This is a genomic window from Candidatus Phyllobacterium onerii (genome assembly GCF_028331445.1).
Lineage (GTDB): Bacteria > Pseudomonadota > Alphaproteobacteria > Rhizobiales > Rhizobiaceae > Phyllobacterium > Phyllobacterium onerii.
Window position 1 is genome coordinate 343,922 of sequence record NZ_JAQMHX010000003.1, and the last position, 57,671, is coordinate 401,592.

Annotated in this window: 54 protein-coding genes and 1 tRNA gene (2 of these 55 running past the window's edge); 23 read left to right on the forward strand and 32 right to left on the reverse strand. The window is 56.0% G+C overall.

The features are described from left to right. Nucleotides 1–492, reverse strand: the 5' portion of a protein-coding gene (locus tag PHA01_RS09680; protein ID WP_271894789.1) for an ABC transporter substrate-binding protein. The gene continues 768 nt to the left of window position 1, outside the view; the window shows 492 of its 1,260 coding nt (coding positions 1–492); its start codon is at nucleotides 490–492; the stop codon falls past the left edge of the window. 54 nt (nucleotides 493–546) lie between these two features. Next, nucleotides 547–1,458: an N-acetylmuramic acid 6-phosphate etherase gene (locus PHA01_RS09685; protein WP_271894790.1), complete on the reverse strand. Its 912-nt coding sequence runs from the start codon at nucleotides 1,456–1,458 to the stop codon at nucleotides 547–549. Nucleotides 1,459–1,658: 200 nt separating this feature from the next. On the opposite strand from PHA01_RS09685, the gene PHA01_RS09690 reads away from it, so the two are divergent. The 10 genes from PHA01_RS09690 to PHA01_RS09735 all read left to right on the forward strand — a co-directional run bounded on the left by PHA01_RS09690 (nucleotide 1,659) and on the right by PHA01_RS09735 (nucleotide 10,789). After that, nucleotides 1,659–2,567 (forward strand): glucosamine kinase nucleotide-binding domain-containing protein, encoded by a 909-nt coding sequence (locus PHA01_RS09690; RefSeq protein ID WP_271894791.1) that lies wholly within the window; start codon nucleotides 1,659–1,661, stop codon nucleotides 2,565–2,567. 12 nt (nucleotides 2,568–2,579) lie between these two features. Further along, nucleotides 2,580–2,807 (forward strand): hypothetical protein, encoded by a 228-nt coding sequence (locus PHA01_RS09695; protein ID WP_271894792.1) that lies wholly within the window; start codon nucleotides 2,580–2,582, stop codon nucleotides 2,805–2,807. Nucleotides 2,808–2,809: 2 nt separating this feature from the next. Further along, nucleotides 2,810–3,598: a GntR family transcriptional regulator gene (locus PHA01_RS09700; RefSeq protein WP_271894793.1), complete on the forward strand. Its 789-nt coding sequence runs from the start codon at nucleotides 2,810–2,812 to the stop codon at nucleotides 3,596–3,598. Between the two features lie 17 nt (nucleotides 3,599–3,615). After that, complete coding sequence (locus tag PHA01_RS09705; protein ID WP_271895076.1) at nucleotides 3,616–4,626, forward strand: SIS domain-containing protein; 1,011 nt, start codon at nucleotides 3,616–3,618, stop codon at nucleotides 4,624–4,626. Then, nucleotides 4,623–5,783: an N-acetylglucosamine-6-phosphate deacetylase gene (gene nagA / locus PHA01_RS09710; protein WP_271894795.1), complete on the forward strand. Its 1,161-nt coding sequence runs from the start codon at nucleotides 4,623–4,625 to the stop codon at nucleotides 5,781–5,783. The genes PHA01_RS09705 and nagA overlap by 4 nt, the downstream gene beginning before the upstream one ends. 52 nt (nucleotides 5,784–5,835) lie before the next feature. Next, on the forward strand, nucleotides 5,836–6,435 hold the full coding sequence (gene pncA / locus PHA01_RS09715; RefSeq protein ID WP_271894796.1) for a bifunctional nicotinamidase/pyrazinamidase: 600 nt from the start codon (nucleotides 5,836–5,838) through the stop codon (nucleotides 6,433–6,435). Nucleotides 6,436–6,589: 154 nt separating this feature from the next. Next, nucleotides 6,590–7,900, forward strand: a complete 1,311-nt coding sequence (gene ugpB, locus PHA01_RS09720; protein ID WP_271894798.1) for a sn-glycerol-3-phosphate ABC transporter substrate-binding protein UgpB — start codon at nucleotides 6,590–6,592, stop codon at nucleotides 7,898–7,900. Nucleotides 7,901–7,962: 62 nt separating this feature from the next. Beyond that, complete coding sequence (gene ugpA / locus PHA01_RS09725) at nucleotides 7,963–8,853, forward strand: sn-glycerol-3-phosphate ABC transporter permease UgpA (RefSeq protein WP_112531774.1); 891 nt, start codon at nucleotides 7,963–7,965, stop codon at nucleotides 8,851–8,853. Nucleotides 8,854–8,862: 9 nt separating this feature from the next. Beyond that, nucleotides 8,863–9,711 carry a sn-glycerol-3-phosphate ABC transporter permease UgpE gene (gene ugpE, locus PHA01_RS09730; protein WP_271894799.1) on the forward strand — a complete coding sequence of 283 codons (849 nt, stop codon included), beginning with the start codon at nucleotides 8,863–8,865 and terminating at the stop codon, nucleotides 9,709–9,711. Nucleotides 9,712–9,718: 7 nt separating this feature from the next. After that, nucleotides 9,719–10,789: a sn-glycerol-3-phosphate import ATP-binding protein UgpC gene (locus PHA01_RS09735; protein WP_271894800.1), complete on the forward strand. Its 1,071-nt coding sequence runs from the start codon at nucleotides 9,719–9,721 to the stop codon at nucleotides 10,787–10,789. 59 nt (nucleotides 10,790–10,848) lie between these two features. Here PHA01_RS09735 and PHA01_RS09740 read toward each other — a convergent pair whose 3' ends face one another. From PHA01_RS09740 to PHA01_RS09750, 3 genes are read right to left on the reverse strand one after another with little or no spacing between them, the layout of a single operon-like run. Beyond that, on the reverse strand, nucleotides 10,849–11,628 hold the full coding sequence (locus PHA01_RS09740) for a MetQ/NlpA family ABC transporter substrate-binding protein (RefSeq protein WP_271895078.1): 780 nt from the start codon (nucleotides 11,626–11,628) through the stop codon (nucleotides 10,849–10,851). 29 nt (nucleotides 11,629–11,657) lie between these two features. Further along, complete coding sequence (locus PHA01_RS09745; protein WP_271894801.1) at nucleotides 11,658–12,323, reverse strand: methionine ABC transporter permease; 666 nt, start codon at nucleotides 12,321–12,323, stop codon at nucleotides 11,658–11,660. Continuing rightward, nucleotides 12,313–13,353 carry a methionine ABC transporter ATP-binding protein gene (locus tag PHA01_RS09750; RefSeq protein ID WP_271895080.1) on the reverse strand — a complete coding sequence of 347 codons (1,041 nt, stop codon included), beginning with the start codon at nucleotides 13,351–13,353 and terminating at the stop codon, nucleotides 12,313–12,315. Before PHA01_RS09750 ends, PHA01_RS09745 begins: the two co-directional genes overlap by 11 nt. Nucleotides 13,354–14,069: 716 nt before the next feature. Here PHA01_RS09750 and PHA01_RS09755 point away from each other — a divergent pair. Beyond that, nucleotides 14,070–16,412, forward strand: coding sequence for a putative bifunctional diguanylate cyclase/phosphodiesterase (locus PHA01_RS09755; RefSeq protein ID WP_224511903.1), 2,343 nt, complete (start codon nucleotides 14,070–14,072; stop codon nucleotides 16,410–16,412). 68 nt (nucleotides 16,413–16,480) lie between these two features. Here the strand turns inward: PHA01_RS09755 and PHA01_RS09760 are convergent, their stop codons facing one another. The 9 genes from PHA01_RS09760 to PHA01_RS09800 form a co-directional block, all read right to left on the reverse strand. Continuing rightward, entirely contained in the window at nucleotides 16,481–18,319 is a 1,839-nt protein-coding gene (locus PHA01_RS09760) for an acyl-CoA thioesterase (protein WP_271894802.1), read from the reverse strand. Between the two features lie 253 nt (nucleotides 18,320–18,572). Further along, entirely contained in the window at nucleotides 18,573–20,042 is a 1,470-nt protein-coding gene (locus PHA01_RS09765) for an HAL/PAL/TAL family ammonia-lyase (protein WP_271894803.1), read from the reverse strand. Further along, nucleotides 20,039–21,040: an ornithine cyclodeaminase family protein gene (locus tag PHA01_RS09770; RefSeq protein WP_271894804.1), complete on the reverse strand. Its 1,002-nt coding sequence runs from the start codon at nucleotides 21,038–21,040 to the stop codon at nucleotides 20,039–20,041. Before PHA01_RS09770 ends, PHA01_RS09765 begins: the two co-directional genes overlap by 4 nt. A gap of 5 nt (nucleotides 21,041–21,045) precedes the next feature. Beyond that, the gene (locus PHA01_RS09775) at nucleotides 21,046–22,362 is read right to left on the reverse strand and encodes an LLM class flavin-dependent oxidoreductase (RefSeq protein WP_271894805.1); all 1,317 of its coding nucleotides are present in this window, start codon (nucleotides 22,360–22,362) and stop codon (nucleotides 21,046–21,048) included. Further along, on the reverse strand, nucleotides 22,359–23,432 hold the full coding sequence (locus PHA01_RS09780; protein WP_271894806.1) for an LLM class flavin-dependent oxidoreductase: 1,074 nt from the start codon (nucleotides 23,430–23,432) through the stop codon (nucleotides 22,359–22,361). Before PHA01_RS09780 ends, PHA01_RS09775 begins: the two co-directional genes overlap by 4 nt. Before the next feature lie 31 nt (nucleotides 23,433–23,463). Further along, nucleotides 23,464–24,396: an ABC transporter ATP-binding protein gene (locus PHA01_RS09785; protein WP_271894807.1), complete on the reverse strand. Its 933-nt coding sequence runs from the start codon at nucleotides 24,394–24,396 to the stop codon at nucleotides 23,464–23,466. Further along, a complete protein-coding gene (locus PHA01_RS09790) occupies nucleotides 24,393–25,034 on the reverse strand; it encodes an ABC transporter permease (protein ID WP_114432354.1) in 642 nt (213 codons plus the stop codon). Before PHA01_RS09790 ends, PHA01_RS09785 begins: the two co-directional genes overlap by 4 nt. A 1-nt stretch (nucleotide 25,035) precedes the next feature. After that, nucleotides 25,036–25,656: an ABC transporter permease gene (locus tag PHA01_RS09795; RefSeq protein ID WP_271894808.1), complete on the reverse strand. Its 621-nt coding sequence runs from the start codon at nucleotides 25,654–25,656 to the stop codon at nucleotides 25,036–25,038. Between the two features lie 112 nt (nucleotides 25,657–25,768). Then, nucleotides 25,769–26,650, reverse strand: coding sequence for a glycine betaine ABC transporter substrate-binding protein (locus tag PHA01_RS09800; protein WP_112531761.1), 882 nt, complete (start codon nucleotides 26,648–26,650; stop codon nucleotides 25,769–25,771). A gap of 247 nt (nucleotides 26,651–26,897) precedes the next feature. On the opposite strand from PHA01_RS09800, the gene PHA01_RS09805 reads away from it, so the two are divergent. Continuing rightward, nucleotides 26,898–27,392 carry a cupin domain-containing protein gene (locus PHA01_RS09805; protein ID WP_271894810.1) on the forward strand — a complete coding sequence of 165 codons (495 nt, stop codon included), beginning with the start codon at nucleotides 26,898–26,900 and terminating at the stop codon, nucleotides 27,390–27,392. Here PHA01_RS09805 and PHA01_RS09810 read toward each other — a convergent pair. Continuing rightward, nucleotides 27,383–27,886 carry a peptide deformylase gene (locus PHA01_RS09810; RefSeq protein WP_271894812.1) on the reverse strand — a complete coding sequence of 168 codons (504 nt, stop codon included), beginning with the start codon at nucleotides 27,884–27,886 and terminating at the stop codon, nucleotides 27,383–27,385. The genes PHA01_RS09805 and PHA01_RS09810 overlap by 10 nt on opposite strands. 123 nt (nucleotides 27,887–28,009) lie before the next feature. Here PHA01_RS09810 and PHA01_RS09815 point away from each other — a divergent pair, with 123 nt between their 5' ends. From PHA01_RS09815 to PHA01_RS09825, 3 genes are all read left to right on the forward strand, one after another. Further along, on the forward strand, nucleotides 28,010–30,193 hold the full coding sequence (locus PHA01_RS09815; RefSeq protein ID WP_271894814.1) for a sensor histidine kinase: 2,184 nt from the start codon (nucleotides 28,010–28,012) through the stop codon (nucleotides 30,191–30,193). Nucleotides 30,194–30,885: 692 nt separating this feature from the next. Beyond that, nucleotides 30,886–32,283 (forward strand): PAS domain S-box protein, encoded by a 1,398-nt coding sequence (locus tag PHA01_RS09820; RefSeq protein ID WP_271894815.1) that lies wholly within the window; start codon nucleotides 30,886–30,888, stop codon nucleotides 32,281–32,283. Nucleotides 32,284–32,391: 108 nt separating this feature from the next. Then, nucleotides 32,392–32,790 carry a hypothetical protein gene (locus tag PHA01_RS09825; RefSeq protein WP_271894816.1) on the forward strand — a complete coding sequence of 133 codons (399 nt, stop codon included), beginning with the start codon at nucleotides 32,392–32,394 and terminating at the stop codon, nucleotides 32,788–32,790. 74 nt (nucleotides 32,791–32,864) lie between these two features. Here PHA01_RS09825 and PHA01_RS09830 read toward each other — a convergent pair. Together PHA01_RS09830 and PHA01_RS09835 are read right to left on the reverse strand one after the other, a co-directional pair. After that, a tRNA-Ile gene (locus tag PHA01_RS09830) sits at nucleotides 32,865–32,941 on the reverse strand. 134 nt (nucleotides 32,942–33,075) lie between these two features. Continuing rightward, a complete protein-coding gene (locus PHA01_RS09835) occupies nucleotides 33,076–34,104 on the reverse strand; it encodes a sugar-binding transcriptional regulator (RefSeq protein WP_417020942.1) in 1,029 nt (342 codons plus the stop codon). Nucleotides 34,105–34,257: 153 nt separating this feature from the next. Here PHA01_RS09835 and PHA01_RS09840 point away from each other — a divergent pair, with 153 nt between their 5' ends. Beyond that, complete coding sequence (locus tag PHA01_RS09840; protein ID WP_271894817.1) at nucleotides 34,258–35,010, forward strand: hypothetical protein; 753 nt, start codon at nucleotides 34,258–34,260, stop codon at nucleotides 35,008–35,010. Here PHA01_RS09840 and ptsP read toward each other — a convergent pair. Genes ptsP through PHA01_RS09865 form a run of 5 tightly spaced genes read right to left on the reverse strand, consistent with a single transcriptional unit; the run spans nucleotide 34,978 to nucleotide 39,681 of the window. Further along, a complete protein-coding gene (ptsP, locus tag PHA01_RS09845; RefSeq protein WP_271894818.1) occupies nucleotides 34,978–36,969 on the reverse strand; it encodes a phosphoenolpyruvate--protein phosphotransferase in 1,992 nt (663 codons plus the stop codon). The genes PHA01_RS09840 and ptsP overlap by 33 nt on opposite strands. 23 nt (nucleotides 36,970–36,992) lie before the next feature. Next, complete coding sequence (locus PHA01_RS09850) at nucleotides 36,993–37,370, reverse strand: PTS glucitol/sorbitol transporter subunit IIA (protein ID WP_271894819.1); 378 nt, start codon at nucleotides 37,368–37,370, stop codon at nucleotides 36,993–36,995. A 30-nt stretch (nucleotides 37,371–37,400) separates the two neighbouring features. Next, nucleotides 37,401–38,426, reverse strand: coding sequence for a PTS glucitol/sorbitol transporter subunit IIB (gene srlE, locus PHA01_RS09855; RefSeq protein ID WP_271894820.1), 1,026 nt, complete (start codon nucleotides 38,424–38,426; stop codon nucleotides 37,401–37,403). 21 nt (nucleotides 38,427–38,447) lie between these two features. Then, nucleotides 38,448–39,206, reverse strand: a complete 759-nt coding sequence (srlA, locus tag PHA01_RS09860; RefSeq protein WP_271894821.1) for a PTS glucitol/sorbitol transporter subunit IIC — start codon at nucleotides 39,204–39,206, stop codon at nucleotides 38,448–38,450. A 40-nt stretch (nucleotides 39,207–39,246) separates the two neighbouring features. Continuing rightward, entirely contained in the window at nucleotides 39,247–39,681 is a 435-nt protein-coding gene (locus PHA01_RS09865; protein ID WP_271894822.1) for a transcriptional regulator GutM, read from the reverse strand. A gap of 170 nt (nucleotides 39,682–39,851) precedes the next feature. Between PHA01_RS09865 and PHA01_RS09870 the strand changes: the two genes are divergently transcribed. Continuing rightward, nucleotides 39,852–40,487 carry a hypothetical protein gene (locus PHA01_RS09870; protein ID WP_271894824.1) on the forward strand — a complete coding sequence of 212 codons (636 nt, stop codon included), beginning with the start codon at nucleotides 39,852–39,854 and terminating at the stop codon, nucleotides 40,485–40,487. On the opposite strand, the gene PHA01_RS09875 is transcribed toward PHA01_RS09870, so the two are convergent. The 5 genes from PHA01_RS09875 to PHA01_RS09895 all read right to left on the reverse strand — a co-directional run bounded on the left by PHA01_RS09875 (nucleotide 40,468) and on the right by PHA01_RS09895 (nucleotide 45,621). Further along, a complete protein-coding gene (locus tag PHA01_RS09875) occupies nucleotides 40,468–41,784 on the reverse strand; it encodes an acetoin dehydrogenase dihydrolipoyllysine-residue acetyltransferase subunit (protein ID WP_271894826.1) in 1,317 nt (438 codons plus the stop codon). The two genes, PHA01_RS09870 and PHA01_RS09875, sit on opposite strands and share 20 nt — an antisense overlap. A 3-nt stretch (nucleotides 41,785–41,787) precedes the next feature. Beyond that, nucleotides 41,788–42,786 (reverse strand): alpha-ketoacid dehydrogenase subunit beta, encoded by a 999-nt coding sequence (locus PHA01_RS09880; RefSeq protein WP_271894827.1) that lies wholly within the window; start codon nucleotides 42,784–42,786, stop codon nucleotides 41,788–41,790. Continuing rightward, nucleotides 42,786–43,823, reverse strand: coding sequence for a thiamine pyrophosphate-dependent dehydrogenase E1 component subunit alpha (locus PHA01_RS09885; RefSeq protein ID WP_112531719.1), 1,038 nt, complete (start codon nucleotides 43,821–43,823; stop codon nucleotides 42,786–42,788). Before PHA01_RS09885 ends, PHA01_RS09880 begins: the two co-directional genes overlap by 1 nt. Before the next feature lie 38 nt (nucleotides 43,824–43,861). Further along, nucleotides 43,862–45,181 (reverse strand): NAD(P)H-dependent oxidoreductase, encoded by a 1,320-nt coding sequence (locus tag PHA01_RS09890; RefSeq protein WP_271894830.1) that lies wholly within the window; start codon nucleotides 45,179–45,181, stop codon nucleotides 43,862–43,864. Nucleotides 45,182–45,327: 146 nt separating this feature from the next. Continuing rightward, on the reverse strand, nucleotides 45,328–45,621 hold the full coding sequence (locus tag PHA01_RS09895; protein WP_271894831.1) for a hypothetical protein: 294 nt from the start codon (nucleotides 45,619–45,621) through the stop codon (nucleotides 45,328–45,330). Nucleotides 45,622–45,767: 146 nt separating this feature from the next. Here PHA01_RS09895 and PHA01_RS09900 point away from each other — a divergent pair, with 146 nt between their 5' ends. Continuing rightward, nucleotides 45,768–46,499: an SIMPL domain-containing protein gene (locus PHA01_RS09900; protein ID WP_271894833.1), complete on the forward strand. Its 732-nt coding sequence runs from the start codon at nucleotides 45,768–45,770 to the stop codon at nucleotides 46,497–46,499. Between the two features lie 109 nt (nucleotides 46,500–46,608). Here the strand turns inward: PHA01_RS09900 and PHA01_RS09905 are convergent, their stop codons facing one another. After that, nucleotides 46,609–46,950, reverse strand: coding sequence for an antifreeze protein (locus tag PHA01_RS09905; RefSeq protein ID WP_271894835.1), 342 nt, complete (start codon nucleotides 46,948–46,950; stop codon nucleotides 46,609–46,611). Between the two features lie 143 nt (nucleotides 46,951–47,093). Further along, on the reverse strand, nucleotides 47,094–47,549 hold the full coding sequence (locus PHA01_RS09910) for a YcgN family cysteine cluster protein (protein WP_271894836.1): 456 nt from the start codon (nucleotides 47,547–47,549) through the stop codon (nucleotides 47,094–47,096). Between the two features lie 219 nt (nucleotides 47,550–47,768). On the opposite strand from PHA01_RS09910, the gene PHA01_RS09915 reads away from it, so the two are divergent. Beyond that, the gene (locus PHA01_RS09915; protein WP_271894838.1) at nucleotides 47,769–49,802 is read left to right on the forward strand and encodes an OmpA family protein; all 2,034 of its coding nucleotides are present in this window, start codon (nucleotides 47,769–47,771) and stop codon (nucleotides 49,800–49,802) included. Nucleotides 49,803–49,924: 122 nt separating this feature from the next. Then, nucleotides 49,925–50,449, forward strand: a complete 525-nt coding sequence (locus PHA01_RS09920; protein ID WP_112530730.1) for a TIGR00645 family protein — start codon at nucleotides 49,925–49,927, stop codon at nucleotides 50,447–50,449. Nucleotides 50,450–50,513: 64 nt separating this feature from the next. Here the strand turns inward: PHA01_RS09920 and rpoD are convergent, their stop codons facing one another. Beyond that, the gene (gene rpoD, locus PHA01_RS09925; RefSeq protein WP_210003050.1) at nucleotides 50,514–52,541 is read right to left on the reverse strand and encodes an RNA polymerase sigma factor RpoD; all 2,028 of its coding nucleotides are present in this window, start codon (nucleotides 52,539–52,541) and stop codon (nucleotides 50,514–50,516) included. Between the two features lie 315 nt (nucleotides 52,542–52,856). Next, complete coding sequence (gene dnaG, locus PHA01_RS09930) at nucleotides 52,857–54,812, reverse strand: DNA primase (RefSeq protein WP_271894843.1); 1,956 nt, start codon at nucleotides 54,810–54,812, stop codon at nucleotides 52,857–52,859. A gap of 362 nt (nucleotides 54,813–55,174) precedes the next feature. Here dnaG and PHA01_RS09935 point away from each other — a divergent pair, with 362 nt between their 5' ends. After that, complete coding sequence (locus PHA01_RS09935) at nucleotides 55,175–56,845, forward strand: Na/Pi cotransporter family protein (protein WP_271894845.1); 1,671 nt, start codon at nucleotides 55,175–55,177, stop codon at nucleotides 56,843–56,845. 72 nt (nucleotides 56,846–56,917) lie between these two features. Here PHA01_RS09935 and PHA01_RS09940 read toward each other — a convergent pair whose 3' ends face one another. Next, on the reverse strand, nucleotides 56,918–57,082 hold the full coding sequence (locus PHA01_RS09940) for a hypothetical protein (protein WP_183661544.1): 165 nt from the start codon (nucleotides 57,080–57,082) through the stop codon (nucleotides 56,918–56,920). An 87-nt stretch (nucleotides 57,083–57,169) separates the two neighbouring features. On the opposite strand from PHA01_RS09940, the gene PHA01_RS09945 reads away from it, so the two are divergent. Then, nucleotides 57,170–57,652, forward strand: a complete 483-nt coding sequence (locus PHA01_RS09945; RefSeq protein WP_271894849.1) for a GNAT family N-acetyltransferase — start codon at nucleotides 57,170–57,172, stop codon at nucleotides 57,650–57,652. Nucleotides 57,653–57,656: 4 nt separating this feature from the next. After that, nucleotides 57,657–57,671, forward strand: partial view of a DUF1003 domain-containing protein gene (locus PHA01_RS09950; protein ID WP_271894851.1) — the beginning only. The gene runs 534 nt beyond the window's last position; 15 of the gene's 549 nt are visible here — the first part of the coding sequence; it begins with the start codon at nucleotides 57,657–57,659; the stop codon falls past the right edge of the window.

Here is a 57,671-nt window from a genome sequence, read left to right on the forward strand (position 1 = left end):
AAACTCGGCTTCCGTGGTAGGAATAGCAATACCAAGCTTGTCGAATGCATCCTTGTTGTAGATGAAGCCGTGGATAACCGAAGCCATCGGTACGCAGAACGTGTCCTTGCCATCGTCGGTCGTCCAGGCAGACTTTGCTACGTCCGAGAAGTTCTTCATTCCCGGAAGATCGTTCAGGCTCGCCAGATTGCCGCGCTTGAACTGCTCCAGAGATTTGTCGAAAGGACGGCACGTAATGATGTCGCCAGCACTGCCCGCATCGAAGCGTGCACCAAGCGCAGCATCATATTCCGTCGGAGGCGTCGGAGCGAACTTAACCTTGATGCCGGGGTTTTTGGCCTCGAAAGCTGGAATGAGCTTTTCCTGCCACACGGCCAGATCGTCGGTACGCCAGCTTTCCAGCGTCAGCGTGGTATCGGCGGCATGGGCAAAACCGGCCGTAGCCAGAATGCTTGTCGCCATAAGCAATGTTTTTAAAGTCGTGCTTCCCATTTTAGTCTCCTGTTGCACCCTTTTGAGCAGTGCCGTTAATGAGAGCCCGGGTTCCTAGCGGGAACCATGACTCTCTTTGAGTTCCGAAAGCGCCGGGCGAAGCCTCTGTTGATTGCTTTCGAGAAGTTTTGATGCATTTTCAGCGCTCGTTGCTCCAGCAGCGAGCAGGATCGCCGACTTGACCGAGCCACCACTGGCTTCGAGCAACTTTGCTGCGTCGCTCATATCGCAAGCGCTGATCGCCGATACGATGCGCGCTGCTCGCTCGCGCAGTTTGATATTGTCCGCGACGAGATTGACCATGTAGCCGTCATGCACGTGTCCAAGCCGGATGGCCATCAAAGTGGACAAGAGATTGAGTGCGATTTTCTGCGCGGTGCCCGCCCCCATTCGCGTTGAACCCGCCACCATTTCCGCCGGTGTTTCCAGCGCAATCGCTACGTCCGCCTTTTCAAACATCGGAACGTCGGGATTGTTGGCAATCGAAATGATCCTGAGACCGCGCTCCTTCGCTTCGTCAATTGCGGCGAGCGCATAGGGGGTTGTGCCGCTGGCGGAAATTGCGATCAAGCAATCGCCAGCTATCAACCCTGCCGCCGTAATGTCGCTCGCGGCTTGGCTTACGTCATCTTCGTAAGTGCCAGCTAACCGGTTGAGACTTGCGACACCGCCAGCAAACAGGATGACGACCCGGTCGGGAGCAATGCCGTAAGTACCGGGCAGTTCCAGCGCATCCGCCATGGCCATCAGGCCTGAACTGCCCGCGGCGGCGTAAGCAAGACGCCCACCCGATGCGAGCGTGTCGGCAGCGAGCAGGGAGGCCTTTGCAATGGAATCCGTGGCGCGCGAAACCGAAGCGGCAGCCTCAAGCTGTGCTTCGTGCAGCAACCGCAAAACATCTTCTGGCGACTTCTCGTCCAGTCCCAATGCGTTCTCGTTGCGCTGCTCGGTGCGGGTTAGTGCCACTGCTCACTCCTCGTTCCGATAATTAATGCCAAAAAAATACCACTTGTCCAGCAATTCCTTAAAAAATTTACGCGATGATTTAGGACAATAGATTTTTGTTTAATGATTTCAATTAGATTGAGAAAAACCCGTCGAGGCACAAATTAACGCTTGGCTATTGGTATTTTATTGGTATTCTGAATGCTGGAGGACGATTGAACGTGACTTATCTCCTTGGAATTGATGGTGGCGGCACAGGTTGCAGGGCGGCATTGGCTGATCTGAGCGGCAATGTTCTCGGCACTGGCAAGAGTGGTTCGGCCAATATCATGACCGACATGAATACAGCACGTCTGAACATTCTCGATGCAACTGAAGCAGCATTCAAAATGGCTGGAAACGACGCTGGCCAGAGCAAAACGGTCTTCGCGGTCCTCGGCCTCGCCGGCGCCAATGTGGGCGGTAACGGTGCAAAGCTGGAAGCTATGCTGCCGTTTCAAAAATCGCTTGTTTATTCGGATGGCGTGATCGCGCTCCAGGGGGCACTTGGCGATCATGATGGCACTGTGGTGATCCTCGGCACCGGTTCCGCCTATGTTACCCGGCTCGGCAATGACATTCGATTTGCTGGCGGCTGGGGCTTCAAGGTTAGCGATCTCGGCGGGGGTGCAAGGCTTGGCCGGGACCTGCTCGAAGAAACATTGCTCGCCTATGACAAGTTTCATATGAGCTCGCCGATGACGGCGGCAGTTATGGAACGGTTCGGAGGCAACCCGCATCGGATCGTCCAATTCGCGCATTCCGCGACGCCGAGTGATTTCGGCACGTTTGCGCCAACTGTCTTCGAGTATGCTTCGAAAGATGACGCAGTCGCCGTTGCTCTTTTGGACAAGACCATTGGCCAAATCGAGGAAGGGCTCGACGCCATCATGTCTCCAGCCCCAATGCGTCTTTCTCTATTGGGTGGTCTTGGTGCTTTTTATGGTCCGCGCCTTTCACCTCGCTATCGGGCAATGCTGCAAGCACCCCTGAATGACGCTCTGACAGGCGCCGTCCAGCTGGCAGCACGCAATTTCGCTTCGTCATCGGCGGAGGCGAGAGCCCTTTCTGGCCATATTGACCTATTCTGACGGAGGCATGTTGTGACAAGATCAAGCAAAGACAGGAAGACCCGCACCCTTCGTGCGGGCGAGTGGCTTTGCGCAGGGATTGGTGCAACAGGGCCCGTCCCTTCGGGTTTCCAGCTGGCGGCCAACCACGTTGTCAGGCGGCTTCGTCCGATGAACCACATCGGCCTCGCCACCTTCCGCGTGGATTGTCTCGCCAGCCGCGAAACAGAATACGGCCAATATGGCCGGAAAGGGCTCTAGTCATGGGTGATGGTTTGATCGATATTCTGCCTTCGCTCAACGAAAGTTCAGCCATCGGTGGTCCGCTATACGTGAAATTGCAGCGGCTGATCGAAAACGCCGTTCGTGAAGGAAAACTTCTACCTGGAGACGCACTGCCTCCGGAGCGAGAGCTCGCTGCAATGGCGGAGATCTCGCGTGTGACTGTACGCAAAGCCGTCCAGGGTCTCGTCAATGATGGCCTGCTCGTCCAGCGGCATGGTTCGGGCACATTTGTTGCGCCGCGTTCCGCACGCGTCGAGCAATCCTTGTCGCACCTCACATCCTTTACTGAAGATATGGCGCGGCGCGGGATGATCGTCCGCTCGACATGGCTCGACCGCGGCGTCTATGCGCCCTCTCCCGAAGAAATGGTGACGCTCGGCCTGTCATCCGGCGAAAAGGTGGCGCGGATCAGCCGATTGCGCGTGGCCAACGACACGCCCATGGCGATCGAGCGTGCCGCCCTGTCCATTCATGTGCTGCCGAACCCGGAACTCGTCACTTTATCGCTTTATGCGGTACTGGCGGAGAGCGGCAATCGTCCGGTCAGGGCAATACAGCGCATTTCTGCGGCCATATTGAAAGAGAATGATGCTAAACTGCTCCAGGTTCCGGCGGGTTCCGCCAGCCTGAATATCGAGCGGATATCCTACCTCGAATCCGGGAAGGTGATCGAGTTTACCCGATCGATCTACCGTGCCGACGCCTATGAATTTGTCGCCGAACTGAAGCTCGGCGAGTCTTCGGAAATTTCAGGAGCAGTGCTGTGAATACGAAACCGACCCTCATGCGGGAAGAAATACTCTCAATTCCCGATGTGACAGCAAAGTTCCTTGACGCCTCCCGCGGAACGCTTGCTGCGGCTGGCGCGAAGTTGCGCGAAAAGAACCCGCCCTTCCTTGCGTCGATCGCTCGAGGATCATCGGATCATGTCAGTGCCTTCCTGAAATATTCGAGCGAACTCACCGCCGGTATTCCCGTTGCTTCGCTCGGGCCCTCTGTCGCCTCGATCTATGGCGTAAAGCTCAAACTTGGCTCTGCTGCGACGCTATCCATCTCACAGTCTGGCAAGAGCCCAGACATTGTCAGCATGACAAACGCAGCCCGTGAAAGCGGGGCATTGACCATCGCCATCACCAATGTCATCGAGTCTGACCTCGCGCATGCCAGCGATTTTGCTATCGATATCCTTGCAGGGCCGGAGCGCAGCGTCGCCGCCACAAAGTCGTTCATCAGCTCGGCGGTTGCCGGTCTCGCACTGATCGGCCATTGGACCGAAGACACCAAGTTGCTTGCTGCAATCGATGATCTTCCAGCCGCGCTCGCCAAGGCCGTCGCTTGTGACTGGTCAGCCTTCGCAGGCGCAGTGACCGACGAAAACTCGCTGTTCGTTCTTGGACGCGGACCATCTCTGGCAATCGCCAACGAAATGGCGCTGAAATTCAAGGAAACAAGTGCGGTTCATGCTGAAGCCTTCAGTGCTGCAGAGGTCATGCACGGACCAAAGGCCATTGTCGGCGAGGGCTTTCCGATTCTCGTGCTTGCGGCACGCGACGCAGCCGAAGATTCCCTTGTGGACGCCGCCAATCGTCTGGCCGACCAAGGCGCTGCGGTGTTCCTCACATCGTCCAAACCATCCCATGCTACAGCCCTGCCCTTCGTCGCGACATCGCACCCGCTGACTGATCCACTGGCCCTGCTCGTTTCGTTCTATGCTTTCGTGGAAAGCTTTGCCCGCAGCCGTGGGTTAAATCCGGATGAACCTCCGCACTTACGAAAAGTGACTGAAACCCTATGAGCACTATCTATGCCCTTACCGGCGCCGAGATATTCGACGGCGAAACCTGGCACACCGATTCAGGTCTGGTTGTCGATGGCGATGTGATCAAGAGTATCACGCCGTTGTCGAATTTGCCCGGTGACATTCGCCGGGTCGAATTGAAGGGCGGCAGGCTTGTACCGGGCTTCATCGATGTTCAGGTCAATGGGGGTGGTGGCGTACTCCTCAACGACGGTCCAAGCATCGAGGCAATCCGCACCATATGCGATGCGCATTTCGCCTTCGGCACGACTGCCTTGCTGCCAACGCTGATCACCGATACGCCGGAAATAACTGCGGCGGCTATCGCCGCAGGCAAGGCCGCGGCACAAGAGAAAGTGGCCGGATTTATCGGCTTGCATCTCGAGGGTCCGCATCTGTCTTTGACACACAAGGGCACGCACGACCCGAAGCTGATCCGGCCGATGGACGACGCTGATCTCCTTGCCATCATCGAAGCCGTGCAAGAATTGCCCGTTCTGCTGACGACAGTTGCACCGGAAACGGTATCGGCTGAAAAGATCCGGGCGATGGTCGATGCCGGGGTGATCGTCAGCCTCGGCCATAGCGGCGCATCCTACGAAGTGGCTTTGGCGGCCAAGGATGCGGGTGCAACCATGGTGACACACCTGTTCAATGCGATGAGCCAGCTCGGCCATCGCAGTCCCGGCGTGGTCGGCGCGGTGCTTGAATCAGGTGAACTGTCGGCGGGGCTGATCGCCGACGGCTTTCATGTCGACAAAGCCTCAATGGCGATCGCACTGCGTGCCAAGCAGGGTCCGGCGAAGATATTCCTCGTCACCGACGCAATGTCCACGATAGGCACCGATATTACATCGTTCACGCTGAACGGACGCAGGATCACACGTGCCGGCGGACGTTTGACACTGGACGACGGGACATTGGCGGGTGCTGATCTCGATATGATATCCGCAGTTCGTTTTGTGCATCGCGAACTCGGCTTGTCGCTCGATGAAGCCTTGCGCATGGCATCGCTCTACCCTGCCCAGAGTATTCGTATCGATCACCATTACGGGCGCCTTGCGCCGGGTTATATCGCCAATGTCGTGCATCTCGACGAGAAGCTCGATGTCAATCACGTCTGGATCGGTGGCGACTCGCACTACGCACGTTGACGGAACAGTTCGACTGGTCATACTAGAGCCTTCACCTTACTGGAGAATCGAGATGGCCAAGGACGCGCTGATCGTCGTCGATGTGCAGAATGACTTCTGTCCTGGCGGGGCGTTAGGAGTCGATGGGGGGCACGAGATTGTTCCGATCATCAACAAGCTCATGCAGCGTTTCGATCGCGTCGTCCTTACCCAGGACTGGCACACACCCGGGCACTCAAGTTTTGCATCGTCGCATCCCGGCAAGGCGCCGTTCGAAACAATCATGATGCCCTATGGAGAGCAGGTGCTCTGGCCCGATCATTGTATCCAGGGATCTTCAGGTGCGGACTTTCATCCGGATCTGGTTTGGACAAAAGCCGAGTTGGTGGTCCGCAAGGGTTTTCATCCGCATATCGACAGCTATTCGACTTTCTACGAAAACGACCGCAAGACCCCTACGGGACTTGCCGGCTATTTACACGAGCGCGGCATTACCAACGTGACCTTCGCAGGTCTCGCGACTGACTATTGCGTGGCATATTCGGCGTTGGACGCTATCGAGCACGGCTTTACTGCGGAGGTCCTGCTCGACGCATGTCGCGGGATCGATCTTGGCGGTTCGCTCGCTGCCATGACCGCAAAAATGCGCAAGGCCGGCGTTGTGCTTGTTTAACAGGGCCTCAAAGTGAACAGCTGAGCATTTTTCCACAGCCTTGAACCAAGGTATGAGCTTCCAGTCACAAAACTGTTGTTTCCCTGTCACATAATGGCGATACTGCCCTCAAGCGCGCACTTCAGACGACGCCTTATGTGTATGGGAGATTCACATGACTATTCGCGGCACTTCACTGAGCCTTGCTCTCGGCATTGTCCTCGCCTCATCCACCTCGTCTTTCGCCGTCACCGAGATCAGCTGGTGGCATGCGATGACTGGTGCCAACAACGAGGTCGTCAACACGCTTTCCAAGGAATTCAACGAAAGCCAAAGCGACTACAAAGTGGTTCCGGTGTTCAAGGGCACATATCCCGAAACGCTGAATGCCGGCATTGCCGCCTTCCGCGCCAAGCAGGCGCCAGACATCATTCAGGTGTTTGATGCGGGCACCGGCGTGATGATGGCCGCCGAGGGCGCGATCAAACCGGTCGCCGACATTCTTTCGATGGGCGGTGCCAAGTTCGACAAGAGCCTCTATTTGCCTGGAATTGTCGCCTATTATTCCAAGCCGGACGGCACGATGCTGTCTTTCCCGTATAACAGTTCCTCGCCGATCCTTTTCTATAACAAGGACATCTTCAAGAAGGCCGGGCTTGATGAAAACAAGCCGCCCAAGACATGGCCGGAAGTCTGGGACGCTGCGAAGAAGATCAAGACAAGCGGCGCAGCCAAATGCGGATATACCTCGGCCTGGCTGACCTGGATTCACACCGAAAACTTCGCCGCCTGGAACAACCTGCCTTGGGGTTCGAATGAAAACGGTATCGGCGGCGTCGATGTCGAGCTGAAGATCAATGCGCCAATCTATGTCAAGCATTTCCAGGAACTCGCCGATCTCGCAAAGGATGGTACTTTCCGTTACGGAGGTCGTACTTCCGAAGCCAAACCACTCTTCCTTTCCGGCGAATGCGGCATCTACAACGATTCATCGGGCGGTCTCGGCGACGTGATCAAATCGGGTATGAACTACGGAACAGGCCCGTTGCCCTATGACCCGGATGCCAAAGATGCGCCACAGAACACGATCCCCGGCGGCGCAAGCCTTTGGGTTTTTGCGGGCAAGAGCGACGAGCAGTACAAAGGTGTCGCAGCCTTCTTCAACTTCCTCTCCAAGACCGAGATTCAGGCACGCCTGCATCAGGTGTCGGGCTATTTGCCGGTAACGTTGGCCGCCTATGAGGAAACCAAGAAGTCCGGCTTCTACGATAAGAATCCCGGTCGCGAAACGCCGATCCAGCAGATGATGGGCAAGGCACCGACTGAGAATTCAAAGGGTGTTCGCCTCGTCAACCTGCCGCAGGTTCGCGACATCCAAAACGAAGAGTTCGAAAATATGCTTTCGGGCAAACAGACCGCCCAGCAGGCGCTGGATAACGCCGTCAAGCGTGGCAACGCTGCGATAAAGCAGGCAATCGGCCAGTAATCTTCATTTCATGACAGCCCGTCCGTAATTTTACGGACGGGCTATTTCAAAACGAGGCATTCATGGCATCGTCAACACGCGTCACTTTTCCGAACAAGTTTTTGCCCTATCTGCTGCTGGCACCGCAACTCGCCATCACCGCAATATTCTTCTATTGGCCCGCATCGCAGGCGATCTATCAGTCCGTCTTGCGCGAAGATCCGTTCGGGCTGTCTACACAATTTGTCGGTCTGGATAATTTCCGGCGCGTCCTCGGAGATCCGAACTATCTGAACTCGCTTCAAGTCACCGTTATATTCTCCGTAGCCACAGCGCTCATCGCGATGGCGCTTGCTCTTCTCTTAGCCGTCATGGCCGACAAGGTTATCCGCGGCAAAGGCATCTACAGAACGCTTTTGATCTGGCCCTATGCGGTCGCACCAGCCATCGCCGGCATGCTCTGGCTGTTCCTGTTCAATCCATCGATGGGAACGCTTGCGCATCTCGTCCGTTCGGCAGGCTATAATTGGGACCCGCTGCTCAATGGCGATCAAGCAATGGTGCTGATCGTCTCAGCCGCGGCGTGGAAGCAGATCAGCTACAATTTCCTGTTCTTCGTCGCTGGTCTGCAATCGATCCCCAAATCGCTGATCGAAGCGGCAGCGATTGATGGCGCGGGCGAAACCAAGCGCTTCTGGACCATCGTTTTTCCGCTACTGGCTCCAACGACCTTCTTTCTGCTGGTCGTCAACACGGTCTATGCCTTTTTCGACACGTTCGGCATCATCCACGCGGTCACGGGAGGCGGCCCCGGCAAAGCTACGGAGACGCTCGTCTACAAGGTCTACAATGACGGCTTCGTCAACCTCATCCTGGGTGACTCGGCCGCTCAGTCGGTGATCCTGATGATCATTGTTATCGGCTTGACGGCTATTCAGTTCCGCTATGTCGAGCGCAAAGTGCACTACGGCTGAGGAAAGCTCATGATCCAGAACAATCCTGTCGGCCGCCTGATCGCCCATGTGATATTGATCATCGGTATATTGATCGTGGCCTTCCCGATCTACTACACCTTCGTCGCCTCGACGCAAACGCTCCAGGAAATATTGCGCCCACCCCTATCATTGCTGCCAGGCGGACACTTCTGGGAGAACTATTCCGCAGCGCTCTTCGGCGGCGTAGGCCGTATCGGCGGTGTGGGCGTAGACCGACTCCTGTTCAACACGCTGGTCATGGCGCTGGGCATTGCCATCGGGAAGATCTGTATCTCGATCCTTTCTGCCTATGCGATCGTCTTCTTCCGTTTTCCCGGCCGCATGATCTTCTTTTGGCTCATTTTCATAACCCTGATGCTACCGGTCGAGGTTCGCATCCTGCCGACCTACAAGATCATGGTCGATCTCGGCCTCATCGACACCTATACGGGGTTGATCCTGCCGCTCATGGCGTCTGCAACGGCCACGCTACTATTCCGGCAGTTCTTCATGACCATCCCCGGCGAACTTGTCGAAGCTGCCCGCGTCGATGGCGCAGGACCATGGCGATTCTTCAAGGATATCCTGCTGCCGCTATCCAAGACCAACATCGCGGCCTTGTTCGTGATCCTCTTCATCTATGGCTGGACGCAGTATCTCTGGCCACTTCTGATGACGAACCGCAACGAGATGTCGACCATCGTCATTGGTCTACGCAAGATGATATCCTTCGCCGATGCCGATACCGAATGGCACTTGGTGATGGTGACCTGCATTCTCGCCATACTGCCCCCAATCCTCGTTGTTGTTCTCATGCAACGCTGGTTCGTGCGCGGTTTGGTCGAAACGGAGAAATGATACTGATATGGCAAATGTAGAATTGACCAATGTTCGCAAGGTCTATGGTAGCTCCGTCGAAGCGGTCAAAGGCATCAACATTGCCATCGAAGATGGCGCCCTGTGCGTGCTGGTCGGTCCATCCGGCTGCGGAAAGTCCACCTTGCTGCGTATGATCGCGGGTCTGGAGTCTATCACCGACGGCACAGTCAAAATCGACAACAAGGTGGTCAATGAACTCGGACCTGCCGAGCGGGACATCGCAATGGTATTCCAGAACTATGCGCTCTACCCGCATATGAAGGTCTACGACAACATGGCCTATGGCCTGCGCAATCGGGGTATGCCAAAGGATCAGATCGACAAACGTGTAAAAGACGCAGCTCAAATCCTTGAATTGACTCAGCTTTTGGAACGTCGTCCAAAAGAACTTTCAGGCGGTCAGCGTCAGCGCGTCGCTATGGGCCGTGCCATTGTCCGCAGCCCGAAAGTATTTCTTTTCGATGAGCCGCTTTCCAATCTCGATGCCAAGCTTCGCGGGCAAATGCGCGTCGAAATCAAGAACCTGCAGCGGCAGCTGGGCGTGACAAGCGTCTATGTTACCCATGACCAGCTTGAGGCTATGACGCTCGCGGATATCCTCGTCGTCATGAATGCCGGTTCGGTAGAACAGATCGGCGCACCGCTCGATATCTACGAGAAGCCAGCCAGCACCTTTGTCGCAAGCTTCATTGGCGCACCGCCCATGAACCTTGTGCCGGTCAAGGCCGACCATTCGGGACTGGTTCTGAAGGATGGCACACGCATCGGTGCAGAGGGGCTATCCATTCCATTGACGGGAGCCTTGATCGGCTTCCGTCCAGAAGATCTTGAGGTGTCCGCTGGCACCGATACGCATATCGGCGGACTGGCGCTTGATCTCAAGGTTCTGGGTGTAGAGCCGGTCGGCGCCGAAAGCTATGTGTATGGCATCATCGGCGGAGAAAGGGTTGTCGTGCGCGTTCCAGGGCGGTCAACATCGAACACCGATGATCAATTGCGCGTCATTATCCCGAAACAAAAACTGCATCTGTTCGGCGCGGACGGCAAGCGAATCTAGTCGATCGCCGCCCGCTGTTTCTTACACCTAGCATTGCGATGGCGTTCGCTTGCTGGCATTTACCAGCTTGGAACGGCTGCACCCTTGTACTTGTCGAGAATGAACTGCTTGACCGGATCCGAATGGTAAGACTCAATGAGTGTCTTCACCCAGGGCTTGTCCTTGTCAGCAGTACGGACAGCGATGAGATTGACGTACGGAGCTTTCTCGCCTTCTTTCAGAATCGTGCCGTTCATGGGGTCAAGTCCGGCCTCCAAAGCATAGTTTGTATTGATCGCCGCGGCATCGACGTCATCAATCGAACGCGGTAGCTGGGCGGCATCAAGTTCAACGAACTTGAAATTCTTCTTGTTCTCCGTGATGTCGGCGGGCGTGACCTTCAGGCCAGTACCGTCCTTCAGCTTGATCGCCCCCTTATCGGCGAGGATGAGCAGGGCACGGCCACCATTGGTCGGATCATTCGGAATCGCAATCGTAGCTCCGTCGGCTAACTCGTCGAAACTCTTCACTTTTTTAGAATAGACGCCCATCGGAAAATTCACGGTATAGGCGACATCGACGATGTCGAATTTACGATCGGTAATCTGATTGTCGAGGTAAGGCTTGTGCTGAAAGGAATTTGCATCGAGCTCGCCGTCGTTCAATGCCTGATTTGGAACAACGTAGTCCGAGAACTCGAGAATCTGGATATCGAGACCCTTGGGCTTGGCGACCTCCGCGACCTTTTCGAGAATTTGCGCATGCTCGCCCGGTGTAACCCCGATCTTGATCGTTTCAGCCAGCGCACTTGTCGCGCCGAAGATCGCCGCCAAGGCTGCTACACCCAGTATTTTCTTCAACATTTCATTCTCCTGCTTTTATAATAAATTCAACGGGGACGGCTGCGCTTGTCGAATTGCCGCGCCAATCGGTCACCGGCGCTCTGGACAAGTTGAACAAGTACGATCAACACCACAACGACGACGGCCATGACGTCAGGCATGAAGCGTTGATAGCCGTAGCGGATGCCAAGGTCGCCAAGGCCGCCGCCGCCAATCGCACCAACCATTGCCGCGTAACCGATCAAGCTGACGATCGTCAGGGTTAGTGCAGAGGTGATTCCGGGGCGCGCCTCTGCAAGCAGCACCTTGAAGACGATCTGCATCGGGCTTGCACCCATTGCGCGCGCTGCTTCCGTGAGACCAGGATCGACCTCACGAATTGCCGTTTCGACCAGACGAGCAACGAAGGGGATTGTCGCAATCGTCAACGGCACTATCGCAGCAGTGGTTCCTATGGATGTGCCGGCAACGAGCCGGGTGAACGGAATGATGGCAACGACCAGAATGATGAACGGCGTCGAACGTGTGGCATTGACGACGGCGCCAAGCACCTTGTTCACCCAAGGCGCCGCGAAAAGCTCGCCTCGCCCGCTCGTCGCCAGAAACACGCCGAGCGGAATGCCCAACAATGAACCAATTAGTCCGGCGACCGCGACCATATACAGCGTCTGGCCCGTGGCCTTGACGATGAGAGCGATGATATCAGCGGACATAGCCGACCACCTCCGATGATAGGCCGTGATTGGCAAGGAACTGCCGGGCCTCGGCAATTTTTGCTTCTTCGGAACGCAAGGAAACTACCAGCATGCCGAAAGGACGCCCCGCGATTTCATCGACTGCACCGGCCATGATATTGACCTCGATGCCAAGATCGCTTCCAAGCCGCGCCAACATCGGTTCCGTGGCATTTTCACCCTTGAATATGACACGAAGAATAGTCCGGGAGCCGGGCTCCGGTCGCTGCGACATCCGGCTAGTCAGGAACTCCGGCAAATGCATGCCTGCAAGACCACCGAGTAGGGCCTTGGTGGTTTCGTGCACATGCCCGGTAAACACATCGAATGTCGGGCCTTGTTCGACGATGCGGCCGCCATCGATCACGGCAATATGGTCGGCGATGGCCTTAACCACCTCCATCTCATGGGTGATCAGAAGCACGGTCAGTCCCAGTTCCTTGTTGATCTTCCGGAGCAGGGCAAGGATAGAGCGCGTGGTTTCTGGATCCAGCGCCGATGTCGCCTCATCGGACAGCAGCAGCTTTGGTTCGGTTGCCAAAGCGCGCGCGATGCCGATGCGCTGTTTTTGGCCGCCCGAAAGCTCGGAAGGATACCGGTCGCGCTTGTCGGAGAGGCCGACCAGATCAAGCAAGGGCGCCACGCGCTCTTCGATGTCTTGGCTGTCCATGCCGGCAATTTCCAGCGGCAGCGCAACATTCCCGAATGCAGTGCGCGAGGAAAGCAAATTGAAATGCTGGAAGATCATGCCGATCGAGCGGCGCACAGCGCGTAGATTTTTCTCGTCCAGTCCGGCGATATCCACGCCGTCAACGAGGATGCGGCCAGAACTCGGCTTTTCAAGCCCATTGACGAGCCGGATCAGCGTCGACTTGCCCGCTCCTGAACGGCCAATGATCCCGGTTACCGATCCACGGGGCACCACGAGGTCTATATCGTTCAGCGCTACCACTTCGGCGCCAGTTTTCCCCGCCGCAAAGCGTTTGGCAACGCCTTCGAAGACAACCATGGGATTGGCGGCCTCGGGCACAGCCGCTTCATTACCTGTTAGCACTTGCGGCGTAGTCGTTGCCGTATTTCTCAAAACTGCCATGTTCATTTGCGGAGCTCGCACGTCCGCCCTGTTACCTTTTTAGGGCGGTCTATACAGACCATCTTCGCGTTTCGATAGACCTTGACGACAGGCATCAACATTTTCAGCTCTGTTTGAGACATCTTGGGTGGCCGGAAGGCCTCGGCAGAGATGACGATACGCAATGTTGTCGCCCGACGACACGCAGCGGGTTTCATATTTGTATCAATTGCGGGAATGTCTTTCCAAAACGGCCGCATCGGTCAGCACATCGGCTCTGTACCGGGGAAAATTTCGACTCCGGGCGCTTGAAATTTGGCCGATAAGAGCTAATTCTAAAGAACTACTTACTTGACTGCGCAGCAAATCGAGTAGATTGAGCGACGGAATACATTTGAATAGAAAAAAGTTGTTTCAGAAATATTACTTTGAGATTTATCGTATAGATTGTTGATATACTCATATATGAAGAAAATTCACGTCTTTTCTCGCACTAATACCCTGTAGTCGCGAATTTTATCTTAACCAAAGCGCGACGCTAGGCCATAAAGACATTGGTAACTAATAGAAAAAATGCTAAGTATATTAACCAATGCCGAACGTAAAAAAACTAACATGGGTCAAAGATGAACTCACCTGCCTGAGGTCTGTGCGTGCAATTGTCCAATTTTCATACTTTTGACGCTATCCGATCGATGTTCGGTATGCGGGGTGCTATCAACCCGGCAGTGAAGCGTCGTGTCTATGCGGAGCAGATGGACGTTGCACTGAGGCTCGCGCCTTTTACGGTTCTGGTGGCAATGTGCGTTGTGTTTGTCGTCGCGTTCGTTTTCTGGGACCTCGGCCCCCGCCCCTATCTCGCCGGTGTGTCGATAATGGTCGCGCTCATGACTGCGGGCTCCCTTTTCGCCTGCTGGCAATGGTACACGGTGCCCAAGGTCAAGGAGCTTGGCTTTGATGCGATCAAATACCTGATCATCATATCCGCGCTTTACGGCATCTGCCTTGCCAGTATTCCCCTGATGCTGTTTCTCGACGCTGATCCCTACCATAGGCTCTTGATCGCATGCACAGCAGCAGGTCTCATGGCAACCGGCATCGGCGTGGCAGTGGTACCCCTGGCTGCGATCGCCTATTCGGGCACAATCATTACCGGTTCATTCTTCGCGCTTGCGTCGACCGGTGAAGATTTCTTTCTGTTCATCGCGATCCTGCTCGCCTTCTATGCGCTCTTCATTCTGTTCACCATCGTCCACATGAGCAATCTTATCGTTATGCGCACGCTGGACCAGATCAAGGTCGAGCAGCAGAAGGAGGTTATCAGCCTGTTGCTGTATGACTTCGAAGAAAACGCCAGCGACTGGATTTGGGAAACCGACGCCGACCTGAAGCTCCAGCATACATCGCCGCGTCTGGCGCAGATTGCCGCGAAAACGACCAAGGAGCTGCAAGGCATGCCTTTTGCGCAACTGTTCAAGATCGATCAGTCCCATGCTGAAGAGGCGGTCAAGGTTGGTTCGATCTGGCAGGCCATCGAGAACCGCACGACATTCCGCAACCATATCCTGCCCATCAACATCAAGGGGGAGACCCGTTGGTGGTCGCTCACCGGCAAGGCGATTTTCGACAACGCAGGCCAGTTTGTCGGCTACCGCGGCGTTGGCTCCGATGTGACCGCTGCAAAGCAGTCTGACGATCAACTGTCCTATCTTGCCCGCTACGATGTGCTGACCGATCTGCCAAACCGTACGCTGTTTACCGACCAGCTCTCGCAGGCCACCAAGGACCTCGAAAAAGGGCTGCGCAGTTTTGCTGTGTTCTGTATCGATCTTGATGAATTCAAGACGGTCAATGACAGTTTTGGTCACGGCATCGGCGACCAGTTGCTCAAACAGGTGGCCGACCGCCTGCGTGGCGCAGCACCCGCAACCTATGTCGTTGCCCGCCTTTCCGGCGATGAATTCGCCATCCTGGCGCGTGGCGCCGACCAGACTGCTGCCACCGAACTCGCCGAGCAGCTCGTTCAAAGCATTGCACAACCCTTCTGGATTGACGGTATCCAGATCAACATTCACATCAGCGTCGGCATAGCCATTGCGCCGACCGACAGTGTCAACGACATCATGCGCTGCGCCGATCTGGCGCTCTACCGGACCAAGAATGAGGGCCGCAACAGTTTCCGCTTCTACGAAGTGGAAATGGATGCGCGCATCGAAGCCAAACGTGCGCTCGCCATGGACCTGCGTGGCGCTCTGGCACGGGACGAGTTCATCCTTCATTTCCAGCCCATCATTTCGGCGCAGACACTCAAGACGGTCGGGTTCGAGACGCTGCTGCGCTGGAAGCATCCGGTGCATGGCTTCATCTCTCCGACTATCTTTATCCCGATCGCAGAAGAGACGGGCAATATCATTCCGCTCGGCGAATGGATCATCCAGGAAGCGTGCCGTATCGCCGTGTCGTGGCCGCAGGAAATCCACGTTGCAATCAATATCTCGGCGATCCAGTTCCGGCACTCCGACCTGGCGTCCATCGTCCGCGATGCCTTGACCAAGAACAAGCTCAAGCCCAATCGGCTGGAGCTGGAGATCACGGAATCCGTCTTCCTCGAGGCGAATGTCGCCGCGATTTCGTTGTTGCGCCAGTTTCGCGCCATGGGGGTGAGCATCGCGCTCGATGATTTTGGCACCGGCTATTCCAGCTTGAGTTACCTGCGCAAGATGCCGTTCGACAAAATCAAGATCGACCAGTCCTTCGTGCGCGACCTTCCGCACAACCGGGGCAGCCTTGCGATCATTCGTGCTGTGATGGGCCTTGGAGCCAGTATGGGCATGAAGATCACCGCCGAAGGCGTCGAGACCCGTGAGCAACTTGCCTGCCTGCAAAAGGAGGGCTGCGATCAGGTGCAGGGCTTCCTGTTCAGCCCGGCAGAACCCGTCGAGAAGACTTTCGAGCTGCTCGCCTTCGATCGTGACCGATACCAGGTTGCCAGCTAGAGCCTTTCATACTGAATAGAAGCGGTTCTCTCTCTTCAGGCACGTAAGGCTCGAACGGTTCGCTGAGATCACGCCTGCCGCTTGGCAGCATCCTGAATATTTACTGGCCGGTAGTTCGCGGACAAACGCGAATCCTTCGGCCAATATGGCAGGAACCCTTTGATCACTTCTCCCGGAATATCGAGCGGATTGTAGTGGTCGCGGTCGACGAACATCAATGACTGCTCGCCATGCCCGAGCAATCCTTGTGCGGCGCTGTGGATCTCATGCTGCAACGTCACGAATTTCCGATTGTGGCGCGCAATCTTGATGCGCACGGTGATCTGCTCGAATTCTTTCGACTCGCGACGGTAATCATGGGTGAATGACCGCGTGAGGATATAGAACCGCGTCGTTGCCAGGTCGAAATCGGGCATGCAGACGTTGAAGAACAATTCCCGTGCTTTGCCGACCCAGCGCACGTAGTTGGCGAAATAGACGTTTCCCACGGAATTCGTATCATCATATGTGGGGACGAGCTGCATGACGAACCACTCACCGTCGAATCCATGCGATGGCGAAACGTCGTCGCTTCCCGAGACGGTAGTAAGTGGTGTAGGCGACATCATCCGGATAGGTTGATCGACGATCTCAACGGGAATGGCTTTCGAGGCCGGTCCGAACAGTTCGATGAGAACTGGCAAAGCGCCTATCAGACCGATGAAAGGAGAGATGAACAGGAATCCTGGCACCGGCTGGATATAGCCGATGATGAATATCAGCGACGAGCCGCAACCGATCATAAAGCTGAGCACCGGATCGAACTTTGGCTTCGCGCCGAGCGCCTCGCATACCAAGTTCGCCGACGCACTGACGAACAGGGTTGCGAACGGCATCATGAAATACATCAGCGAAAAATTCGCGGGCACCGCCGTGAAGGCAATCCAGGCAGCGCCAAACAACAGCCAAAGCGGCGATGAAGCGACGCCGTCCGGGATGAGAGCAAGCAAGGGGCTGTTGCTGCGCAGATTTTTGCCCTTCAGGAACCAGGATGTTGCGCAATAAAAGCTGTCCACGGTTGAAGCCAGGGCAATGACAGTCCAGATGACAAAGGCAACCGCCAGATATGGCTGGCCATTTTCCGCAGCAAGAACCGTAGCTGCCGAGACGGATCCCTGGGCGCTTGGAAGGCCATCGATAGACAGAATGCTGCCGATCGGGCCGACTGCCGAAGCGGTAAGCGCATTAAGGAACAAAAAGCCAAAGAACATCAGCGCGCCGACACCATAGGCCATGCCAACATCGCCACCTTCGCGTTTGATGGTAACCGCCCGCTGCCAATGCTGAATATCGAGCCACGGTCCAAGCAGGAAACCGATCAGCGTTGGCATGATCAGACCGTAGAAACGGCTATCGAACTTTTCTAACGGCACACCCGGATAGTCTGATGTCTGCCGCAGTCCGATGAGCAGGACAATGCCTGCGGCCACACCGACGACCGTATAGACGATATGCAACAGCTTGAGTTGCTGTAACGACAGTGCATGACCGATGGCACACGCAAACAGCAACAACAGCGCAACGCCGAGCGCCGATCCCTCACCCACGATAGGCTGCCAGAGATAGGCGACAAACCCGAAGATCGTCACAACCAGCGCGGCCATCTGAAACAGCAGAAACACGCCGGCGTAGCGGCCTTCAATATCTTTGATGATCTGATCGGGCGGCCGCTTGGTCCGCCCGAGAATAAATCCAAACAGCCAGAGCCCGGCGACATTGGCTATGGCAAAACCAAAAAACCCCAGCCAACCATAGGTCAGAGTGACGTGGATGGAATAAAAGAAACCCAATCCCCACAGCCAGGATAAGCCTATTGTTGGCGCCCACAAAAGATTCCGCACGACCGTCATGACTATCCAGCTTTTCAAGAAACGCTGCTTTTACAGCACCCTACTTTAGTCGATGTTATTCGCGGAAATAAGTCAAATGTTCTGTTCTTAGACTGACGTCAAGAGTTTAGCGTTTCGATAGTGTTGCGGAAACTTGGCGGCAGATGGTGAGCAGATCATGAAACTTATCGGTGACGAATATACAACTCGTTCACCATTCTAGCGTGCAAAGGTGTCCAAACCGTTGCATATCCGGCGACACGGGGACCGATCGTTTAAGGCGACATCTCGATCATTGGCGCAAGCTGTCCACCAATGCCGAAACATCCGCTCCGAGCGCCCTGTCCGCTTCCAGCTTGGGCGAAACTGCCCGAACGAAATCATAAGTTTGTCTCGTCCCCCTGCCGCAGCGAAGTTCCGGCCTCAGATCTATGGCCTGCGCCGCGGCCAGCATCTCGCAGGCAACCAGCTGTCGCCACAAATCGACAATCTCCGCACATTTTGCTACCGCGAGCGGCGTCTGCGTCGCGTGGTCCTCGACTCCTTCGGAAACGGCAAGGAAATCGAGCAACACTGGATTGGCCTTGTGACGAATGGCACCAACGATTGCGGCTACTGTCTTCTGCAAAGGTACAAAACCGGCAGACGCCCCGCCGACTGGGCTCAGATACCGCGGCAGGCCATGACGCCCAGAGGCCGTGATTTGTATGAAGCGTGCAGCACTGCCGAGTGCCGCTTGTGCGATGGCGAGACCAAGTGTTTCGAAAGCCAGCGCCAGCGACGGCGTATGGAAATTTCCCGTCGACAGTACTCGCGCTTCATTAATGATCACCAGCGGATTATCCGCGGCCGAATTGAGCTCAAGTTCGATCGCGTCTGTCGCGGCCCTCAGGGCATCGGCAAGTGCCCCTTGAATGGGCGCCGCGCAACGCAGGCTAAGTGGATCCTGAATCGCTGTCCTTGCTTCCAGCAATGACGAGTCTTCAAGCAATGCCAAAAGCTTTTCCGCCTCTTCCACCTGACCCGCAGCGGGGCGCGCAATCTGGATCGCAGGTGTCAGAATGTGTGGATTGCCGCCCAAAGCTTCGAAGCTCAGGGCGACCGCTCCACGCTGAAAATCCAGAAGCACAGCAGCGTCTGTCGCAACGAGTGCACCCCGTCCGACCGAAACCGCTGAGGCGTTGAGCAGCGACAACCCGTCTTTCGGGCCAAGCGCCGATGGTTCAAGGCCTGCCTTTTTCAAAGCCTGAGCAGATGGGTAGACCTTACCTTGATATTCTGCAGAACCTTCGCCGATCAGCGTCGATGCCATAGCCGCCAGGAGGACGAGATCACCAGCTCCTATGGAGCCAATGGATGGAATAACAGGATGAATCTGTTTATTGAGCAACGCCAGCAAATCATTGAAAACTGACGGAGAAATTCCGGATCCCCCGACAGCCAGCATTGAAAGCCGCGTGGCCATGACCGCGCGGGTAACATCGCGCTCCAGGGACGGGCCAACACCCATGCCGCGCCCGCGCACCAATTGCTGTTGGAATGCGCTGATGTCCTCGGTCACCGATGTTTTCAAATTAGCGCCAAGCCCAGTATTCAGACCGTAGATTTGCTGTCCGGATGCTGCAGCTCTGTCGAGGATCGCCCGCGCCTTTTCCAGCCTGCCGTACACATGGGGCTCGACTTCGATCGCCGCATTCCCACGGGCGATCGCTGCGATATCAGCGATTGTGGTGGTCGCTCCACTGAAGACGACAGGGCTCATGCAAAGCGCAGCCGCTGGCCGATATTGGAGGCTTTGGCTTTCTCCAGCAGGGCGTAACCAAGCGCAATATCGCTTAACGACAAGCCCCGATGCCAGAACAGGATTGTCTCATCTTCATTCTCACGGCCGGACTTGTGTCCGGCGACGATCTGGCCGAGCTCAGCATGCAACGTCTGCTCTGACAGTTTTCCCGCCTCCACATGCGCGCGCAGGGACCCAAATTTCCCGCCCTTGCATTGGCCCCAGTCATCGACGACGAGCTTGTCCATGATGTCGGTCAACGACAGCTCCACCGCGCTCATTGTTCCGTAAGGCACGACGAACGCGCCGGGCTTGATCCATTCCGTTTTCAACATCGATTGCGGCTCCGGCAGGCGCGACGCTTCAACGACGATGTCGGCACCTTCGACACAGGAGCGCCAATCATCGGTGACGATGATCCGCTTGCCAAGATCATGGGAGAGTTTCTCGGCAAAGGCGTTGCGGCTCTCGGGACGACGCGAATGCACGCGGATCTCGTCGAAATTGTAGAGATGATCAAGGAGCCTTACATTCCAATAGGCCGTGCCGCGCGCTCCGATATGGCCAAGGATCTTCGAATTCTTGCGCGCGAGATATTTTGCGCCGAGTGCAGTCACCGCGCCCGTGCGCATATCGGTGATGACCGTTGCGTCAAGGATAGCGCGCGGTGAACCGGTACGTGGATCGAACAGATTGAGCACACCGAATTCTGACGGGTAGTTCAGCTTGTAATTGTCGACAAAGTCCCCGACGATCTTTACGCCAGCCAGATTCAAAGGCGCAACATATCCCCGCAACACGTTGAAATGGCCATTGAAAGTTGCATCCGGTTCAAGGTGCACTCGCGGCTCAATGACGGTATCGCCATTGCCTTGCGCGGCAAGCGAGGTTTCGATTGCACCGAGAATTTCGGCATCCGTCAGCGCCAGCGCATCGATGTCGAGCGCATTCAGATAGTCGATGTAAATGGGTTTCATGTTGCTCATGCTGCATGTGCCGGGATTGTGATTCCGAGATTTTCGCGCAATGTGCGCCCGTCATACTCATTGCGAAAGAGGCCGCGGCGACGCAACTCAGGAACAACCAGGTCGATGAAATCCTGAAGCGCCCCCGGGAAATAGGCACCCATCACGTTGAAGCCATCCGCCGCTTTGCCATGGAACCGCTCCTCCAGTTCATCGACGATCTGCGCCGGTGTGCCGATCAATTGCCAATGGCCGCGCGCTCCGGCGAAATTGCGAGCCACCTGCCGGATAGACAGATTCTCGCGTCGCGCAAGATCGATGATCAGCTGCTGCCGGCTTTGAATGCCATCGGTAGCTGGCATTTCAGGCAACGGTCCTTCCAGCGGGTACTGCGACAGGTCCTTGATGCTGAGATAGCTGGCGAGCAACGCCACACCGACCTCGTCGGGAATGAGTTCCTGCAAGGCATCATATTTCGCCCGCGCTTCGCTTTCGGTTCGGCCGACGATGGGCGACACACCGGGCAGGATCTTCAGATCGTCCGGATTTCGGCCGAAGGCCGGCATGCGCGATTTCAAGTCAGCATAGTAGTTTTGAGCTTCCTGCAAGGTCTGGGCCGCCACAAACACCACATCCGCTGTACGCGCTGCGAGGTTTTTGCCCGCGTCCGAAGCACCGGCCTGCACCATCAACGGACGACCCTGCGGCGAACGCGGGCTGTCGAGAAGTCCGCTGACAGCGAAATGTGTGCCGTGATGATCGACGGGATGTAGTTTGGATCGGTCAGCGTAGCTTTTTCCGTCGACGACATAAGCGCCGGTATCGACACTGTCCCAGACCGCCCTTGCGGCTTGTTCAAATTCCTCGGCACGCTCATAGCGCTGCGCATGGGGCCGCAAGCCGCTTGAAACAAAATTCTCCGCCTCGAGTTCGCTCGCAGACGTGACGAGGTTCCAACCAGCCCGACCACCGCTCAACTGATCGATGGAGGCCAGTGTGCGCGCAAGGCAATAGGGCTCGTTGTAGGTCGTGGAGGCCGTAGCGACCAAGCCGATATGGGACGTATTGACCGCCAGCGCCGCGAGCAGGCTCAACGGCTCGAACATGGTCGAACGCGCAGCCTGGCTCGCGGTGTTGATGTTGCGCTCGCGGATCGCGGCAGCATCTTCAAAGAAAACCATGTCGAATTTGGCAGATTCTGCGAGGCGCGTCAGGGCTATGAAGTGATCGACATCCACACCGGCTTCGGCAACCGCGTCCGGATGCCGCCATGCCGCGATATGATGGCCGCCTGCCATAAGAAAGGCGCCAAGCTTCATCTGTGCTTTGCTCATGATGTTTGCTCCGCTGCTTGGCTGGCCGGATGGCGCGGACGTTGCATTCCAAGATGCTCGCGCAGCGTGTTGCCCTCATAGGAGTTGCGGAACAGGCCGCGCTTTCGAAGTTCCGGTATGACGTGATCAACAAAGGCGTCGATACCTTCCGGCGCCACCGGAGGAAGGACGGTGAAACCATCGACAATGCCTGACCACGCTCGCAACGCATCCGCCACATCGAGGGGCGTGCCTATGACCTCAAACCCACAAAGCCTTTCTCCATCGGGCGACAACGTATCCAGTCTGTCATGGAGTTGCTGTGCGTCAGATTTGGTAGCGCCGATGAACGGAATGACATTTGCAAGGATCCTCACCTCGGACCGTTTACGGCCGTGACGTTCGAGCCGCTGCGTGAAATCGGAGACAAGCGTCCTCGCCTTGTCCATCGACGCCGGATCAATGAAAACAAGTTCAGCCGACCGCGCGGCAATCTCGGCGGTATCAGCCGTTAGCACGTGCGAAACAACTGGTTTGCCTTGCGGCGAACGATTGACGTTGAGCGGACCACGCACGGTGAAATACTCACCTTTGTGATCGAGAAGGTGCATTTTCTCCGGCAGGAAAAAACGGCCTGAGGCCTTGTCATAAACAAAGGCGTCATCCTCCCAGCTGTCCCAAAGTCCGTGGACCACATCGAGATATTCCTGATCGCGCGCGGTTACGCCCGACGGAACCACGACATTCCACCCAGCCCTGCCCTTGCTGATCGTATCGAGCGAGGCAAAGCGGCGCGTGAGGTTGTAAGGTTCGTGCTGGATGGTTGCAGCGGTTGCGATCAGCCCGATCCGGCGGACGACAGTGGCAAGCGCCGCAACCAGCGTCGTCGGCTCAAAAGGCACGGCCTGCGGCGACAGATCGTTCAGGGGCCGCTGACCAAGCCGATCGGCAAAGAATGCGAAGTCCAACCCGCCTTCTTCTGCTTTCTTCACCTGCGCCGCCAAAGCGTTGAAATGAATCGCATCTTCCGACTTCTCCCGCCAGGCGGCGGGATGATGGCCAAACGGCGTGATCGATATTCCGATGTGCATTGCTGGATTACCCTTGCTTTCGTACCGGCCGTCAGACCGCAAAAATAGCGTCCCGTGTCAATTGCCCCTTCACTGCGCCGCTCTCGTCAACAACGGCAAGAACGTCGCTATTGGCGGCAACCATCAACGCCAGTGCGTCGCGCAGACTGCTGGTCGGTGCAACCGTACTGGCACCCGTGCGCGGCGCGGCAGGGTTCATCGCATCGTTCACAGTGAACAGGCTGAGCCGTTTGATCGCGCGGTCTATCCCGACGAAATTTTCCACAAAAGCGTCGGCGGGGTGAGACAGCACTGCATCCGGCGTATCGTACTGGACGATCTTGCCGCTTTTCATGATGGCGATACGGTCGCCAAGCCGGATGGCTTCGTCGAGATCATGGGTGACGAGCACAACCGTCTTGCGCACGCGACGCAATATCTGGCGAAATTCGTCCTGAAGTCTCGTCCTGGCGATCGGATCGATCGCACCAAAGGGCTCATCCATCAACAGCACGGGTGGATCGGCTGCAAGCGCGCGGGCCACGCCGATACGCTGGCGCTGCCCGCCGGAGAGCTGGCGGGGATAGCGCTTCAGCATTTCGCTCGGGTCAAGCCCGACCAGATCCAGCAGTTCTTCCGTACGGCTGGTAATTTTCGCTTCAGTCCAGCCGAGCAATTTCGGCACCGCCGCAATGTTCTGAGCAATGGTCATATGCGGAAACAGACCGACCTGCTGGATCACGTAGCCAATGTGCCGGCGCAGTTCGACCGGGTCGACCTTCGTGACGTCCTCGCCATTGACGATGATCTTGCCTTCCGTCGGATCGATCAGGCGGTTGATCATCCGCATTGTCGTGGTCTTGCCGCAGCCCGATGGACCTATGAGCGCTGTTGTCGTCCCTTCTGGAACGACGAGCGAAAGATCGTCGACTGAAGCCGGTCCGTCCGCAGCAAAACGTTTGGTCACATGTTCCATGGTGATCATGCGGTAGATCTCTCTGCAAAAAAGACTTTTTCGGCGATGCCGAGAGTAAACTCGGTCGTCAGGGCGAGCAGCGCAATGGGAATGGCGCCAACCAGCAGCCTCGACATATCCATCATGCTGATGCCGACGGCGATGAAATCTCCGAGGCCGCCGCCACCTATGAAAGGAGCAAGCGTAGCACCGGCCAGCACCTGAACGGCGGCGGTGCGAGCGCCCGCAAACATGGCCGGGGCTGCAAGGGGAATGCGTATCTTGCGCAGGACCTGCCCCCTGCTCATGCCCATACCCGTTGCAGCTTCCACGGCATCGGGGTCGACGTCGCGCAATCCGATAAAGGCGTTGAGCAGGATCGGCGGCAAAGCGAGAATGGTCAGAGCCACGATGGACGGCCACAATCCGATGCCAAGAAGCGGCATCATGATAGCGAGGATTGCGAGACTGGGAATCGTGCGCAGGGCATTGATCGTATTGATGACTGCGAAGGCGAGGCCGCCCCGGTTGATGATCAGGATCGCCAGCGGCAGTCCAATGGCCAACGCGAAGGCCAACGAGACGCCTGACATGATCAGATGCTGGCCAAGCGCCTGGTAGAATTCCGGCTGATGATTGATGATCCAAGTGAAGGCGGTAATCAACATATCATGCCCTCCCCCGAACCAGATATTTCTCGGCCTGACTGAGCACAACATCGAAGAAGATCGCCATCAAGGATGTCAAAATGCCGCCGACGAGTATTTTCTCGGTATAGTTCTGATCGATCCCCATGAGAATGATCGTGCCAAGCCCGCCGCCGTCGATGAAGGCCGCTACGGTGGCTATGCCGATCACGGTAACAAGGGCAATTCGTATGCCCGAAACAATGAGGGGCAGTGCGAGAGGAAGTTCGATCCCGACAAGCCGCTGCCAGGTATTGTAACCCATGCCATCTGCGGCATCGAGAACATCGGCCGGTACGCCCCGCAATCCGGTTACGACGTTGCGCAGGAGAATAAGCAGGCAATAAGACGACAGTCCAACCAGCGCCGGCTTTGTCCCAAGGCCAAGCCAGGGGATCAAAAGTGCGAATAGCGCCAGACTGGGGATGACGAAAATGATGCCGGTTATCGTCAAGACGACCGCGTACAGCTTTGGCCGTCGCGCGCAGATGATCCCGAGGATTAACGCGATCACCAGCCCGATCAGCACCGAGGAAACCGAGAGCACCAGATGCTGCCACGTAGCAATGAGTATTTCCGGAATGTTTTTGGGAGCCCAGTTCAAGGGTACTGTCCTGCCTGCATGGTCGCTTCAGCAATGAAATAGCGGAGATGTGGTCATCTCCGCCATACACGTTCAAATGATCGGCGAAACTCTGCGGTTCCGCCGAGTATAATCAAATACCTTTTTCTTTCAGGAACTCTGCAGCGACTTCCTTTGGTTCCTTCTTGTCGCGTTCGACGGCCGCATTCAGGTCACGCATGATCTCGTTGGTCAAAAGCGGACTGACCTTGTTGAGCACTTCAGCGATCTTCGGGTTTTTCGCCAAGGCATCCTGGCGAACGACAGGCACAAGATAATAGGGAGGGAAAAGATGCTTGTCGTCGTCAAGAACAACGAGGCCGCTGTCAGCGATCTGCCAGTCGGTGCTGAAACCATAGGACACATCGATGTTCTTGCTCGTGAGCGCGCTGTAGCGGATACCAAGCTTGGCGAAGATGCGAAAATCCTTGAACTCGATCCCGTAAACCTGCTTCAACCCCGGCAGACCATCCTTGCGTTCGCCAAAACCGCCTTCGGCGCCAAAGGAGAGCTCCTTGGAAGCTGGACCAAGATCCGTCAGCGTTTTGAGCTTGTATTTTTCAGCGGTTTCGGGAAGCGTAATGATGGCATAGCCATTGTTGATCTGCGTTGGCTCGAGCAGTGTCAATTGCAGGTTCTTCTCGTAATAGTCCTTGACGTCCTTGTAGATCTTGTCGGCCGAGCCCGACAGGTCGCCCTTGACCACCGCAGCAAGCGCGGTCCCGGTATATTCCGGATAGAGATCGATTTCGCCGCTTGTCAGCGCCGAATGTGCGATGAGCGTAGCGCCGAGGTTCAGCCGGCGCTCGACCGTGATGCCGGCCTTCTCCAGCGCCTGCGCATAGATTTCAGCAACAACGAACTGTTCAGTGAAATTCTTGCTGCCAATTTTCACTGTCTGCGCAAAGCCGGACGTTGCCGCCGTCAATGCTACCAAAACGCCAAGCCCAATTGAGGCGACACTTTTCAAGATCATGGTTTTCCCTGCAGCTACTGTAGGATTTCATCCGTATCCTACTGGTTTCGTTGTCGAATTCGCATGCTAGCAATCTCGGGCCCTAAGTTCGCAGAACAATATGCCAATGTTCCAAGAGAAGTAGAAATTATTTACTATGCGTTTGCAACCGCCGATACGCGCACATCCTGACAGCGGTTGATCTCTGGTGTCGCTGCATTCTCCTCGCTACATTGCCGGTAACATCGCGAAGAGGCAGGAGGCATTGATGTCCGACGATCATCAAAAGGGCGACGCGCACACGCATGACCATCCAATCGACTGGCGGGAGCATGGAGTCAAAATTATTCCCGGGAACTCTCTTGATCCGAATACGGCACAAACGCCGGGTATGAACCGGGCCGCTGCCATCAACCGCGCCCGGGCCGGAGCCGAAAAAATCTGGGCGGGGACAGTTGTCATTCATGCCAACGCCAAGACCGGCGCGCATCACCACGGGGATCTGGAAAGCATCATCTACGTGGTCAAAGGCCGCGCGCGCATGCGCTGGGGCGAAAGGCTGGAATATGTTGCGGAAGCCGGCCCCGGCGATTTCATCTTCGTGCCACCATACGTGCCACATCAGGAGATCAATGCCAGTCCCGACGAAGCGCTTGAATGTGTTCTTGTCCGCTCCGGTCAGGAGCCTGTCGTCGTCAATCTCGATATCGAGCCGGTGGAAAAGCCGGAGGGTGTTTTATGGAAGGATCCGATTCACCGCTGACTGCGCGACAACTTCTCATAACGCTTGATCAATCTGTCACGCTTGAGTTTCGACAAACGGTAGACCCAGAATATGCCATCGAGCTGATCGACTTCGTGCTGCAAACAGATGGACAGGAGACCGGTCGCTTCTTCTGTCTGAGACACGCCCGAAAGGTCCTCATAGCGAACCCGAATCGAAGCGGGCCGCTCGACCTCGTCCGAAACACCTGGCATGGAAACACTGCCCTCCTCGTGCCTGACGGTGTCAGCCGAAAACCATTCGATTTCCGGATTGACGTAGAAGCGAGCTGGTTGCGCCCGATCAAGCTTAAGAACGACAATGCGCTTCAAAAGGCCGATATGCGGAGCAGTTATGCCTATTCCCGGTGCCGCCCGCATTGTCTCCAGGAGGTCATCGGCCAGCAAACGGAGATCATCCCCAAACTCTGTAACGCCTTCAGCCAATGAACGCAGTGCGGGATGCGGATATTTCACGATTGGGCGTATCGTCAAAACTTCGACCTTTCAAACTGGCACGTGGCACATCAGCAACGTTGCTAAAGCCTCGTGCCTCAAACCGCATTCGGAGCGCAAGCTTCCTTTACAAGCAACGCTGCGACCGATAATCGACAGCAAATGAGCAAGACCCTAGTCAAACCGCAGGTTCTGCCGAAAGGCGCGTTGATCATGACGCTCCTGTCGTTGGCAACAACGATTATTTCGTTCGTCATCATGATGGGCATTACCGACATCTCGCCCACCAAACGGACGACACAAATCATTATCGCAGCCAATGCGGTTTCAATTCTGGTGCTGATCTATTTATCCTACGCGACGCTCCGGAAGCTGTTTCTGTTCAAGAGCAAGGAAAAGCACCGGGATCTGCATACAAACATAGCGATCATCTTCGCGCTGATCGCGTCGATCCCTTCGATCATTGTTGCCTGCTTTTCACTCATTGTCCTCGACAATCGTTTAAACGCCTGGATCAATCCCGAGAACAATCAGATCATTGATATGTCGATCAAGGCTGCGCAGTCCTACACCGAGGACAATGCGCAAAGTCTTTTGACCACAACTCTTTCGATGGCGATCGATCTGGATCAGCGGCGGATGCTGTACAGTCTTGATCGAGGTGCCTTCGAAAATTGGCTGACTTATGATGCAGGCCGCAACAATCTGCTTGGCGCATCCCTAGTTAGATCCAACGGTGAGGTTGTCGTCAGCGCCCAACTTTTCAACGATCATAGCCTTCCCGAAGCGCCGCTGGAGGCGTTGAAAACTGCGGCGGGCGACAGGCCGGTCTTGATCCCGCCCGAAGCCACCAACCTTGTCGGCGCCATCATCAAGATGCAGGCGCTGCCGGATTTATATCTCTATACGATCCGCGCTGTGGATTCTTCGGCGCTGGATAACATGCGCATCATGACCGACAACAATGCCGAATATCAGTCGCTGGCCAGCAACAGGAAGAATACGCAGATCGCCTACGCGCTGCTCTATATTGAGCTGACACTGTTGCTGCTATTGACCGCCGTCTGGACTGGCATTGCCGTCGCCAATCGTGTGGTCAGACCCATTCGCCTTTTGATCGGCGCGGCCGGCGACGTTGCCACCGGCAATTTTGACGTCTCAGTGCCTGTCCGCGCTTCGGATGGCGATATCGGTTCACTATCCCATACGTTCAATAATATGGTCGAGCAGTTGAAAACCCAGCATAACGACCTGATCTCGGCAAAGGACGAGATCGATGAGCGCAGGCGCTTTACTGAAGCGGTTCTGTCCGGCGTGACAGCCGGCGTTATCAGCGTCAACTCGCAAGGCGATATTGCCGGTCTAAACCGGCCAGCCGAGCACATGCTATCGATCGATGGTGCACAAGCTATCGGCAAGAACCTCGTTCATATCCTTCCGGAAATCGGTGCTGTGTTCGAGGCGGCGCGGGAGAACGGCAGGTCTTCCAGCCGCCAGCAGATAGGCATTACCCGCAATGGTATCGTACGCTCTTTCAACGTGCAGATTACCCGGGAAGACGCCGATACACAGCACACCTCCTACGTGGTGACGGTCGACGATATCACCGATCTGGTCGCTGCCCACCGCTCATCCGCTTGGGCGGACGTTGCACGCCGTATTGCCCATGAAATCAAGAATCCACTAACGCCAATCCAGCTGTCCGCCGAGCGCATTCGCCGCCGCTACGGCAAGGTCATTGTCGAGGATCGCGAGGTTTTCGACCAATGCACCGAAACGATTATCCGCCAGGTCGGCGATATAGGTCGTATGGTCGATGAGTTTTCTGAATTCGCTCGTATGCCCAAGCCGCAACTCGCAGCAACGGACATCCGTGGTGTGCTGCGCGACGCATCCTTTCTCGTGGAAATCAGCAACAATCAGATCAAGTTCGAGCATGACTTTACCGACGAGCCGCTCGTTGGAAATTTCGACAACAGGCTCCTTGGCCAGGCTTTCGGTAACATCATCAAGAACGCTTCGGAGTCCATTGAGACGGCGCTCCAGACCGGAGCGATAGAAGAAGGTTTCATTCTCGTTCGCGCTGTCAGTACCAGTTCGTCCATCATTGTCGAAGTGCTTGACAACGGCAAAGGATTGCCCGCTGACAACCGTCATCGACTGCTCGAGCCTTATGTGACAACGCGCGAAAAGGGCACCGGCCTCGGCCTCGCCATCGTCAAGAAAATCATCGAAGATCATAGTGGACATCTCGAAATGCTGGATGCTCCTGCGAGCTTTCATACCGGTCGCGGAGCGATGGTGCGAATGACTTTTCCAAAGCTCGTCGAGGCCACCGCAGCCTGACGTTTACCGGTATCGCTTTCGTTTCACTCGATATCAAAATGTGATGAAACTGAGGCACGGCGCAAATTGCGCTCTACATTGAAAGCGCTATAATCCTTTTCAGTGAAGCCGGGATGATGGGACTAAGCCTTCCATGATTTTGGTCAAGCACATGATCACCACAATTTGAATTGATCGCTGGGAACTGAAATCAGCGACGGGTGTTTATGATTTTTTGAGAACGCGCCGGTCCTATCCGGCTACGCTCAGGAGGAGTCAGGCGATGCGACACACGAAAGAAAACGGCGATATCTCCAACTGGATGACATGCTCAATGATTTTGTTTGGCGCGCTGGCAGTTGCAGCCGTCGTCTTTGCAGTTTGACTATCGGGCTTTGACCCGATCAAAATAAAACTTCGATAGTTCATGTGCGTCTGACAGAACGCGCATCAGATTTGTGTGGGCTGGTTTCCGAGTGAAATTGGCCCATTGCATTGTTGAGCCTCTAATCCTTTCCCAGCAGGCGTGATTTCCTCCATTCACTAGGATTGAATGGAAACGCAAATACTGCCCCATTGATCCTTCATACGCTGGGCGCTGTTGGAACCAAAATCGTTGCAGATAGTTTCGAATATGGGGGTATGCTGTTGTCGACTGGTCCCCTTGATTCGAGAACCCGACTGGCAAGAAGTTACTTGAAGCAGGAAAAATAGTGGATATTGCGCAAAGCAACCTTATTTCTTCACTTGCAGCTTTGCACAGCGTGGACGGCCTCAGCCGTGATTCCCTGATCATGGCACTTCCTATCCCCGTCTATACGACAGACAAATCCGGCATCATTACTTTCTACAACCGTGCGGCGGCGGAGTTTTGGGGTCGTGAGCCGCGGATCGGCGAAGAGGCTTGGTGCGGATCATGGAAATTGTACTGGCCTGACGGAACGCCGATGCGGCATGACGAGTGCCCAATGGCGACGAGCCTGCGCGAAGGCAGAGATGTGCGAGGGCTGGAAGCCATAGCCGAGCGGCCCGACGGCACCCGCGTTGCGTTCCGTCCATTCCCCGTTTTGCTTCGGGACAATAGCGGCGAAGTCGTTGGCGCCATGAATATGCTTGTCGATCTCACAGAACAGAAGCGCAATGAAGAGTCGGCTCAACACCTCGCGGCTATCGTGGAATCATCCGACGATGCGATCGTTAGTAAAACCCTCGCAGGCATCGTCAGGAGCTGGAACAGGGGTGCCGAACGCGTATTCGGTTACACAGCCGAGGAGATGATTGGCCGTTCGATCACCACTGTTATTCCTCCCGAAAGATTGGGAGAAGAAGCGTCCATCGTCGACAAAGTTCGCAAGGGCGAACGCCTGGATCATTATGAGACAATTCGGGTGCGCAAGGATGGGGTGCGTATTCATGTTTCGCTGACTGTATCGCCAGTCAAGGATTCGACCGGGCGCATCATTGGCGCGTCCAAGATTGCCCGCGACATTACCGAGAGAAAGGAGAAGGAAGAACGGATCGTCATGTTGATGCGCGAGGTAAACCACCGCGTCAAGAATCAATATGCCGTCATTCTGTCCATGATCCGGGAAACCGGCAATCGCGCTACTGATAGTACCGAGTTCGAGCAGCAGGTGCGGGAAAGAATCATGGCTCTCGCGCGATCACATGATCTGCTTGTCCATGCCGAATGGCGCGGAGCGACTGTAGCGGATCTTCTTTTGGCGCAGATAAAGCCGTTTGGCGATGAATCCAGCGTTGCGATTTCAGGCCCCCTCATAGTCCTGCAGCCCAATGCGGTTCAGTACCTGGGGATTGCGTTCCATGAATTGGCAACGAATTCGGCCAAATATGGTGTGTTTTCTGCTGACCAGGGCAGTATCGCAGTCGATTGGTATGTCGGCGATGATGGTAAAAACTTTTATCTGACCTGGACTGAATCTGACGGGCCACCTGTAAGGCTTGGGCGTGCCCATGGATTTGGCAAGATTGTGCTGGAGCGCGTAACCCCTCTATCCCTTGGGGCGGCAGGCACCCTGGAACAGGCGCCCAAACGCCTCGTCTGGACTCTGCGCGCACCAATGGAAAACATTGCAGCTTCCCTCCCCTGACAAAGCGCACAAACCTCATTCTTAATGCTTAACTGAGCTTGCTGGAAACCACTGTCGCTCGCGTGTATTGTGCGCGGCATCATTGAATCCTGGTTCAGGGGGAGCCAAATGCCACAGATTTCTCAGCTTTTCTTCAAGACGGCCATCATATGTCTTCTGATCGGGCTCGCGATGGGCCTGCAAATGGGAATGTCCGGAAACCATACGGTGATCGCTGCTCATGCACATCTCAACCTCTTGGGCTGGGTTTCCTGTTCCATTTTCGGTGGGTATTACGCGCTCAACCCAGCCAAGGCAGTCAAGAGATTGGCCATGGTTCATTATGTGGTCTATGCGCTTGGTCTGATCGTCATGCTGCCGGCGCTCTATTTCATGGAACTGGGCAATGTCCAGTTGGAACCGCTCGTCGGGATAGGATCGCTCGTCGTTTTCGCTGGCGTATTGATCTTCGCCGTGGTGATGTTCTCCAAGGAGATCGCAGCCATCCCCGAAGCCAGACGGGCCTGAATTGGGCTTACCGGCCCGAGGGCCCATAAAAGCAAAAAAGGCTTGGCAATTTCTCGCCAAGCCTTTGAAATTCTTGGTGGGCCCGGGAGGACTTGAACCCCCAACCAAGCGGTTATGAGCCGCCGGCTCTAACCAATTGAGCTACAGGCCCCACCTGAAAACAGACGCAGAGGAACTGGCCGCGCGTCTCTCGCGATCAATAACGGGAAAAATTGTGAATGCAATCCCTGACTTGGGCAACCGGGCGCTCTTGTTCCGATTTCCAACGGAAATTGCAAGCAAAGCTCACCCTTTTTCCTGTTCGGCAAGCACTAGCAGGCGGCGGGCACTTTCCTCATCGGTAATGAACACTGTCGGACGAACGAGCGCCATCGCGCCATAAAGCGCCCTGATCTTTTCCTTGCCGCCGGACGTCAATACCCGCGCCGGCACACGTTGCACCGTGTCGATGCCTACGGACATGACGAGGTCATGGATGGGATGATCCACCAGCTGACCCTGCTTGTCGTAAAAATGGAACAGAAGATCGCCAACGGCGCCACGTTCCGCCAGGGAGGCCTGGTGGCCCTGATTGAGGAAGCCGATGTGGTAGGGCGTGCTGGAGGCCGTTTCAATGGCCCCTACACTCAGAAGCACCAGATCTAGATCCTCGGCCATCTCGAACACGCTTTTGAGGCCGCAGCGTTCAATCAAGGCGGTTTTGGTCTCGATACTGTCCACCATGGCAGGAGCGGGAATGAGATACCCATCGCCCTGGAACAATTGTGCGAATTGCCAGGCAAATTCAGCCGGATTAAAGCGCCGCGGCTGGCTGATTCCGCCAAGCAGCGAGATAACCGTAAAGTTCTCAAGCGCCCGTGCTTCGAGATAGGACAATGTGTTGAGAAGCGTCCGCCCCCAACCAACGCCGACACGCATGCCATTGCTGACGATCCCGGACAGATAATCTCCCGTGGCGGCCGCTATCGCCGGGATCGGATCGTTGTCCGGATGGGACAATGGCGCGATGATCACCTTGTCGAGACCGAATTGCCGTTCAACCTGCCTTTCCAGTGCGACTAGGTCCGAAAGATAGCCCTGGATCCCGATCTTGACCTCGTTGCGCGCCCGCGCTTCGGCCAGCATGCGCACAATGGTCACGCGTCCAACGCCGAGAATCTCGGCGATCTCGTTCTGCGTCATCTGCTCGATATAGTACATCCAGGCGGCGCGCATGCGCATCCGGCTGATTTTGGTGTCCGGCTGCCCCACATCCAGAGGAGTCTTTTGGAGGCTTTTCGTCGTACCATTCGTTCGCTTGCGTCGATCGCTCAATCATCCCCCCTTTGATCGCTCCCGTTCCTTCAAAGCAGCAATGCTGCATCAAGCCAGAGCGACCTTCACACTACACCTCACGAGAATGTTGTTTAGCAGGCCAAGAAAAAAAGGTACAAACGATTATCCACCTGCGCGCAAAGGTACGCCATCATGATCCGGGATATTTCAAGCGAGATTGTCGTCAGTTTGAAAGACCGCCTGCGCGATGTACGCCACCTGATCAGGGCAAGTCGGCAAGATCGCCCGCCCGTGCCTCAGGATCTGCCCGATATCTTGTTCGGTAAGGCCGCGCGCGCCATGGACAAGGCATTGACTGCCGCAGAGACAATTTCGATCTCCCTGGTTTCACAGGATCCGGCTGCCCATTCGACAACCATCGAAGCGCGCAGTCTCGATGTTTATTTTCCGGCTGATGCCGGCAAAGGCGAGGCGCTGTTCCGGCGCGACATATATTACCTGACGAAGCGTATCTTGAGCGTTTTGGGATCGCACAATGCGCTCATTCACGAATCAACATTCGCATCCGTGCATGCGACAGTGATTCGCCGTCACGCGGCTTTGTTGTCCGGCGCAAAGGACGGCGATCCGAATGACATTGCAGAGGTAAGCGCCCGACTGGCGGTCGAGTTGCAATCGCAATATCAATCCGCGCATTTGCCGTTGGCCGGATATGCCGGGCAGCAGCCGGATCTGGACATCCAGTATTTGTGCTTTTCCGCTATCGCCCTCGCGATCGGTCTTGCCACCTATGCGGATCATGAACCGGACGATGAAAGATTGGTCGAGAGCGCGTTGTTGGCTCTACAAGCCCGCGGGGACAAATTCGATCAGGCAATCGCTGCATCGGATAAGGTAAAAGCCTTGTCCGATCTATTCGCCTTTTTGATTCCCCACCTGCCCTAATTCCCAAACGCATTTTTTTGCACGTTGAATGGATGCCGGACTCATGCTGAGTTCCGTCAGCCCCATTTTGACGAATGCCGGGATGAGATCAGCACGGCCTGCGGCTTCGCCGCACATACCGACCATGATTCCAGCCTCGACACCAGCTTTCGCCGTAAGTTCGATCGCTGCCATTACCGCCGGATGTGTCACGTCATTCAACTTTGCGACAGTCGGGTTGAGGCGATCAGCCGCCATGATATATTGGGTCAGGTCATTGGTACCGATGGAAAAGAACGCGACCTCTTTGGCGAGCATGGCTGCAATCATGACGGCTGCTGGTGTCTCGACCATGACACCAAGGTCGAAATTCGCGTAGTCCCTCCCCTCCGTTTTGAGTTCTGCGGCACACTCGTCGACCAGGCTGCGCGTAGCGCGGACTTCGCCAAGATCGGAGACCATCGGCAACATGACCTTGATGTTGCCATGCACGGCGGCACGCAGGAGCGCACGCAATTGCGGTTTGAAAACATCCGGGCGGTCGAGGCACATGCGAATACCGCGCCAGCCCAGAAACGGATTTTCTTCATCCGGAAAATCAATACCGGATATCGGCTTGTCGCCGCCAATATCCAGCGTACGAACGATCACAGGGTGTGGCGCGAACGCTTTGGCAAGCGTCGTATAGGTTTCGGTCTGCAAATCCTCCGATGGCAGATGAATGTGCCGCATGAACAGCAGCTCGGTGCGGAACAGCCCAACGCCCATGGCACCGGCTTCCTGTGCCGCTTCGATCTCCTCCAGGGAGCCGAGATTGGCCGCAATCTCGATGATAGTGCCATCAGCACGCCTCGGTACGATATCCTTATAAGCTTTCAACGCCTGCCTTTCCGTTTCCGCGACGCCGATTTGCGCATGGAAACGATCGGTCGTCATCTGGTCGGGATCGGGGAAGACATCACCATTATTACCATCCAACGCAACGCTCTTGACCTGCTGCAATTGCTGCACGGAATGTCCAAGCCCGAGAACCGCAGGGATCCCGTGCGCACGCGCAATGATTGCGACATGCGATGTTGCGCCACCATGGCCGCATATCACACCGGCGATACGCTTCAATGGCGCGCGGGCCAGATCCCATGCGCCGATATCGTCGGCGATCAGAATTGCACCGGAAGGAATAGCGTCAAGATTGGCATCGTCCTGCCCCAGTAGCGCTAGGCAGATCTGCCGCCCGACTGCATTTACATCGTCGGCTCGGGCATTGAGGTAAGGATCATCCATTGAAGCGAAATCCGCCGCAATTCTCGACGTGGCGCCAATGACGGCAGAAACCGCATCCATGCCTTCTCTCACCAGCGCTTCCGCAGCCTGTGTGAGTTCATCGTCACAGGCAATATCCTTGAGAGCAGCGATAATACCGCGGTCGCTTTCTGCGAGATCCGTCGCGGCCAATGACATATCCATGCGGTGTTGCACGGTCGCGAAAGCCTGCGTCAGCCGGCCGGCTTCTGCCGGTATTTCGTCCGCTGCCAGCAGGCGGTTTTCATGTTTGATTTCCGCCGGAAAAAAGCCGAAGGCTGGCCCGATGGCAAAGCCTTCGCTGGCAGCAACCCCGCGCAATTTGCCCGTGGCTGAGGTAGTGGAATTTGTCGAGAAGGCCTTGGACTGAACAGGCGTGGGCTCGGCAGATGCTTTTTCAGCTCGTTCCTCTTCCGCCGTGCCTGCATGCGGATCTTCAAGGTATCCGATCAGTGCCTCGATTGCCTCGATCTCATCCGCACCACTCGCCCTTACGGTAACTGTCTCGTTCTCCTTGACGCCTAGCAGCATCAGCTTCACGGAACTCTTTGCACTGACGGATTTGTCGGCCTTGATCAGCTCGATATCCGATTCGAAACCCTTTGCGAGTTTGACAAATCTGGTGGCTGGCCGCGCATGCAATCCGTCATGCACCCGCACTATTGTCGAGCGTTCCATTCAAATCTCTCTTCGATAATTCATTACCCGATGGTAATCGTCGTTCCAACTTTCAACGCCGATACCAGCTCAGCCGTATCGATTTCCGATGCGCAAATTTCGCCTGGGCGTTCAACTTGATCGGACCCATTGAACGTAATGACCACATGTCCAATATCTTTGACCTTCTGCCAGGCATAATCGCCAATACCGGTGATGCTGGCAGATACATCGCCAATATGGATTGCAGCCCCTACTGGCGGTGTCTCGTCAGAAGGCTGGCCCTCGACAGCATGCAGGATCGAAACCTCTGCAAGTTCAGGCGGCGCGCCATCCGCAAACAGAATGACCACGCCTCCCTCGGCAAGATCCGCCACCTCAGGTCCAACGGCTGTTACCCGTGTTTTCAATAGGACTGACATATGGCGAACCTCTTTTTCTTTTCGTTGAACTCAAAATACGATCAGGCTGACGATCCAGGCTATAACGACAGATACCGGCCCCATGATCTGGCGACTGATCAGAACCGCCGGCACACCGATTTCGATCGTCTTGGGCTTGGCTTCACCGAGCGCCAGACCAACCGGGACAAAGTCACAACCTACCTGCGTATTATAGGCGAACAGTGCAGGCAGAGCCATTGCCGGTGAAATCGTGCCGTTGGCGATCTGCGGTCCGATAATCGCGACGCCGATAACTTGGGCGATAACCGCACCTGGTCCCAAAATCGGCGACAGGAATGGCAACCCGCAGATGGCTGAAAGGATCAGCAAACCGACGATATTATTGGCAAGCGGTCCCATTGGTTGCGCCAGCACATCGCCAATCCCGGTATAAAGGATGAAGCCGATGAGCATGGTCACAAACGCCATGAACGGCAGGACGTTGCGGACGACCTGGTCGATGGTACGGCGACCGGCATTGAAGAAAATGCCGACCACACGGCCCATAGCTCGGCCGATAGTGCTGATAAAGCCTATTAACCCACCTTCACCGTTGTCCGACGTTGCAGTCCGGCTTGCCATGGACGCGGCAAGTTCTGCAGGCGTGGGCGGCGAGTCCTGTGACGATCTTACCCCTGCAACTGCTGCCGGTTGTGACCCGTCGGCGAGTTCGATATTGGCCTCTTTTACACCTGAAACGTAGATGTCTTCGGTAATGAACTGCGCCAAGGGTCCTGCTTGGCCGACCGGCGTCAGATTGACGGTCGGAATACGTTTCCGTGGATAAACACCGCAGCGGGCAGTACCGCCGCAGTCGACGACAACGACGCCCATCTCTCCTTCAACCGGAGGCGCCTTGAAACCGTCAACCGCCTCTCCGCCCGTGAGTTCTGCAATGCGGCGTGCGACGGGATGAATGCCGCCACCGGTGACGGACACGACCTTGTTACGCTCAGGCGTCAGCTGAATGACAAGCGGGCCGCCCCAACCATTACCGCCTCTGGAAATCTTTACTGCCTTATAGGTCTTTGACATTTTACTTCTCCCCGCCCCGACTTAAAGTTCAATGCCCTGACGGCGTGCCATGATGGCAGTAATGCGCTCGGTCAGCATACCCTTCAGGAGGATGACTACCAGACCAACGAGCGCGTACCAGATGGCGACGTTGATGTGATAACCGACGGGAACCGCGCCTTTTTTCTCAAGTTCGAGAAGCGCGACGAGAATACCGCCCCAAACGAAATATTCGCCCGGGTTAATGTGCGGGAACAGACCAAGCGGTGGATGCACATAGGATACGGCCGCATCGTAGAACGCCGGCTTGTGCTTTTCTTCGAGGAACGAACCAAACGTATAGGCCATCGGGTTTGTGAGGAAGAACACGGAAAGCACGGGCAAGACAGTGTAGCGCGTCAGCGCGATACGACCTGCACCCCGGGCGATGCCATGCACGCGTTCTTCGCCGACAAGCTCCGTCAAAGCGTAGAATGCGGTCATCAGCACGACGAGCGTCGGGATAATGCCTGTTACAAATCCGGCGAAGACCTCGCCGCCCTTCTGGAAGATACCGATGAAGTATTTACCGATGTGGGTCAGCCAGCCGAGCTGCTCTTCCTGCTGGACATTCTTCAGCTTGTCCTTGAATTCCTCGACAGTGATATCCCCCGTCGATTGCACAAGCACGACAAGATCGTTGCCCGCATGCGTGATGGCCTGTTTGCCGTGGAGCGCCGCATCCGAGACCATCGATCCCGCCACCGAAATATGGTGCGCGGCGATGTCCGCATGTTGCGCCAGCATTGTTAAAATTGACATGTTCCCTCCTCCTTATCGACCGTTTTCCAAACGGCCGTCCCTATGCGTTGACTGGCTTGATCCCGATTAGACCGGGCCGCTTTGGTTCTGCCCTGGCCTTGTCTATCTGTTCGATTGCGCGCTCCGCCGCTTTGGCGACATTCGGCTCCCCCAGACCTGTCATCACAGGATCGGTGCGCAATGCGTTCAGCGAGCTACCCTCAAACTCCTCGCGCCGCTTGAATTTCGCAAAAACCGATCTACCGCTCATCACGAGAAAACGTTGAACCGCAAGGTCCGGCGTAACGAGAATGAGGACGATCACACCCTTGCCAAAGCGGCCGCGAACATTGCCCGCGCCAACAAAACCATCATTGTATTTGGAAGTGATGCCTTTCATCACATCGCTATAGTGGCGCATCTGGTACCAGACGCCCAGTGATTGCAGCGCCCACAAAATCCCAAGGGCCAGCAATCCCCATTGCCACATTGCCATGTCTTCAACCTCCCAACGCCCGACCGCAAACATATGCTATGATCGAACGAAAAAATATAGAACATTTGTTTTTTGTAATGTCAATATGTATGATTTCGGTTCTGTTAAAACTTGGCTTGTGCTGCATCACGGCGTATGACGTGATACAATGAATTTGAAGGTGGGAAGGCATGGATTTTCTGTTCAGAGACGAATTAGTCCATATGCCGGATTTACGGCACCGGCTTCGCCAACTGCGTTGGTTTCGCATGGCTTTTCGCAAGAATGCCGCGCTGATTGCGGAACACTACGGATATCAATTTGCCATCGATGAAACCAGATTGACCAAAGCTTTTCTCAACTGGGTCGAGACGGTTGAACAACAAAAGTCCTATGCGCAGATCGATCGCAAGGATTTCATCATTTTTGCTGCGGGCCTTGTGCTCAAAGAGCTTATCACCATAGGACCGGCGACAGTCCGAAGCCATCCCAAGCAGAGCGAATCGCAGCTGACAGAAATGCAGGAGATTATCGCGTTCTGGCCTGAAGGGTTCCTCTATACCAATTACTGTGTCGGCGCGATCGCGGCAATTTGTGAGCAGGAATTTGGTACCGCTCCGAAGATCGACGCATGCGCGGACGATCTGCGCACATGGTGGTCGTACCGCGAGAACGTCCGCGAGATTCCGGATCAAGCGATCGCCTTTCTCGACAAATTCCTTGGCGCGGAGCCCAACTGGATCATGCCCAATCTGGCTTCGGCTCGCAGTGCCATTCAGCGAGCGCTCGTTTCGCCGAAACCAAGCGCTACGCTACCGAACGGCTGACCTCTGTCAGTATCCGCATGATCTTTTCACGCTGTTCGAGCTGCGGCATATGTCCGGTCCCGGCAAAGAGATGCACGGCGATCTCGCCCGGTAACCCGGTGGCATGTGTCGCCGGGATCACCCGATCGGCTGCTCCGAAAATCAAACGGACTGGAATGGTCAGATTGGCAAGGGTCTGCCTGACATCGATGACCTGCGTTCCGTCAGCGAAAAAACGGTCGGCAACGAGCTGCTGCGCATCGCGCAACGCCACATTCTGCGATTGAGCCAGCGTTGCGCTGATAAATGGCTTGGTCAAAAGACTTTCATCCTGAACCAGCTGCTTCATCCACGCGACGAGGCTCGGCTCGGTACGAGCCCGGACGAACCCCGAAAGAAACGCACCATTGATTTCAGGTCCAAGCCCGGCCGATGCGATCAGGACCAGTGCACGAATGTCGAGATGGCTGCGGGCAGCCACTTCGGTTGCGACCGCGCCACCAAATGAGTGCGCAACCAGGATTATTGGTCCAGAGTGATAGGCAGCAACGGTTTGTTCCACCAATTCGGCAATCGCATGCAGATCATCTGGAATGGTGTGCGGCGATGCGCCATGGCCGGGCAGATCGATGGCAAGGATCGGATTGTCCAACGTGCCACCGCCCAGCATCGGTCTCCAGCTGTTGAGATCGGAGCCGAAGCCATGGATCAGGACAAGCGGCGCGAGCTCCGAATTGTTGCCTTCGCGCAGCCATGCCGCATGCAGCGGAGCACCGGCTTGAACGGCAGGTTCGCGAAGCTGCACAACTGGCTTCGTGACCGCCGCACCCAGCGCAACGCCATTTTCGACATCCTTCTTCTGGATGCGTCCCTTCGGTCCAGACCCTGAAACCGACGTCAGATCAATGCCGGCTTCCTTGGCAACGCGGCGGGCGAGCGGCGTTGCACGAACGCCGTCGGCTTTGTCAGCGGTCGTTGTCGTTGTTGCGGGCGCGGTTTCCAACGATTCAGCCGCAGGCTTTGCCTCTGGCGCAACCACTGCGGGTGCATCTGCAATGTTTGTTGGTGCATAGGCCTCACCTTCGGCAAAGATCCACGCTACGGCCTGGCCCACAGGAACTGTCGTGCCCTCCGCCGCCGTGACATTGCGCAAAATGCCCGAAGACGGTGCATCCACTTCCATGGCTGCCTTGTCAGTCTCGATTTCGAACAGCACCTGCCCTTTGGTGACAGCATCGCCATCCTTTGCGTACCAGCGCGAAATCTGGCCGCTTTCCATATCCATATCGACCTTGGGCAGGATCACCTCGACGGGCATGGCTTAACGTATCCCCTTAACGAGATCGCGAGCGCTCTTCAGAATACCGGGCACCTGCGGCACCGTCGCCTTCTCGAGCTCCGGATTATAGGGAATAGGCGTTTCCGCACCACCCAGGCGCACGATCGGCGCATCGAGATAATCGAAGGCCTCGCTTTCGGCGATCATCGCGCTGACTTCTGCCCCGATGCCAAGTGTTTTCACGCCTTCATAGACGCACATCAGCTTCGACGTTTTTTTGACACTGGCGATGATGGTTTCCTTATCCATCGGACGGACGGTGCGCAAATCGACGACCTCGACATCGATGCCTTCTTTCTCGAGCTCTCGCGCCGCTTCCAGTGCTTTGTGCACCATGATGGCCGAAGCAACGATGGTCAGGTCAGTTCCTTCGCGTACGACAGCAGCCTTGCCGATCGGCACGGTATAATGTCCTTCCGGAACATGACCCTTCATCTTGTAGAGCAGCTTGTGCTCGAAAATCATGACGGGATCCGGGTCTTCGATGGCCGCGAGCAACATGCCCTTGGCATCATACGGCGTCGACGGCTGGATAACCTTCAGGCCAGGTACGTGGCCAAACCACGCTTCAAGACTTTGGCTGTGTTGCGCCGCGGCGCCTGTACCGGAGCCGGCGGGAAAGCGCATCACCAGAGGCACCGAGACAGCGCCGCCGAGCATATACCGAATCTTCGCCGCCTGATTGACGATCTGTTCCATTGCCAGCGCTGCGAAATCCGAAAACTGGAACTCGAAGATCGGCCGCATTCCGGTCAAGGCCGCACCGACGGCAACGCCCGCACCGCCAAGCTCGGAGATGGGCGTATCCATCACCCGATCTTCACCGAAACGATGCACAAGGTCACCCGTCACCTGAAAAGCGCCGCCATAGACGCCGATGTCCTCGCCCATTAGAAACACGCGGTCATCGGCTTCCATGGCAATGGCCATGGCTTCCTGGATTGCCTGCGAATAGCTCAGCTCGCGGATTATCTCGTCCATTAAATTTCAACCGTATAAACGTCGCGTGTCAGATTATCGAGCGTAGGTGATGGGCTGTTCCTGGCGAATTCGATCGCCTCGGCAATCTCCGCCTCGGCGCTTGTCCGGATCGCGTCGATATCGGCGTCGTTGACGAAACCGAATTCCTTGAGCTGATCTTCGAACAGTTGGATCGGATCGCGATTGCTGATCCAGTCCTCGATCTCTTCTTTTGTGCGGTAGCGGTTGCGGTCACTCTTAGAATGACCGCGGTGACGATACGTCTTGCACTCGATGAGGGTTGGGCCCTCACCCCGGCGGGCCCGTTCCACAGCATCGTGTGACGCTTCGGCGACATCGGAGAGATTGTTACCATCGACGACAACGCCCGGCATGTTGTAGGCGACCGCGCGATCAGCAACGTTCGCAACAGCCGTCGAACGCTTGGTCGATGTGGACATGCCATAACCATTGTTCTCGCAGACGAAAACCACCGGCAGCTTCCAGATCGAAGCCATGTTGAGCGCTTCGTGAAACGCACCCTCATTGTTGGCGCCATCGCCAAAATAAGAGATGACGACCTTGCCGTTCTTCTGCTTCTTTGCGGACAGAGCAGCCCCAACCGCAATCGGGATACCGCCGCCGACGATGCCATTCGCACCGAGATTGCCCTTGGAGACGTCGGCGATATGCATGGAGCCGCCACGGCCCTTGCAGTAACCCGTCTCCTTGCCGAAGAACTCGGCGAACATTTTCGAGACTTCCGCGCCCTTGGCGATGCAATGTCCATGACCGCGATGCGTCGAGGTGATCATGTCATCTTCGGCGAGCGGCATCGAAATGCCGACCGCACTCGCTTCCTGACCAATAGACAGGTGCATGGTGCCGTGGATGAGGCCGCGCGTATAGGACTCCTCTGCACCCTCTTCGAAGCGGCGTATCAGATACATCTTGCGCAGTGCTTCCTTCAGCTGCTCCGGCGGATAATGCCGAAACGCGAAGGGAAGGTTGCTACCATCGTCATGGCGCTTGGCGCTTGAATTTCTGGCGGCTGCCATGTCGGCACTCCCTGTCTGATTCTAGATGCTTTCGAGGCTCACGCCCCATAAACCAGTTTATCCTGGCGAGCGCGGAGTTCGACGATCTTCGAGCCTGGCGCGGGGGCGGCATTGGCGCTGGTGATGAGTTCACCCTTCCTGATGGCTTTCGTGACGCTGCCGCCCTGCAAAAGGCCGCAAGGGATGGCACCGGCGACGCGCGCTTCGCCCGCCGTCATGATCCACGCGCGGTAGCAATATTCGCCAATCGCATCGAGCCTGTCGCCGGGCTTCAGATCCTTCTTGGCGACGGCACAGACCTCGGCCACCGGCTTGGCCAGCGGCACCATGTCGGCCTTGCCGTAAAGCACGACGCGGGCGCAGGTCAGCGGCACCTCGAGCGAAGTCAGGTGATAGGGGCGATGGAAGGTGAAGTAGGGACCCTTGCCCATCTTCAGGTCTTCCATGCGCTCCGAGATGCGCGGATGCGACATGTCGGCAACGACGAAGACGCCCGGCGCCACGCCCTTGCCGATCGAATAGTCGACGACACCCACGCGCGACAGGACGCCGCCATCCTTTTCCGGCACGAGCACCTTCGACAACTGGTCGAGCGTTGCCGCCGGGCCATGCATGCCGGGCCTGTCGGGGACGAGCCCGGTGGCATTGGCGATCGCCGCCATCTCCACCATGGTCTTCGAGCCATCGACGAACTCGACCAGCATGCGCACATTCATGTGGCGGCGCCTGGCTTCTTCCTCGTAATCGTCGGGTATCGCATCGATGTTGAGCGGGTTGTTCTTGCCCTTGCCGGCGGCAACGATCGGATGGCCCATGGCCGAAACGAACTCGATCAGCTCCATGCACGAGGACGGCTCATCGCCGGCACCGAGCGAATAGGTGACGCCGAGCCGGTCGGCCTCGCTCTTCAAATAGGCGCCGATGGTCACGTCCGCCTCGACATTCATCATGACCAGATGCTTGCCGTGCTCCATTGCCTTCAAGCCGATCTCGGCCCCGACCGCCGGCACCCCGGTCGCATCGATGACCACATCGATCAGCTCGTTCTCAAGGATGAGATCGGCATCATTGGTCACGGCGATCTTGCCGGCTTCCATCGCCGCGGTCAGCGCCGCAGCATTCGAGACTTCGCGCGAATGACCCGCTTCCTGGTAGGCGATGTCGACGGCCTTGACCGCGTGGGGCAAATTGAGTTCGGAAATCGCCCCGATCTCGATGCCGGGCATATGCGCCACACGCGTGACGATGTCGGTGCCCATCTCGCCCGAACCGATCAGGCCGATGCGGATCGGACGGCCGGTCTCCGCTCGCGCCTGCATATCCCGCGCCAATCCCGTCAATGCAACATTCGTAGCCATCAATGCCTCCCTGTGCCAGCCTCTGATGGGGACTTCGAGGCTGGTCAATCAAGACATCGAATATTGAACATTTGTATTTTAGTCAAGACCTATGTGCATAATGACAACAGGAAACGGCAGGCAGATTCCACTCTCGCGAGCGCCGGTCACTCGAAGCGATGCCCTTCCCGTTCCGGATCGCGCGAGATCTCCGCCTCCTCCTCATCATCGGGCAAGGCCTCGTCGCTTTCCTGGTACGGATTATCGTCATCTTCCTCTGCAAGCCCTGCATCTTCCGGTTCGACCTGCCGTTCACCCAGAATGGCAAGCTCATCGTCGGCTTGCATCTCCGCTTCGCCGGTTCCGATATCGTCTAAGTCCGGTGTTTCAATGGGCATATTCGACGCCGGTTCCCAGGGCTCAATACGTTCAGGACTGTTCTTGGGTTCTCTACCAGACATGTTGTGCTCCTTTAGTTGCAAAGGAAACGCCTCAGAAACTGTTTGGATGCATAAAATGCATAGGTCTTCGAATGTTTTGCCTTTTGCCCTAATCCACCCATAATCACCTGCGACGCAGCAGCTCCATCTTATTCGGGGAGATATCCATGACATCGAAATTTCTGAGCCTGGCCTTTGCGACAACCGCAATGATGGCAGTGCCGTTCGCCGCATTGGCCGACGAAACACCGCGACCACGCATTGCCGTTACTGGCGAGGGCCAAGCAGCATTAGCGCCGGACATGGCCCTTGTTTCAATGGTGGTACTGCAGGAGAAGCCCACCGCGCGCGAAGCGCTGACGGCTAACAATGAAGCCATGGCCAAGGTTCTCGACGCAATGAAGAAGGCAGGCATCGCGGAACGCGACCTGCAGACGTCAGGCTTCAATATCGAGCCTCGTTATGTCTACCCGGACAACAAGGACAATACACAACCGCCGGAAGCACCGAAGATTGTCGGCTACGCTGTTTCCAATTCATTGACTGTACGCGTGCGTGATCTGAAGAAGGTTGGCGACATTCTCGATCAGTCCGTGACGCTCGGCGTCAATCAGGGTGGCAACCTCATCTTCACCAATGATAAACCCGAGGCAATTGTTGAAGAAGCCCGCAAGAACGCCGTTGCAAATGCAATGGCCAAGGCGAAGACCCTGACGGAAGCTGCAGGTGTTGGTCTCGGCAAGGTGCTCGAGATCAGCGAGCAGTCCTACAGCCCTCGCCCGATGCCGATGGGCCAAGCCAAGATGATGGCGGCCGCACCCGCGGATTCAGTTCCTGTTGCTGCGGGTGAAAACACCTACAATGTGAATGTCAACGTCACGTTCGAATTGAAGAATTGACCTGATCAATTCTTGGAAATGAAAAAGGGTGCCAGTCGGCACCCTTTTTGTTTCTTGTGGCAGAAAACAGCGTCAGATGATCGCCGCAGTAGACTTTCGAGACGGGCTATTAGCGGATGATCGGGCAGCCAGGTGCACGGGCAAACACAACGGCAGTGCGTAGACCCCGCTTCCATCCAGTTACACGAACAACGTTGCGATTAGCGACAACCCGTGGGTTGCGGATCCCCATGCGGCTTGCCTTGCTGGCAGCCTGACCCGGAGTGCAAACACGATTTGGGCGATGGCCATAGCGATATTGGACATCGACGAGTGGCGCGGAAGTTGTTCCATGCTGGACCACGATCGGTGATGCAAAGGCTGGTGCCGCGAACGATGTGTTTGCGCCGAGGATGGCACCGATGCTGATTGCAGCACCGACTGCAAGCAACTTGAGTGAAAGACTAGCCATATGAGCGTTCTCCTGTTTGATTGTCCGGGAATTGGGGGAAGTGTTTTCAGACATTCTGAAAACCGGACAGGCGCCCTTTGTTTCACAGACGATCTGAACAAATCCTCAACGCCTCATTCACGCCGCGTTCACTTGCAAACCGTTCAGGAAGGCAATTCCTCCTGCATCATATGATCAAAATAATCTTCATCCCCTTTCATTTCGTGATCGAACGCGGTGATCTTGCCGCGCACTGAGATCCCGGCTTCATGGACTGTTTCGGGGTTCCCTGAAACAAGCGGATGCCACCAATAAAGATCCTTGCCCTCATCGATCAGACGGTAACCACACGTCTCCGGCAACCAATCGACTGTCCGGACGATCTCCGGTGTCAGGAATACACAATCCGGCACCTTTTTCTTGCGATGTGTATAGTCTGAACACTGGCACGTACCGGCGTCCAGCAAGGTGCAAGCCACTGTTGTGAAATAGATTTCTTCTGTGTCCTCGTCTTCCAGCTTGTGCAGACAGCAGCGCCCGCAGCCATCGCACAGGCTCTCCCATTGCGAGCGGTTCAGCTCATCCAGAGTCTTCGTTTTCCAGAACGGTTCTTGAGGCATGCGGCTCAAATACATCCCGGACGCCGCCGCGTCCACGTTTTAAACATGAACGCGGGATGAACAGCGTCTTCACTTGAGATACAGGCTGCCCCTGCAATCCTTCACCCCATTGCTAATCGGGATCGCACCCGACAAACGGTTGCCCACAAACGGGAACAAGGTTGCGATCACAAACATTTGACGTGTTTCAACGACAAGAAACGCGAGACAGGGATGAACATGAAACGGACAGCACTCTTTTTTGCATCGACGGCGATTCTCTTTTCTTCGCCAGTGGCAATGGCAGAACAAGCCCCAATCAACCGCCCCTTCATCTCCTCAAACAGCAATGTACCCTCGCAAATGTTGGCGCAGGCGGAACAGACCGCGCCTCAGGCGGAAGAACCTGTTGAGGAGCTGAAGAAGCACAAGGGCGGCGACCACCAGGCAGAAGAAGCAAAGAAACGTGCCGCTGATGAAACAGAAGCCGCAGCGAAGGAACAGCGGAAGGCCGAAGAGCAGGCGAAACATCAGGCCGATCAAGCCGCCAAGGCTGCCGAAAAGGAAAATGAACAGAAGGCCGAAGAGGCAAAGCGCGCTGCAAATGCGGAAGCTGACAAAGCAGCCAAGCAACAGAACGCGATAGAAGAAGAAGCCAAACAGAAAGCCGCGCAGGAAGCCAAGTCTGCAAAAGCCGCCGAAAAGGAAGCGGCGCAGGAGGCCGAAAAAGCGAGAAAGGCTACCGAAGCCGAATCCAATAAAGCTGCCAAGCAGCAAAAAGCCGTAGAAGAGGAAGCGCGAAAGAAGGCAGCGGCAGAGTCCGATGCCGCAAAGGCGGCCGAGAAGCAAACCGCCAAGGAGGCAGAAAAGGTCAAGAAGGCGACCGAGCAGGAAGCGGACAAGGCTGCTGAAGCGCAAAAGGCCGCCGAGGAAGAAGCTCGCAAGAAGACTGATAGCGCCCAGAAGGCGGCGGACAAGCAAACAGACAAAGCTGCCGAGGCCGCAAAGAAGGCAACTGATAAGGCTGCCAAGGAAACGCCGGTAACTCCTGCACCCGACGCGCCCGCTACCGCAGAACAGCCTTCTCAGCCTGCAGAGCCGACCACCAAGGAAGCCAAGCCTGTCGACCCAGCCACCGGCAAAGCCGCGCAGCAGGAAACCTTACCGGAAAACGCTGCTCCAGCACTCGACAGCGCCAAACGGCCATCTGCTGGTGGAGTCCCCGATAAAGCAAAGCAGGGGCAAGCAGCCGAAGCACCTGCGGATCAAAAACCCGTTGCCGGGCAGCCGGCGGTCGCAGTGGCTCCGCCGAAGAACGATGCGGATGTTCAACAGGAGCTTGCTCCCGTCAAGATCGAGCCCGTCCTCACTGAAAAGGGTACCCGCACCAAAGACCGCAGGCCTGATGAGCGTCCAGGCGATGTACAGGTAGTGAAGAAATTCGGAGACCGGACCGTCGTCAATATCGACAATAACGTCTACGTCGAGAGCTCCGACCGGCCGCGCATGTCACGCGACTCGAAGGACGTCTATTACGAAGACCTGCCTCGTAACCGTACGAGAGAAACCATCGTGCGTGACAATGGCGTGCAGATTGTCACGATCCGCAATCGCTATGGCGATGTGATCCGGCGCTCACGTGTCATGCCGGACGGCCACGAGATTGTGTTGACATACACGCCCGACTACGACCGCGAGGAGCGTCAGGAATGGCGTGATCCAGGTGATGACCTGCCACCGCTCGCACTCAATATTCCGGTTCGCGATTATATTCTGGACGCGGAAGAGGCGCCTCAGGAAGAGGTGTACGATTTCTTCGAGCAGCCGCCGGTCGAACGGGTTGAACGCATCTATTCGATCGACGAAGTCAAGCGCTCGGCACGCATCCGCGACAAGGTTCGCCGCGTCGATCTCGATACGATCACCTTCCAGTTCGGCTCCGCGGATGTCGGCGAGGACCAGATCAGCCACATTGAAAGCGTTGCAAAGGCAATGGCGCAAATCCTCAAGAAGAACCCGGCCGAGACCTTCCTGATCGAGGGCCACACCGACGCCGTCGGGTCCGACCAGGCAAACCTTGTCCTTTCGGACAGGCGGGCGGAATCCGTGGCCCAGGCGCTCACCAATGTTTTCGATATCCCGCCGGAAAACATGGCTACCCAGGGCTATGGCGAGCAATATCTGAAGATCAAAGCCGACGGCCCGGAACAGGAGAACCGCCGCGTCGCCATTCGCCGCATTACACCGCTGGTTGCCCCGGTAGCCAGCAACTGATACCGGCCCTCCAACGAAAAACCCGGACTTTGATCCGGGTTTTTTGTGTTAAATCCTTGAGTTCGGGTATGTTGTCGCTATTTGTTGAGCTGAGCCCGATTGTTCAACCGGACCCTTATTTTATGAAACGTCTCGAAATCTTCGTCGAAAACATCATCCTCGCCTCGCGCTGGCTCCTGGTCGTCTTCTACCTTGGCCTTGCCGCAGCGCTTGCAATCTATGCTTTCTCTTTCGCCGGCAAGCTGGTGGACTTCGTATCCAAGGTCACCACCCTCAATGAAACCGATACTATCCTCAAAATGCTCAGCCTGATCGATGCAGCGCTGGTCGCCAGCCTCGTCGTCATGGTCATCATTTCAGGCTATGAGAATTTCGTCAGCCGCTTCGATCAAGCCGATGAGGTTCACTGGCTTGGAACGATCGATGCAGGATCGCTCAAGATCAAGGTGGCATCGACCATTGTCGCCATATCGTCGATCCATTTGCTGCAGGTCTTTCTGAACCTGACCCAGTTCAGTACCGAACAGCTGACATGGTTCACCGTGATCCACCTCGCCTTCGTGTTCTCGGCGCTGTTTCTCGCCTATATCGACAAGCTGATGGTGAAGGACAAGGGCGACAAGAAGGCCGAAGAGCCGTCGCTCTGAACGAACTGCACAACAAAAAGCCCGGCACTTGGCCGGGCTTTTTGTTTGTCGTGACTTCAGAATATCAGCTATCGAGGAACGAACGCAGCTTTCTGGAGCGGCTCGGATGCTTCAGCTTGCGCAATGCCTTTGCTTCGATCTGACGAATACGCTCACGTGTTACCGAGAACTGCTGGCCAACTTCTTCCAGTGTGTGATCCGTGTTCATGCCGATGCCGAAACGCATGCGCAGCACGCGTTCTTCGCGCGGTGTCAATGAAGCCAGAACCCGCGTTGTCGTATCGCGCAAATTGGCCTGAATGGCAGCGTCGATCGGCAGAAGCGCATTCTTGTCCTCGATGAAATCGCCGAGATGCGAATCTTCCTCGTCGCCAACCGGCGTTTCGAGCGAGATCGGTTCCTTGGCGATCTTCAGCACCTTGCGCACCTTCTCAAGCGGCATGGCAAGCTTTTCAGCCAGCTCTTCCGGTGTCGGTTCACGGCCGATTTCATGCAGCATCTGGCGGGACGTCCGAACGATCTTGTTGATTGTCTCGATCATATGCACCGGAATACGGATGGTGCGCGCCTGATCGGCGATCGAACGGGTGATCGCTTGACGAATCCACCAGGTCGCGTAGGTCGAGAACTTGTAACCGCGACGGTATTCGAACTTGTCGACCGCCTTCATGAGGCCAATATTGCCCTCCTGGATCAGATCGAGGAACTGCAAACCGCGGTTGGTATATTTCTTGGCGATGGAAATAACGAGACGCAGATTTGCCTCGACCATTTCCTTCTTGGCGAGCGCGGCTTCACGTTCGCCTTTCTGCACCTGATTGACGATACGGCGGAATTCCGAGATCGAAATGGCGGTTTCCTGCGCCATGTTCTGAATTTCCGTACGCAGGTTCTTGATCGTCTCTTTTTCGTTCTTGGTATATTCTTTCCAGCCGCGCGTTGTGAGATTGGAAACAGCCTTCAACCAGTTCGGATCGAGCTCGTTGCCCTGATATTCCTTGAGGAAGTCCTCGCGACGTACCCCGTAAGATTCGGCCAGGCGCAGCAAGCGCCCTTCGTTCTGAACGAGACGCTTGTTGATGTCGTATAGCTGGGCGACCAGCGCTTCGATACGGTTCTGGTTCAGCGATAGCGACTTGACCGCCTTGATCAGCTGATCCTTGAGTTCCTTGTAGCGGCGCTCCTGGCTCGGCGACAGCGATCCGGAGGCAGCGAGGCGGTTTTCCACCTGCTGATCCTGCAATTTGCGCAGCTTCTTGTAGGTATCGGCAATAACGTCGAGCGTTTCCATGACCTGCGGACGCAGTTCGGCTTCCATCGCGGCAAGCGACAGATTTGCCTCATCATCCTCGTCGTCATCTTCTTCGACGGGCGCATCACCGCCAACATTGGTGATATCGTCATCGTCGCGGCGGCTGCGCATCCGGTCATTGGCCGCAGCAGGCTTTTCTTCCTCGACGCGCTCGATCACTGGGGCCTGTTTGGCTTCGGGACCCGCATAGGTGGTTTCAAGGTCGATGATTTCACGCAGCAGGATCTTCGACTCGTTCAGATCCTCGCGCCAGATGATGATCGCCTGGAAGGTCAGCGGACTTTCGCAAAGACCCGAGATCATGGTTTCGCGACCAGCCTCGATGCGCTTGGCGATGGCGATTTCGCCTTCACGCGACAACAGTTCGACCGTGCCCATCTCGCGCAGATACATGCGGACGGGATCGTCGGTGCGATCGGTCGGTTCCTTTTTGGTGGTCGTCGGTGCTACGGCAGTGCCAGTCGACTCCGCGAGTTCGCGGGCATCGCTTTCCTCGTCGGCGCTGTTGTCGGTTTCTTCAGCGTCAGCGTCCTGCTCGTCATCTTCGACAACGTTGATGCCCATGTCACTCAGCATGGCCATGGTGTCTTCGATCTGTTCGGAAGTGACCTCTTCGGATGGCAGAACTGCATTGAGTTCGTCCATCGTCACATAGCCGCGTTTTTTCGCGAGCTTGATCATCTTCTTGACAGCGTCATCGGAAAGGTCGAGAAGCGGTCCGTCTGGCGCGCCTTCGCGCTCGACTTCTACTTCTTCGTTTTCCTTTGCCTTCGTTGCCATATTCTATATCTCCAAGCGGTGTTCGCTTTGTTCCCCTGATGGGCGCTTTGTTTTATGCATGAAAACAACGAGCGCGGCAGCGCACCGGTTCCCCTACATCATCAAGGTATAAATGATCGACTAGCCGAAATCCTGTTAATGGCGGATTAACCTTGTTATTCCGTCACGCTACATATCTGCCGAATTTGCCGGTTTTTTCGCTTTACCCGCAAACATCAACGAAATATCTTTAATTCGCGCACTCTGATTCCGTCATTATTGACCCACGTCAACCCCGACTCAACTGATTCGTAGGAAAAAAGCGAATCAATTCGGTCAAAACCCCTTGCCCGATCGCCCTGACGGTATTCCGAACCCTTCGATCAGCGCTTCAGTTGCCTGCGCATTGCGAATATCGTTTTGAATATCGAGGAGCCGGTTAAGGTTTTCATCGGTGGCTTCGCTCGCCAAGGCGGTTTCAGCTACTTTCAGCTCTTTATGTAGTGTGCTTGCGCGTTGATGCAAGTGAATCGCCTGCTTTAGCGCCTCCAAAGCGTCTTCTTCTGCCGCTTCCGCCGTCGCGGTCCACATGCGCGCACGCCGCGTCAATGCTTCCAGCGCTTCAATCAAGGCGCCATGATGGGTATCAACCATCGCCTTGCGCATCTCTGTCCCGTTGGCGACATGATGCTCGGCCATCGCGTTGAGCATGGCCGCATGAAAGCGCTTGAGGTCCGGGTGGCTGAATTCAAGCCGCACCACGGCTTCGAAATCCTCCTCGATCAACCGCGGGTGATTGAACAACGTCATCAGGATAGCGGTCTCGCGCAAGGGAGGCGCTGCCGATGTGGTCTTGACCAAAACGGAACGCGCCAGACTGTCCGAAACCGCAAAACGGCCAGTGGCTGCGCCCCTGCCCCGTTGGCCGTAACCATTCTGCTGGCCGAAACTGTTCTGGTTGTTGCCGCGTGGATTATTGTTGCTGCGCTGGTTCGAACCGAAGAACTGCTGGATACGCTCACGCACATCCTGCGCATAGTGACGCCGTACGTTTTCATCACCGATCAACGCCGTCATCTGTTTGAGCCGCGCTTCAAGTTCGGCGCGCCGCTCCGGCGTGTCGAAGACGCCGCTCGCCGTTTCGCGCGTCCACAGCATGTCGGCAAGGGGTCGTGCATCGTCGAGCACACCCTGGAAAGCTTGCGGGCCGGAACTTTTGACCAGATCGTCAGGGTCCTTACCTTCGGGCAGCACGGCAAAACGTAAGGAGAAGCCGGGCTTCAACACGGGCAGAGCCAGATCGATCGCGCGGTGCGCAGCCTTGATGCCCGCATTATCGCCATCAAAACAAAGTATGGGCTCCGGCGACATCCGCCAGAGGAGATCGAGCTGATCTTCCGTCAATGCGGTCCCCAGCGGCGCGACAGCCTGGGTGAAGCCGGCCTGCGCCAAGGCAATCACATCCATATAGCCTTCAACGGCAATGACGGCCTTTGCCGGTTGGCCAGCCTGCGGTTGCGCCGCCTTTCTGGCACGCAGGGCGTTAAAAAGAATTTTACCCTTGTGGAAGAGTTCGGTCTCGTTGGAATTCATGTATTTCGCGATGGCATTGGGTGCCAGCGCCCGCCCGCCAAAGGCAATGATACGGCCTCGCAAGTCCTCGATCGGAAACATGATGCGATCACGGAAACGATCAAACGACACCGGCTTGTCATCGCCATAGACCACCAGCCCACAGGCCTCGATCTGCTCCTTGGTGGCACTCTTCGATGCCAGGTGTTCCTTCAGGGCGTTGCGGCTCTCGGGCGCATAACCCAGACGATAGGAATGCTGCGTCGAGGCGCTCAGGCCCCGCTCTCGCAGATAAGCACGGGCCTTTGCTCCGCCCGCCGCTTGCAGCTGTTCCTCGAAAAACTTGGTCGCCATCTCCATGACGTCATAAAGCGTGGCACGTTTCGCCTCGCGTATTTCCATTTCGGCGTCACGCGCAGGCATCGGCACGCCGGCCATATCTGCAACACGCTGCACGGCCTCGGGGAAACTCAACCCTTCGAGCTCGGTTAAAAAACGGAAATGATCGCCGGTAACGCCGCAGCCGAAACAATGATAACGGCCCTTGCGATCCTCGCAGTGGAAACTCGGCGACTTTTCGCCATGAAACGGGCAGCAAGCCCAGAAATCACCCTTCGGCGCGTTGGTCTTTTTCCGGTCGAACGAAACGCGCGTCCCGATCACACTAGAGATCGGTACACGCTCCCTGATCTCATCGAGAAAGGACGGCGGAAATCGCATGCGGCTCTTCGTTCTTCAAATTGGCGCTTCGGAAAGTCAGTTTGACGGCCTGAAACTCCATCTATCAGGCTTGAACCATACTGCATTAAATAAGAACGCGACGGAAGTCCGCAAGCACGTCATCCCCCGTTCATCGCGTCGAATCGCTTCTCGACGGACTCTAAACTTTTACAAGCCGGCAAACGATAAGCGACCGATACAAAACTGTCATAAAATTGTTACAATGCGCCAAAAGCGACACATTTTTTCTTAGCCGGAACATAATTTTTTCCCTTTTTGATTGATATGTTATCTTAATAAATCGCAACTAAAATCGTATAGTTGCATTACCGTGTTTTCCGTACTCGACAGGATCATAACAAGTGAACGGTTCCGCAATTTTGTTGCATCTGGCAGGCGCAGTGGCGCTCTTGCTGTGGGCGACACGCATGGTTCGCACCGGCGTCGAGCGCGCCTATGGCGAGCGAATGCGCCAAAGCTTGCGCGGCGTACTGCACAATCCTGTTCTCGCAGTCCTTTGGGGACTGATGCTTTCCATCGCGCTGCAAAGCTCCACGGCGGTGAGTCTTCTGGTCGGCTCCTTCGTGGGATCAGGCTTTGTCAGCGGCATTGCCGGGCTCATGGCCGTGAGAGGCGCCGAGGTTGGATCAGCGCTCGTCGTCAAGATCCTGAGCTTCGACCTGACATTGCTGGTACCACTCTGTCTGGTGGCAGGGACCGTTATCTTCATGTCGACCGAACGAAGCAGCTGGCGGCAAGTGGGCCGTATCCTCGTCGGCATCGGCCTTCTCGTGCTTTCGCTCGAAATGACCGGCCAGGCAACAGAACCTTTGCGCAACAGTGAATTGCTGCCGGTGATTGTCGGCTATCTGAATACCGATCCCGTCACCGCGTTCCTGATTGCAGCGCTGATGACATGGCTGTTCCACTCCAGCATCGCCGCCGTACTGCTGCTGGTGACGTTTGCCTCTCGTGGCCTCATCCAGCCCGAACTCGGCATCGTGATGATTTTTGGTGTGAACCTGGGCTCCTCCTTCATCGCACCGCTTTTGACCCGCAATGCCGCCCCGCAGACGCGTATCGTGCCGATGGGCAATCTGCTGATGCGCGGAGCCGGTTCAGTGGTCATCCTGATCCTTTATCTGACGTTCAAACCATCTGTGGCCTTCCTCGGCTCCGCACCGGCTGATCAGGTCATCAATGGCCACATCCTCTTCAACATCATCATCCTGCTTGCTGGCGTTCCGCTTTCCGCGCTTGTTCTTAGGGTTACCAAGGCTGTCGTCGCGCTCAATGTCCCGGTCGAACAACCAAAATCGCTTGATCAAGCGGAACTCAGCGCATTGGACGAAAGCGTTCTTGATACCCCAAGCCTTGCGCTCGCCAACGCCACCCGCGAGACCGTCCGCGTGTGCGAGACAGTGGAGATCATGCTGCGCGGGATCATCGGGCTCTACGAGAACCCCGTTCAGGAGCGTATCGACGAATTGTCCGCCCTTGATGACAAGGTCGACCGCAAGCACGCGGCCATCAAACTCTACCTTGCCAAGCTGACGACCAAGCCTCTGAGCGACTTTGAAGTTGCACGCGCTCGGGAATTGCTGGGTGCCTGCGTGAAGCTGGAACAGGTCGGCGACATCATCGTCCGCAATATGCTGGCGCTGGTGCAGAAGAAAATGGACCGGAAACTCAAATTCACCGACGAAGGCTGGCTAGAACTCAGCAACTTCCACGCCAAGGTGCTTACCAACGCGCGTATGGCGTTCAATGTTCTCGTCTCACGTGATCGCGAAACGGCCCATCAACTGGTGCTTGAAAAAGACCACTTGCGCGACCTTGAAAAGCAGAGCAGCGAGCGGCATTTCCGCCGCCTTCGTGAAGGAACGACACGAAGCGTCGAGACGAGCTCGATTCACCTCGACACGATCCGCGATCTGAAACAGGTCAATTCGCTGCTGGCAGCCATGGCGTATCCCGTTCTCGAAGAACAGGGCCTTTTGAACACCACACGTTTGCGCGCTTTGCACAGCTGACCGTTTATGGCGTCGAGCCATCGGCGCTATCTAAAACGAAGGCCATTTCACTTGTGCCAGCGTATTTCGTGTTCAATAATCGCGATGAATGTGATTGTTGGACCCAATAAAGGCGCCCATGGCGGTGCCGATCAGTAGTCCAAGAAGTACATTGCCCATGATTGCTTCGCCAACACCCGCGCCAACTGATAATCCAGCAAGCATTCCAATAATGGTAGACCAAGTTTGTTCTTTCATTTTAGCCTCCGTTTTTATTATCGATGAACGCGGCAAAGTCATTCGAGTTCCAGCGGAGCACTGGACTACACATCAACAAAACGGGAAATGCGCGTGATGATTTCGCTAAGACCGATGCGTGCCGATGAATACTCGGCTTATCTGGATTATTTCATTCCTGACTACGCGGCGGAAATAGCAGCCAATTACCACCTTTCACCTGTCGAATCCCGTTTACAAGCCTTGCGGGAAATTGATGAGGATCTGCCGCAGGGTGTAGAAACGTCGGGCCAGGTGCTGCTGTGTATAATCGACAGCATTTCAGTTGACGACAGTTTAGTCGGGTATTTCTGGTACCGGCCGGATATCCCGGCACGTTCGATCCACATAAGCGATTTCCATATTTTCGCCGCGCATCAGGGAAAAGGCTACGGCAAGGAGGCCTTGGCCGCTCTGGAATTGGGACTGTCCAAAACGGGGTTCACGCAAATCAAGTTGCGCGTGGCTGAAGACAACAAACGGGCAAAACATGTCTATGATGTTTCTGGATTTCGCGTGACAGGCGTCAATATGAGCAAAGCGATCGGATAACAGAATGACCAATGTCGAA

Bases quoted from the DNA above. Each gene is read 5' to 3' on its own strand.
- PHA01_RS09700 (WP_271894793.1), top strand. From the start codon at position 2,810: ATGGGTGATGGTTTGATCGATATTCTGCCTTCGCTCAACGAAAGTTCA.
- PHA01_RS09705 (WP_271895076.1), top strand. From the start codon at position 3,616: ATGCGGGAAGAAATACTCTCAATTCCCGATGTGACAGCAAAGTTCCTT.
- nagA (WP_271894795.1), top strand. From the start codon at position 4,623: ATGAGCACTATCTATGCCCTTACCGGCGCCGAGATATTCGACGGCGAA.
- pncA (WP_271894796.1), top strand. From the start codon at position 5,836: ATGGCCAAGGACGCGCTGATCGTCGTCGATGTGCAGAATGACTTCTGT.
- ugpB (WP_271894798.1), top strand. From the start codon at position 6,590: ATGACTATTCGCGGCACTTCACTGAGCCTTGCTCTCGGCATTGTCCTC.
- ugpA (WP_112531774.1), top strand. From the start codon at position 7,963: ATGGCATCGTCAACACGCGTCACTTTTCCGAACAAGTTTTTGCCCTAT.
- ugpE (WP_271894799.1), top strand. From the start codon at position 8,863: ATGATCCAGAACAATCCTGTCGGCCGCCTGATCGCCCATGTGATATTG.
- PHA01_RS09735 (WP_271894800.1), top strand. From the start codon at position 9,719: ATGGCAAATGTAGAATTGACCAATGTTCGCAAGGTCTATGGTAGCTCC.
- PHA01_RS09745 (WP_271894801.1), bottom strand. From the start codon at position 12,323: ATGTCCGCTGATATCATCGCTCTCATCGTCAAGGCCACGGGCCAGACG.
- PHA01_RS09750 (WP_271895080.1), bottom strand. From the start codon at position 13,353: ATGGTTGTCTTCGAAGGCGTTGCCAAACGCTTTGCGGCGGGGAAAACT.
- PHA01_RS09765 (WP_271894803.1), bottom strand. From the start codon at position 20,042: ATGAGCCCTGTCGTCTTCAGTGGAGCGACCACCACAATCGCTGATATC.
- PHA01_RS09770 (WP_271894804.1), bottom strand. From the start codon at position 21,040: ATGAAACCCATTTACATCGACTATCTGAATGCGCTCGACATCGATGCG.
- PHA01_RS09775 (WP_271894805.1), bottom strand. From the start codon at position 22,362: ATGAGCAAAGCACAGATGAAGCTTGGCGCCTTTCTTATGGCAGGCGGC.
- PHA01_RS09780 (WP_271894806.1), bottom strand. From the start codon at position 23,432: ATGCACATCGGAATATCGATCACGCCGTTTGGCCATCATCCCGCCGCC.
- PHA01_RS09785 (WP_271894807.1), bottom strand. From the start codon at position 24,396: ATGATCACCATGGAACATGTGACCAAACGTTTTGCTGCGGACGGACCG.
- PHA01_RS09790 (WP_114432354.1), bottom strand. From the start codon at position 25,034: ATGTTGATTACCGCCTTCACTTGGATCATCAATCATCAGCCGGAATTC.
- PHA01_RS09800 (WP_112531761.1), bottom strand. From the start codon at position 26,650: ATGATCTTGAAAAGTGTCGCCTCAATTGGGCTTGGCGTTTTGGTAGCA.
- PHA01_RS09805 (WP_271894810.1), top strand. From the start codon at position 26,898: ATGTCCGACGATCATCAAAAGGGCGACGCGCACACGCATGACCATCCA.
- PHA01_RS09815 (WP_271894814.1), top strand. From the start codon at position 28,010: ATGAGCAAGACCCTAGTCAAACCGCAGGTTCTGCCGAAAGGCGCGTTG.
- PHA01_RS09825 (WP_271894816.1), top strand. From the start codon at position 32,392: ATGCCACAGATTTCTCAGCTTTTCTTCAAGACGGCCATCATATGTCTT.
- PHA01_RS09840 (WP_271894817.1), top strand. From the start codon at position 34,258: ATGATCCGGGATATTTCAAGCGAGATTGTCGTCAGTTTGAAAGACCGC.
- ptsP (WP_271894818.1), bottom strand. From the start codon at position 36,969: ATGGAACGCTCGACAATAGTGCGGGTGCATGACGGATTGCATGCGCGG.
- PHA01_RS09850 (WP_271894819.1), bottom strand. From the start codon at position 37,370: ATGTCAGTCCTATTGAAAACACGGGTAACAGCCGTTGGACCTGAGGTG.
- srlE (WP_271894820.1), bottom strand. From the start codon at position 38,426: ATGTCAAAGACCTATAAGGCAGTAAAGATTTCCAGAGGCGGTAATGGT.
- srlA (WP_271894821.1), bottom strand. From the start codon at position 39,206: ATGTCAATTTTAACAATGCTGGCGCAACATGCGGACATCGCCGCGCAC.
- PHA01_RS09865 (WP_271894822.1), bottom strand. From the start codon at position 39,681: ATGGCAATGTGGCAATGGGGATTGCTGGCCCTTGGGATTTTGTGGGCG.
- PHA01_RS09870 (WP_271894824.1), top strand. From the start codon at position 39,852: ATGGATTTTCTGTTCAGAGACGAATTAGTCCATATGCCGGATTTACGG.
- PHA01_RS09875 (WP_271894826.1), bottom strand. From the start codon at position 41,784: ATGCCCGTCGAGGTGATCCTGCCCAAGGTCGATATGGATATGGAAAGC.
- PHA01_RS09880 (WP_271894827.1), bottom strand. From the start codon at position 42,786: ATGGACGAGATAATCCGCGAGCTGAGCTATTCGCAGGCAATCCAGGAA.
- PHA01_RS09885 (WP_112531719.1), bottom strand. From the start codon at position 43,823: ATGGCAGCCGCCAGAAATTCAAGCGCCAAGCGCCATGACGATGGTAGC.
- PHA01_RS09890 (WP_271894830.1), bottom strand. From the start codon at position 45,181: ATGGCTACGAATGTTGCATTGACGGGATTGGCGCGGGATATGCAGGCG.
- PHA01_RS09895 (WP_271894831.1), bottom strand. From the start codon at position 45,621: ATGTCTGGTAGAGAACCCAAGAACAGTCCTGAACGTATTGAGCCCTGG.
- PHA01_RS09900 (WP_271894833.1), top strand. From the start codon at position 45,768: ATGACATCGAAATTTCTGAGCCTGGCCTTTGCGACAACCGCAATGATG.
- PHA01_RS09905 (WP_271894835.1), bottom strand. From the start codon at position 46,950: ATGGCTAGTCTTTCACTCAAGTTGCTTGCAGTCGGTGCTGCAATCAGC.
- PHA01_RS09910 (WP_271894836.1), bottom strand. From the start codon at position 47,549: ATGCCTCAAGAACCGTTCTGGAAAACGAAGACTCTGGATGAGCTGAAC.
- PHA01_RS09915 (WP_271894838.1), top strand. From the start codon at position 47,769: ATGAAACGGACAGCACTCTTTTTTGCATCGACGGCGATTCTCTTTTCT.
- PHA01_RS09920 (WP_112530730.1), top strand. From the start codon at position 49,925: ATGAAACGTCTCGAAATCTTCGTCGAAAACATCATCCTCGCCTCGCGC.
- rpoD (WP_210003050.1), bottom strand. From the start codon at position 52,541: ATGGCAACGAAGGCAAAGGAAAACGAAGAAGTAGAAGTCGAGCGCGAA.
- dnaG (WP_271894843.1), bottom strand. From the start codon at position 54,812: ATGCGATTTCCGCCGTCCTTTCTCGATGAGATCAGGGAGCGTGTACCG.
- PHA01_RS09940 (WP_183661544.1), bottom strand. From the start codon at position 57,082: ATGAAAGAACAAACTTGGTCTACCATTATTGGAATGCTTGCTGGATTA.
- PHA01_RS09945 (WP_271894849.1), top strand. From the start codon at position 57,170: ATGCGCGTGATGATTTCGCTAAGACCGATGCGTGCCGATGAATACTCG.